At 74.4% G+C, this 57671-nt stretch carries 31 protein-coding genes and 1 pseudogene (2 of these 32 running past the window's edge); 22 read left to right on the top strand and 10 right to left on the bottom strand.

Going from position 1 to position 57671, the window contains the following annotated elements; all coding sequences use genetic code 11:
• The 9 genes from ACZ6EJ_RS08370 to ACZ6EJ_RS08330 all read left to right on the top strand — a co-directional run.
• Positions 1-13968 carry the 3' portion of an amino acid adenylation domain-containing protein gene (locus tag ACZ6EJ_RS08370; RefSeq protein ID WP_469265394.1) on the top strand. The gene continues 1707 nt to the left of window position 1, outside the view, so the window shows 13968 of its 15675 coding nt (coding positions 1708-15675); its start codon lies off the left edge, out of view; its stop codon occupies positions 13966-13968.
• Entirely contained in the window at positions 13968-21113 is a 7146-nt protein-coding gene (locus ACZ6EJ_RS08365; RefSeq protein ID WP_469265393.1) for an amino acid adenylation domain-containing protein, read from the top strand. Before ACZ6EJ_RS08370 ends, ACZ6EJ_RS08365 begins: the two co-directional genes overlap by 1 nt.
• Positions 21114-21115: 2 nt before the next feature.
• Positions 21116-21352 carry an MbtH family protein gene (locus ACZ6EJ_RS08360; protein WP_469265424.1) on the top strand — a complete coding sequence of 79 codons (237 nt, stop codon included), beginning with the start codon at positions 21116-21118 and terminating at the stop codon, positions 21350-21352.
• 90 nt (positions 21353-21442) lie between these two features.
• Positions 21443-22237 (top strand): alpha/beta fold hydrolase, encoded by a 795-nt coding sequence (locus tag ACZ6EJ_RS08355; RefSeq protein WP_469265392.1) that lies wholly within the window; start codon positions 21443-21445, stop codon positions 22235-22237.
• Between the two features lie 11 nt (positions 22238-22248).
• Positions 22249-23190 (top strand): TauD/TfdA family dioxygenase, encoded by a 942-nt coding sequence (locus tag ACZ6EJ_RS08350; protein WP_469265391.1) that lies wholly within the window; start codon positions 22249-22251, stop codon positions 23188-23190.
• Between the two features lie 43 nt (positions 23191-23233).
• Entirely contained in the window at positions 23234-24022 is a 789-nt protein-coding gene (locus ACZ6EJ_RS08345) for an FkbM family methyltransferase (RefSeq protein WP_469265390.1), read from the top strand.
• Between the two features lie 59 nt (positions 24023-24081).
• Positions 24082-25041: a TauD/TfdA family dioxygenase gene (locus ACZ6EJ_RS08340; protein ID WP_469265389.1), complete on the top strand. Its 960-nt coding sequence runs from the start codon at positions 24082-24084 to the stop codon at positions 25039-25041.
• Positions 25041-26141 carry an ABC transporter ATP-binding protein gene (locus ACZ6EJ_RS08335; RefSeq protein WP_469265388.1) on the top strand — a complete coding sequence of 367 codons (1101 nt, stop codon included), beginning with the start codon at positions 25041-25043 and terminating at the stop codon, positions 26139-26141. Before ACZ6EJ_RS08340 ends, ACZ6EJ_RS08335 begins: the two co-directional genes overlap by 1 nt.
• Positions 26138-26986 (top strand): ABC transporter permease, encoded by an 849-nt coding sequence (locus tag ACZ6EJ_RS08330; RefSeq protein ID WP_469265386.1) that lies wholly within the window; start codon positions 26138-26140, stop codon positions 26984-26986. The genes ACZ6EJ_RS08335 and ACZ6EJ_RS08330 overlap by 4 nt, the downstream gene beginning before the upstream one ends.
• Positions 26987-27051: 65 nt before the next feature.
• On the opposite strand, the gene ACZ6EJ_RS08325 is transcribed toward ACZ6EJ_RS08330, so the two are convergent.
• Entirely contained in the window at positions 27052-27672 is a 621-nt protein-coding gene (locus ACZ6EJ_RS08325; RefSeq protein WP_469265385.1) for a DedA family protein, read from the bottom strand.
• An 885-nt stretch (positions 27673-28557) separates the two neighbouring features.
• On the opposite strand from ACZ6EJ_RS08325, the gene ACZ6EJ_RS08320 reads away from it, so the two are divergent.
• Positions 28558-29559 (top strand): class I SAM-dependent methyltransferase, encoded by a 1002-nt coding sequence (locus ACZ6EJ_RS08320; RefSeq protein ID WP_469265384.1) that lies wholly within the window; start codon positions 28558-28560, stop codon positions 29557-29559.
• Between the two features lie 382 nt (positions 29560-29941).
• On the opposite strand, the gene ACZ6EJ_RS08315 is transcribed toward ACZ6EJ_RS08320, so the two are convergent.
• Together ACZ6EJ_RS08315 and sigK are read right to left on the bottom strand one after the other, a co-directional pair.
• Entirely contained in the window at positions 29942-30694 is a 753-nt protein-coding gene (locus ACZ6EJ_RS08315) for an anti-sigma factor (protein WP_469265383.1), read from the bottom strand.
• Positions 30691-31281: an ECF RNA polymerase sigma factor SigK gene (gene sigK / locus ACZ6EJ_RS08310; RefSeq protein ID WP_469265382.1), complete on the bottom strand. Its 591-nt coding sequence runs from the start codon at positions 31279-31281 to the stop codon at positions 30691-30693. Before sigK ends, ACZ6EJ_RS08315 begins: the two co-directional genes overlap by 4 nt.
• A gap of 311 nt (positions 31282-31592) precedes the next feature.
• Between sigK and ACZ6EJ_RS08305 the strand changes: the two genes are divergently transcribed.
• The 5 genes and pseudogenes from ACZ6EJ_RS08305 to ACZ6EJ_RS08285 form a co-directional block, all read left to right on the top strand.
• Positions 31593-33179 (top strand): molybdopterin-dependent oxidoreductase, encoded by a 1587-nt coding sequence (locus tag ACZ6EJ_RS08305; RefSeq protein ID WP_469265381.1) that lies wholly within the window; start codon positions 31593-31595, stop codon positions 33177-33179.
• A gap of 83 nt (positions 33180-33262) precedes the next feature.
• Positions 33263-33910 (top strand): fasciclin domain-containing protein, encoded by a 648-nt coding sequence (locus ACZ6EJ_RS08300; RefSeq protein ID WP_469265380.1) that lies wholly within the window; start codon positions 33263-33265, stop codon positions 33908-33910.
• Positions 33911-34197: 287 nt separating this feature from the next.
• A complete protein-coding gene (locus ACZ6EJ_RS08295) occupies positions 34198-34737 on the top strand; it encodes a hypothetical protein (RefSeq protein ID WP_469265379.1) in 540 nt (179 codons plus the stop codon).
• A 1755-nt stretch (positions 34738-36492) separates the two neighbouring features.
• Positions 36493-37140, top strand: a complete 648-nt coding sequence (locus ACZ6EJ_RS08290; RefSeq protein WP_469265377.1) for a hypothetical protein — start codon at positions 36493-36495, stop codon at positions 37138-37140.
• 63 nt (positions 37141-37203) lie between these two features.
• A pseudogene (locus ACZ6EJ_RS08285) lies at positions 37204-38292 on the top strand (threonine aldolase family protein); the annotation flags it as partial.
• 79 nt (positions 38293-38371) lie between these two features.
• Here ACZ6EJ_RS08285 and ACZ6EJ_RS08280 read toward each other — a convergent pair.
• A complete protein-coding gene (locus tag ACZ6EJ_RS08280) occupies positions 38372-41521 on the bottom strand; it encodes an amino acid adenylation domain-containing protein (RefSeq protein WP_469265375.1) in 3150 nt (1049 codons plus the stop codon).
• A 590-nt stretch (positions 41522-42111) separates the two neighbouring features.
• Here ACZ6EJ_RS08280 and ACZ6EJ_RS08275 point away from each other — a divergent pair.
• From ACZ6EJ_RS08275 to ACZ6EJ_RS08260, 4 genes are read left to right on the top strand one after another with little or no spacing between them, the layout of a single operon-like run.
• Positions 42112-42774: a hypothetical protein gene (locus ACZ6EJ_RS08275; protein WP_469265373.1), complete on the top strand. Its 663-nt coding sequence runs from the start codon at positions 42112-42114 to the stop codon at positions 42772-42774.
• A gap of 36 nt (positions 42775-42810) precedes the next feature.
• Complete coding sequence (locus ACZ6EJ_RS08270) at positions 42811-44052, top strand: FAD-dependent oxidoreductase (RefSeq protein WP_469265371.1); 1242 nt, start codon at positions 42811-42813, stop codon at positions 44050-44052.
• Between the two features lie 10 nt (positions 44053-44062).
• Positions 44063-44863 (top strand): HisA/HisF-related TIM barrel protein, encoded by an 801-nt coding sequence (locus ACZ6EJ_RS08265; protein ID WP_469265370.1) that lies wholly within the window; start codon positions 44063-44065, stop codon positions 44861-44863.
• 10 nt (positions 44864-44873) lie between these two features.
• Positions 44874-45878, top strand: coding sequence for a zinc-dependent alcohol dehydrogenase family protein (locus tag ACZ6EJ_RS08260; protein WP_469265368.1), 1005 nt, complete (start codon positions 44874-44876; stop codon positions 45876-45878).
• A gap of 271 nt (positions 45879-46149) precedes the next feature.
• Here the strand turns inward: ACZ6EJ_RS08260 and ACZ6EJ_RS08255 are convergent, their stop codons facing one another.
• Genes ACZ6EJ_RS08255 through ACZ6EJ_RS08245 form a run of 3 tightly spaced genes read right to left on the bottom strand, consistent with a single transcriptional unit; the run spans position 46150 to position 50395 of the window.
• Positions 46150-47535, bottom strand: coding sequence for an amidase family protein (locus ACZ6EJ_RS08255; protein WP_469265367.1), 1386 nt, complete (start codon positions 47533-47535; stop codon positions 46150-46152).
• A complete protein-coding gene (locus ACZ6EJ_RS08250) occupies positions 47532-48947 on the bottom strand; it encodes an aspartate aminotransferase family protein (RefSeq protein ID WP_469265366.1) in 1416 nt (471 codons plus the stop codon). The genes ACZ6EJ_RS08255 and ACZ6EJ_RS08250 overlap by 4 nt, the downstream gene beginning before the upstream one ends.
• Positions 48944-50395 (bottom strand): tryptophan 2,3-dioxygenase family protein, encoded by a 1452-nt coding sequence (locus tag ACZ6EJ_RS08245; protein ID WP_469265364.1) that lies wholly within the window; start codon positions 50393-50395, stop codon positions 48944-48946. Before ACZ6EJ_RS08245 ends, ACZ6EJ_RS08250 begins: the two co-directional genes overlap by 4 nt.
• 737 nt (positions 50396-51132) lie before the next feature.
• Between ACZ6EJ_RS08245 and ACZ6EJ_RS08240 the strand changes: the two genes are divergently transcribed.
• Complete coding sequence (locus ACZ6EJ_RS08240) at positions 51133-52455, top strand: pyridoxal phosphate-dependent aminotransferase (protein ID WP_469265363.1); 1323 nt, start codon at positions 51133-51135, stop codon at positions 52453-52455.
• Positions 52456-52549: 94 nt separating this feature from the next.
• Here the strand turns inward: ACZ6EJ_RS08240 and ACZ6EJ_RS08235 are convergent, their stop codons facing one another.
• Positions 52550-52981, bottom strand: a complete 432-nt coding sequence (locus ACZ6EJ_RS08235) for a LuxR C-terminal-related transcriptional regulator (RefSeq protein WP_469265361.1) — start codon at positions 52979-52981, stop codon at positions 52550-52552.
• 375 nt (positions 52982-53356) lie between these two features.
• On the opposite strand from ACZ6EJ_RS08235, the gene ACZ6EJ_RS08230 reads away from it, so the two are divergent.
• Complete coding sequence (locus ACZ6EJ_RS08230) at positions 53357-55222, top strand: glycosyl hydrolase family 18 protein (protein ID WP_469265360.1); 1866 nt, start codon at positions 53357-53359, stop codon at positions 55220-55222.
• A gap of 242 nt (positions 55223-55464) precedes the next feature.
• On the opposite strand, the gene ACZ6EJ_RS08225 is transcribed toward ACZ6EJ_RS08230, so the two are convergent.
• Positions 55465-55686 carry a DUF6892 domain-containing protein gene (locus ACZ6EJ_RS08225; protein WP_469265423.1) on the bottom strand — a complete coding sequence of 74 codons (222 nt, stop codon included), beginning with the start codon at positions 55684-55686 and terminating at the stop codon, positions 55465-55467.
• Positions 55687-56036: 350 nt separating this feature from the next.
• The gene (locus tag ACZ6EJ_RS08220) at positions 56037-56183 is read right to left on the bottom strand and encodes a hypothetical protein (RefSeq protein WP_469265359.1); all 147 of its coding nucleotides are present in this window, start codon (positions 56181-56183) and stop codon (positions 56037-56039) included.
• An 812-nt stretch (positions 56184-56995) separates the two neighbouring features.
• On the opposite strand from ACZ6EJ_RS08220, the gene ACZ6EJ_RS08215 reads away from it, so the two are divergent.
• Positions 56996-57671, top strand: partial view of a phosphotransferase gene (locus ACZ6EJ_RS08215; protein WP_469265358.1) — the 5' portion only. The gene runs 71 nt beyond the window's last position; only the first 676 of its 747 coding nucleotides appear in the window; it begins with the start codon at positions 56996-56998; the stop codon falls past the right edge of the window.

Raw genomic sequence — 57671 nt, 5'->3', positions numbered from 1 at the left:
GAGCGCGCCACCGAGGCCGCGGTCGCCGACCTCGCCGCCCCCGTCCTCGTCCTGGACGACCCGCGCGTCCTGGCCGCGATCGAGGCCCTGGAACCGGGCCCGGTCACCGACGCCGACCGCACCGCGCCCCTCCTGCCCGGCCACGCGGCCTACGTCATCCACACCTCGGGCTCCACCGGCCGGCCCAAGGGGGTCGTGGTGGACCACCGCGGCCTGACACGGCTGCTCCAGGCGCACCGACAGGTCACCTTCTCGCGCATCCGCCCCTCGGCCGGCGGCCCCGGCCGCGCCGCCCACGTCGCCTCCTTCTCCTTCGACGCCTCGTGGGACCCGCTCCTCGCGATGGTCGCCGGCCACGAACTGCACATGATCGACGAGGACCTGCGCTTCGACCCGCCGGGAGTGGTGGCCTACTTCCGCGACCGCCGCATCGACTACGTCGACCTCACCCCCACCTACTTCCGCAGCCTGCTCGACGCCGGACTGCTGGAGGAGGACGCCCCCCGCCCGTCGCTCATCGCCCTGGGCGGCGAGGCGATGGACGGCGAGCTGTGGGAGCGGCTGCGCGCGGCCGCCCCCCATGTGACCGCGATGAACACCTACGGCCCCACCGAGACGGCCGTCGACGCCGTGGTGACCGAACTGGGCGACCTGCCGCCGGGCACGATCGGCCGCCCCGTGCCCCGGTGGCGGGCCTACGTCCTCGACGCCGGGCTGCAACCGGTCCCGCCCGGCGTGCTGGGCGAGCTGTACCTCGCCGGGCCCGGCGTCGCCCGCGGCTACCTCGGGCAGCACGCCCTGACCGCCGAACGGTTCGTGGCCTGCCCGTTCGGGGAGCCGGGGGAGCGGATGTACCGCACCGGCGACCTGGCGCGGTGGCTCCCCGACGGCCACCTGGTCTACGTCGGACGCGGCGACGAACAGGTCAAGATCCGCGGGTTCCGCATCGAGCCCGGCGAGGTGGAGGCCGCCCTGCGGGAGCTGGAGGGCGTCGCGGGGGCCGCCGTGACCGTCCGCGAGGACACCCCCGGAACCCGCCGACTGGTCGGCTACGTCGTCGGGGCCCCCGGCGCCGGCGACGACCTGCTCCGGCCCGCCGAGGTGCTGGCACGCCTGCGCGACCGGCTGCCCGACCACCTGGTGCCGTCCGCGCTCGTCCGCGTCGGCGAACTGCCCGTCAACGCCAGCGGCAAGCTGGACCGGACCGCGCTCCCGGCCCCCGACCCCGCCGACTTCCCCGCCGGCCGGCGACCGCGCACCGACCTCGAACGGGAGCTGTGCGCGCTGTTCGCGGACGTCCTCGGCGCCGGGAGCGTCGGGATCGACGACGACTTCTTCGGCCGGGGCGGCGACAGCATCCTCTCCATCCAACTGGTCGGCAGCGCCCGCCGCGCCGGCCTGGAGCTCACCGTCCGGCAGGTCTTCGAGCTGCGGACCCCCGCGGCCCTGGCCGCCGCCGCCCGCCGGACCGGCGCCGCCCACGACGAGGACGCCGCCCTCGCCGTCGGACCGCTGCCGCCGCTCCCCGTGGTCGTCGAGACCCTCGCGGCCGGCGGTCCGGTCCACGGGTACAACCAGTCGGTCGTCCTCGCCTCCCCGCCGGACGCCGCACCCGACGACGTGCGCGACGCGCTCCAGGCCCTGCTGGACCGGCACGACGCGCTGCGCCTGCACGCCGCCCCGGCGGCCGACCCCGGCCGCCTGTGGGACCTGCGGGTGGCGGAGGCCGGCACGGTCGCGGCCGAACGCCGCCTGCGCCGGATCGACGCGAGCGGGATGTCCGACGAGGAACTGGCGCGCGCCCAGGCGGCCGAGGCCGTCACCGCACGGGAATCCCTCGACCCCCTCGCCGGGGCCGTCGTCGCCGCCGTCTGGTTCGACCGCGGCGACGAGCCGGGCCGGCTCGTGCTGGTGATCCACCACCTCGCCGTCGACGGCGTCTCCTGGCGCATCCTGCTCGGCGACCTGCGCGAGGCCTGGCGGGCGCTGCGCGCCGGCGGCCGCCCCGCACTGCCCCGTACGGGCACCTCGCTGCGCACCTGGGCCGCCCGGCTCACCGAACGGGCCGCCGACCCGGCGGTCACCGCCCAACTGGACCACTGGGCGGCCACGCTCGCCGACGACGGTCCCGCGCCGGGCGGCCGGCCGCTGGACCGGGTCCGGGACACCGCGGCCACCTCCGCCGTCCTCACCGGCGAACTGCCCGCATCCCTCACCACCGCCCTGCTGGGCCCCGCCCCGGCGGCCTTCCGCGCCGGGGTGAACGACCTGCTGCTGACCGCCCTCGCCCTCGCCGTCGCCCACTGGCGGGGCCGGGAGGGCGAACCGGTCCTGGTGGACCTGGAGGGCCACGGCCGGGCCGAGGAACTGGTGCCGGGGGCCGACCTGTCCCGCACGGTCGGCTGGTTCACCACCGTCCACCCCGTACGGCTCACCGCCGGAAAGGTCACCGCCGCCGACCTCGCCGAGCGCGGACCGGCCGTCGGCGACGCGATCAAGCGGATCAAGGAACAACTGCGCGCCGTCCCCGACGGAGGGCTGGGATACGGGCTGCTGCGCCACCTGAACCCCGACACCGCCCCCCTCCTCCGCGACGGCGCCCGAGCACGCTTCGGCTTCAACTACCTCGGCCGGTTCGCCGCCGAGCAGGGCGCCGCCGAGGACAGTTGGCCGCTGCTCGGCAGCGGTCCGGCGGGCCAGCACCCGGACACCCCGCTCGACCACGAGATCGAGGTCAACGTCGTCACCGCCGAGGGCCCGGACGGGCCCCGGCTGATCACCCGGTGGACCTACGCCACCGGCCTGCTCACGGAGGAGGAGGTGCGCCGCCTCACCCGCTCCTGGACGCTGGCCCTGCACGCCGTCGTCGGCCACGCCACCGCCGCCGGAGCGGGCGGCCTCACCCCCTCCGACGTGGCCGTCCCCGGCCTCGGCCAGGCGGAGATCGAACAGCTCGAGAGCCGCTGCGGCGCCGCCCTGGAGGACGTCCTGCCGGTCGCCCCCCTCCAGGAGGGCCTGCTCTTCCACAGCGTGTACGACCGGCGCGCCCTGGACGTCTACGTCGGGCAGCTCGCCTTCCGCCTCGACGGCGAGATCGACCAGGACGCCCTGAGGGCGGCCGCGGCCGCCCTGCTCGCCCGCCACACCAGCCTGCGGACGGGCTTCCACCAGCGGGAGTCGGGCCAGTGGGTGCAGGCCGTGGCCCGGTCGGTGGAGCTGCCGTGGCGCTTCCACGACCTGCGCGCCCCGCACGCCGGGTCCGCCCAGCGGCGGCTGGAGGAACTGGCCGCGGCCGAACGCACCGAGCGGTTCGACCTCACCCGCCCGCCGCTCGTCCGCTTCCTCCTGGCCCGCACCGCCCCCGAGCAGTACCAGTTCGTGATCACCACCCACCACACGATCGTGGACGGCTGGTCCATCCCCATCCTGCTGCGCGAACTGCTCGCCCTCTACGGCGGCGCCCCGCTGCCCCCGGCCCCCGGCCACCGCCTGCACGCCGACTGGCTGGCCGGACGCGACCTCGCGGCGGCGCGGGAGGCGTGGACGCGGGCGCTGGCGGACACGGACGGGCCGACCCTCCTCGCCCCCGGCGCGCCGCGCGTCGGAGAGGTCCCGGAGTCGGTGCGGCTGGCCCTGCCCGAAGAGGTCTCCGCGCGACTGCGGACCCGCGCCCGCGAGGCCGGGGTCACCCTCAACTCCGTCGTCCAGGCCGTCTGGGCGCTCGTCCTCGCCCAGGAGACCGGCCGCTCGGACGTCACCTTCGGCATCACCGTCTCCGGCCGCCCGGCGGAACTCCCCGGCGCCGAGGAGCTGGTCGGCATGTTGGTGAACAAGATCCCGCTGCGCGTCCGCCTCCGCCCGGCCGAACCGCTCATGGAACTCGTCCGGCGGCTGGAGAGGGAACAGCTCGATCTCCTGGAGCACCAGCACGTCCCGCTCACCACCCTGCACCGCTGGAGCGGCCTGCCCGAACTCTTCGACACCACCATGGTGTTCGAGAACTACCCGGCAGAGATCACGGCCCGGCAGGCGCCCTTCCGCGCCTCGGGCACGGCCAGTTACAGCCGCAACCACTACCCGCTCACCCTGGTCGGGGCCATGCGCGGGACCGAGCTGACCGTCCGCATCGACTACCGCCCCGACCTCTTCGACGAGGACTGGGCCCGCGCCCTGGGCGCCAGGGTGATCGCCGCCCTCACCGAGGCCGTCGACCGCCCCTCCGCCCCCGCCGGCGCCCTCGACCTGCTCGGGGCCGAGGAGCGCGCCCGGCTGCTGGAGTGGGGCGCCGGCGGCGCGCCGGAGGACGCCCCGCGCACCTACGTCGAGCTGTTCGAGGAGCAGGCCGCCCGCACCCCCGACGCCCCGGCGGTCCTCTCGCCCGACGGCGCCCTCACCTACGCCGAGCTGGACCGGCAGGCCAACGGCGTCGCCCGGTGGCTGGCCGACCGCGCCGAGGCCGTCGGCGGCGCCGAGGTCCACATCGGCGTGCTGGCCCCCCGACGCCCCGAAGTCCTCGCCGTCCTGCTCGGCGTCCTCAAGGCGGGCGCCGCCTACGTCCCCCTGGACGAGCAGTGGCCGGCCGAACGCCTCCGCACGGTCCTGGCGGACTGCCGCCCCGCCCTCGTGGTGGCCCCGACGGGCAGCGGGAGCGGTCCCGCGCGGGAGACGGGGGCTGCGGTGCTCCCCGTGGACCCGGCCGCCCTCGCCGCACGCGGGGCCCACGCCCCGACCGACGCCGAGCGGATACGCCCCCTGACGCCCGGCGGAGCCGCGTACGCCCTCTACACCTCCGGCTCCACCGGCCGCCCCAAGGGCGTCGTGATCGACCACGGCGCCCTGAGCGCGTACGTCAGCGGCGCGCGCCGCCGCCACCCCGACGCGGCCGGGACCTCGCTGGCCCACACCTCGATCGCCTTCGACCTCACCGTCACCACCCTGCTCACCCCGCTCGCCGCCGGCGGCGCCGTGCGCCTGGGCGAACTCGACGAGTCCGCCCGCGCCGCCGGGGCCACCCTGGTCAAGGCGACGCCCTCCCACCTTCCCCTGCTGGGCGAGCTGCCCGGCGTCCTGGCGGACGGGGGCACCCTGATCCTCGGCGGCGAGGCGCTGACCGGCGGGCGGCTGCGCCCCTGGCTCGAGCGGAACCCCGCCGCCCGGGTCGTCAACGCCTACGGGCCGACGGAGCTCACGGTCAACTGCACCGAGTACCTGCTGCCGAAGGGGGAACCGGTCGGCGACGGCCCGGTGCCCATCGGCCGCCCCTTCGCCGGGGTACGGGTCCACGTGCTCGGCCCCGGCCTGCAACCGGTCCCCGCCGGGGGCGCGGTCGGCGAACTGTACGTCTCGGGCGCGGGGGTGGCCCGCGGCTACCTCGGGCAGCACGCCCTGACCGCCGAACGGTTCGTGGCCTGCCCGTTCGGGGAGCCGGGGGAGCGGATGTACCGCACCGGCGACCTGGTGCGCTGGCGCGCCGACGGCCAACTGGAATACGTCGGCCGAAGCGACGACCAGGTCAAACTGCGCGGGTTCCGCATCGAGACCGCGGAGGTCGCCCGCGCCCTGGAGAGCAGCCCCGCCGTCCGGAGCGCGGTGGTGGTCCTGCGCGAGGACCAGCCGGGCGACCAGCGCCTGGTCGGCTACCTCGTACCGGCCGCCGGGAACGGCCCGCTCGACGAGGAGGCGGTGTCGGACGCGGTGCGGGCGGCGCTGCCCGAGTACATGGTCCCCTCGGCGCTGGTGGTGCTGGAGGACGGGCTGCCGCTGACGGTGAACGGCAAGGTCGACCGCGGCGCGCTGCCCGCGCCGGAGGCCGCACCGGCCCGCACCGAGGGCCGCGCACCGCGCGGCCCGCGCGAGGAGATCCTGTGCGGGCTCTTCGCCGAGGTGCTGGGCGTCCCCGCGGTCGGCGTGGACGACGACTTCTTCGCCCTGGGCGGCCACTCCCTGCTGGCCATCGTCGTGATCAGCCGGATCAGGGCCCTGCTCGACGTGGACGTGGCCATCGACGCCCTCTTCGAGGCCCCCACGGTCGCCCGGCTGGCCGCCCAGCTCGACGGCCCCGGACGCGGCCCCGGCGCGGTGCGCCCGGCGGTCCCGCGCCCCGGACGCCTCCCGCTCTCCTACGCCCAGCGCCGCCTGTGGTTCCTCCACCAGATCGAGGGGCCGAGCGCCACCTACACCATCCCGCTGGCGCTGCGGCTGACCGGTCCGCTGGACGCAGCGGCGCTGCGGGCCGCGCTGGGGGACGTGGTCGCCCGGCACGAGAGCCTGCGCACCGTCTTCGCCGAGGACGAGCACGGCCCGCACCAGATCGTCCTCGAGCCCCGGGCCGCCGAGCCCGGCCTGAAGACGGTCCCCACCACCGAGGACCGCCTGCGGGCCGACCTGGAGGCCGAGGCCGCCCGCCCCTTCGACCTCGCCCAGGCGCCGCCGGTGCACGCCCGCCTCTTCGTCCTCGACGAGCGCACCCACGTCCTGCTGCTGGCCGTCCACCACATCGCCATGGACGGCTGGTCGGTGCGCCCCCTGGTGCGCGACCTGGCGTCCGCCTACGCGGCCCGCCGCCGCGGCGCCGCCCCCGACCTGCCCGGACTGCCCGTGCAGTACGCCGACTACACCCTGTGGCAGCACGAGGAGCTGGGCTCCGAGGACGACCCGGACAGCGCGATCGCCGCGCAACTGCGCTACTGGCGCCAGACCCTGGACGGACTGCCGCAGGAGGCGGCGCCGGCCGCCGACCGGCCCCGCCCCGCCACCCCCTCGTACCGGGGCGGCCGCGTCGCCTTCACCGTCCCGCCGCGGGTGCACGGGCGGGTGGCGGAGTTGGCGCGGGAGTACCGGGCGACGCCGTTCATGGTGGTGCACGCGGCGTTGGCGGCGCTGCTGACGCGGTCGGGCGCGGGGACGGACGTGCCGATCGGTTCGCCGGTGGCGGGCCGGGTGGACGACGCGTTGGAGGACCTGGTGGGGTTCTTCGTGAACACGCTGGTGCTGCGTGCGGACACCTCCGGCGATCCGACCTTCGGGGAGCTGCTGGAGCGGGTGCGGGCCGCCGACCTGGCGGCCTACGCGCACCAGGACCTCCCCTTCGAACGCCTGGTGGAAGTGCTCAACCCGGCGCGCTCGCTGGTCCGCCACCCGCTCTTCCAGGTCCTGCTGGCCTTCAACAACGGCGCGGCGCCCGACGAAGGACCCGCCGACCGGGCCTCGGACGTCCTGGTCCGGCCCGAGACGGTGGAGATCGCGGCGGCCAAGTTCGACCTGTCGCTGTCCTTCAACGAGGACCGGGCGGCCGACGGCACGGCGGCCGGGATGCGGGGCGTCCTGGAGTACAGCACCGACCTGTACGACGAGACCACGGCCCGGAGGATGGCCGAGCACTACCTCAGGCTGCTCGACGCGGCGGTCGCGGAGCCCCGCACCCCGCTCAGCCGCATCCCCCTCCTGAGCGACGCCGAGCTGCACGACGTCCTCGTCCGGCGCAACGACACGGCCCGCGCCCGGCCCGACGCCTCCCCGCTGCGGCGCTTCGAGGCCCAGGCCGCCCGGACCCCCCGGTCCACAGCCCTGGTCGCGGACGGGGAGCGGATCGACTACGCCGAACTCGACGCACGGGCCGACCGACTCGCCGCACTGCTGTCCGAGACCGCCGCCGGGCGCGGCGGACCGGTCGCCGTCGCCCTGCCGCGCGGCGCGCTGCTGCCGGTGGCCCTGCTCGCCGTCTGGAAGGCGGGCCTGCACTACCTGCCGCTGGACCCCGACCACCCGAAGGACCGCCTGGCGGACATCCTCGCCGACTCCGCGCCCGGCTGCGTCATCACCACCGCCGGCCTCGCGGGGGCCCTCCCGCCGGCGCCCGCGCCGCTGCTCGTCCTGGACGACCCGGCCACCGCCGCACGCCTGGCCGCCGCCGCACCGGCCGACGGCGCACGGCGGCGGGAGCGGGGGGAGGAGCTGGCGTACACCATCTACACCTCCGGCTCCACCGGCCGCCCCAAGGGCGTCATGGTGACCCGGTCGGCCGTGGCGAACTTCCTCGCCGACATGACCGAACGGCTCGGACTGGGGCCCGAGGACCGGCTGCTGGCGGTCACCACGGTCTCCTTCGACATCGCCGTCCTGGAGATCTTCGCCCCGCTGCTCACCGGCGGCACGGTCGTCCTGGCCGACGCCGCCGCCCAGCGCGACCCCGCGGCCGTGCGGGCGCTGTGCGCCCGCGAGGGCGTGACGGTGATCCAGGCCACCCCCGGCTGGTGGCACGCCATGGCCGTGGACGGCGGCCTCGACCTCACCCCCCTGCGCGTGCTGGTGGGCGGCGAGGCGCTGCCCCCCGCCCTGGCCCGCGCCCTCCTGGAGCCCGGCCGCGCCCCGTCGGGCGGTCGCCTGCTCAACCTGTACGGGCCGACGGAGACCACCGTCTGGTCCACCGCCGCGACCATCACCGCCGAGACCCTGGAGGCGCACGGCGGCGCCGTGCCGACCGGGGCGCCGATCGCCCGCACCGCCGCCTACGTGCTGGACGCCGCGCTGCGGCCCGTGCCCGACGGGGTGCCGGGCGAGCTGTACCTGGCCGGGGCCGGGCTGGCGCGCGGCTATCTGGGCCGGCCGGGGATGACCGCCGAGCGGTTCACCGCCTGCCCCTACGGGGAGCCGGGGGAGCGGATGTACCGCACCGGCGACCTCGCCCGCTGGCGGCCCGACGGAAGCCTGGAGCACCTGGGCAGGACCGACGACCAGGTCAAGGTCCGGGGGTTCAGGATCGAACTGGGCGAGGTCGAAAGGGCCCTGGCCCAGGCCCCCGGCGTCGGCCGGGCCGCCGCGGCCGTGCGCCCCGACCCCGCCGGCTCCGCCCGCCTGGTCGGCTACCTCGTACCGGCCGCCGGGCCGGGCGTCCTCGACGAGAAGGCCGTGGCCGCCGCCGTACGGGCGGTGCTGCCCGAGTACATGGTCCCCTCGGCGCTGGTGGTGCTGGACGGCGGGCTGCCGCTGACCGCGAACGGCAAGCTGGACCGGGCCGCGCTCCCCGCGCCCGAGGCGGCATCCGGCCGGGGTTCCGGCCGGGCGCCGCGCGGCCCGCGCGAGGAGATCCTGTGCGGGCTCTTCGCCGAGGTGCTGGGCGCGTCCGGAATCGGCGTGGACGACGACTTCTTCGCCCTGGGCGGGCACTCCCTGCTCGCCACCCGGCTGGTCGCCCGCGTCCGCAGCACCCTCGGCGTCGAACTCGGCGTCCGCGAGGTCTTCGAGACGCCGACCGTCGCCGGCCTGGCCGCCGCGCTCTCCGCGGCGGGCGCGGTCGGACCCCGGCTGCGCCCCGCCGACCCGCGCCCCGAACGGCTGCCGCTCTCCTACGCCCAGCGCCGCCTGTGGTTCGTCCAGCAACTGGAGGGGCCGAGCGCCACCTACAACGTCCCGCTGGCGCTGCGGCTGACCGGTCCGCTGGACGCAGCGGCGCTGCGGGCCGCGCTGGGGGACGTGGTCGCCCGGCACGAGAGCCTGCGCACCGTCTTCGCCGAGGACGAGCACGGCCCGCACCAGGTCGTCCTGGCCGCCGACCGCCCCGCCCCGCTCACCGGGCCCGTCCCCACCGACGAGGACGGACTGGCCCGCCTCCTGCGCGAGGCGGCCGACCACGCGTTCCGGCTGGACGCCGAACCGCCGCTGCGCGCCCACCTGTTCACCACGGCGCCCGACGAGCACACCCTGCTGCTGGTCATGCACCACATCGCCACCGACGCCTGGTCGCAGCGGCCGCTGATCGCCGATCTGGCCGCGGCCTACGCCGCCCGCCGGGCGGGCCGGCCCCCGGCCCTTGCGCCGCTGCCGGTCGCCTACGCCGACTACGCCCTGTGGCAGCAGGACCGGCTGGGGGACGAGGGGGAGGCAGGCAGCGAACTGTCCGCCCAACTCGCCTACTGGCAGGACGCGCTGGCGGGCTCCCCCGAGGAGCTGGCCCTGCCCGCCGACCGGCCCCGCCCCGCCGTCCCCACCCACCGGGGCGACAGCGTGCCCATCCTGATCCCGCCGCGGGTGCACGGGCGGGTGGCGGAGTTGGCGCGGGAGTACCGGGCGACGCCGTTCATGGTGGTGCACGCGGCGTTGGCGGCGCTGCTGACGCGGTTGGGCGCGGGGACGGACGTGCCGATCGGTTCGCCGGTGGCGGGGCGGGTGGACGACGCGTTGGAGGACCTGGTGGGGTTCTTCGTGAACACGCTGGTGCTGCGTGCGGACACCTCCGGCGATCCGACCTTCGGGGAGCTGCTGGAGCGGGTGCGGGCCGCCGACCTGGCGGCCTACGCGCACCAGGACCTCCCCTTCGAACGCCTGGTGGAGCTCCGCGACCCCGAACGCTCGCTGGCCCGCCACCCGCTCTTCCAGGTCTCGCTGAACTACGACACGGCCGAGACGGCCCGCGCCCGCGAGGCCGCGCCGGAACTGGACGGGCTGACCGTGGGCGGTCAGCGGCTCGGCGTCACCACGTCGAAGTTCGACCTCACCTTCGCGCTCACCGAGACCCGCGCCCACGACGGCGGCCCCGCCGGACTGCGCGGGGTGCTGGAGTACAGCACCGACCTGTTCGACCGCACGACCGCCGAGCACCTGGTGGAGCGGTTCGGCCGGGTGCTGGAGGCCGCGGTGGCCGCGCCCGGCGCCGCGCTCGACGAGATCGACATCCTGCTGCCGGGCGAACGCGCGCTCCTGGAGGGCGCGTGGAGCGAGCCCGATCCCGGACCGGTCGCCGCGCCCGCGGACGGCGCCCGCTTCCCGGACCTCTTCGAGGCGCAGGCAGCCCGCACCCCGCGCGCCCCGGCCGTCCGCGACGGCGGCCGGGAGGTGTCCTACGCCGAGCTGAACGACCGGGCCAACCGGCTGGCCCGGCTCCTCGCCGCTCGCGGAGCGGGCCCCGAGGACACCGTCGCGGTGCTGCTGCCGCGCGGCCCCGAGCTGATCACCGCCCTGGTGGCGGTCCAGAAGGCGGGCGCCGCCTACGTCCCCCTGGACACCGAGCTGCCCGCCGAGCGGATCGCCCACATGCTGGACGACGCCCGCCCGGTGCTCGTCCTCGCCGTCGCCGGGACGCAGGACGCCCTCCCGGCCGGGGCCGTCCCCGCGGTCCTCCTCGACGCCCCGGCCACCGAGGCGGCGCTCGCCGGGCTCGACGGAGGCGACTGCACCGACGCCGAACGCCGCGCACCGGCCACCAGCCACGACCCTGCCTACGTCGTCTACACCTCCGGGTCCACCGGCACGCCCAAGGGCGTCGTGGTCGAACAGCGCTCCCTCGCCGCCTTCCTGGTCCGCTCGGCCGCCCGGTACCGGGGAGCCGCGAAGACCGCGCTGCTGCACGGATCCCCGGCCTTCGACCTCACGGTGACCACCCTGTTCACCCCGCTGATCGCCGGCGGCTGCATCGTGGTGGCGGACCTGGACACACCGGAGCAGGACGCCCCGGCCCGCCCCGACCTGCTCAAGGTCACCCCCTCCCACCTCGCCTTCCTGGACACGATCGCCTCCTGGGCCGCCCCCGCGGCCGACCTGGTCGTCGGGGGCGAGCAACTGACCGCGGCCCGCCTGGCCCGGTTGCGCCAGGCGCACCCGGACATGCGCGTCTACAACGACTACGGCCCCACCGAGGCCACCGTGAGCTGCGCGGACTTCGTCCTGGAACCGGGCGACGCGCTCCCCCCGGACACCGTGCCGATCGGACGCCCCCTGGCGGGGCACCGGCTGTTCGTCCTGGACGGGCGCCTGCGCCCGGTGCCCGCGGGCGTCCCCGGCGAGCTGTACGTCAGCGGCGTCGGGCTGGCCCGCGGCTATCTGGGCCGGCCGGGGATGACCGCCGAGCGGTTCACCGCCTGCCCCTACGGGGAGCCGGGGGAGCGGATGTACCGCACCGGCGACCTCGCCCGCTGGCGGCCCGACGGGAACCTGGAGTACCTCGGCCGCCGCGACGGCCAGGTGAAGGTGCGCGGCTTCCGCGTCGAACCGGGCGAGATCGAGTCCGCCCTGCTGGAGCGCCCGGAGGTCGGCCAGGCCGCCGTCGTCCTGCGCGGCGAACGCCTCGTCGCCTACGTCGCGGCCCCGCCGGAGCGGTTCGACCCGGACGCGCTCCGGGAGGCGCTCACGTCCCGGCTGCCCCGGTACATGGTCCCCGCCGCGTTCGTCCGGCTGGACGCCCTGCCGCTGGCCCCCGGGGGCAAGCTCGACCACCGGGCGCTGCCCCAGCCGCCGGAGCCGGCGCCCGCCCCGCACGGGCACAGGCCGCCGCGCGACGCGTGGGAAGGCGTGCTCCGCGAGGCGTTCCGCGAGGTGCTGGGGGTCACGGAGGTGGGGGCCGACGACGACTTCTTCGCCCTCGGCGGCGACAGCATCGGCTCCATCCAGCTCGTCGGCCGGGTGCGCGGGGCGGGCGGCCGGATGACCGTCCGCGACGTCTTCGAGCAGCGCACGCCCGCCGCCCTCGCTGCCCGCTCGCGCCCCGGTTCCCCGACGACCGAGGTGCTCGGCGGCCGGGGGACCGGGCCGGTGGCGCCGACCCCGATCAGCTCCTGGCTGGCCGAACTGGGCGGCGCGGTCGACGGGTACAACCAGTCCGTACTGCTGCGCGTCCCCGCCGAGGCCGACGGGGCCGTCGTGACCGGCGCCCTCCAGGCGCTGCTGGACCACCACGACGCGCTGCGGATGCGGGCCGAACCGGCCGAAGACCACTGGCTGATGGAGATCGCCGAGGCGGGCGCCGTGGACGCGGCCACCGTACTGGAGCGGGTGGACGCGGCAGGCGTCCCGCAGGAGGGGCTGGACCGGCTGGTGCGGACGCGCTGCGCCGCGGCCCGCGACCGGCTCGCCCCGCAGAAGGGCTGCGTCCTGCGCGCGCTCTGGTTCGACCGTGGGCCGCGGGAGCCGGGACACCTCGCGCTCGTCGCCCACCACCTCGTCGTGGACGGCGTCTCCTGGCGCATCCTCACCGCCGACCTCGCCCGTGCGTGGCAGGCCCTGGCCGAGGGCCGGGAGCCGCGGCTCGACCCCGTGGGCACCCCCCTGCGGATCTGGGCCCAGCGCCTGGCGGAGCTGGCCGCCGACCCGCGCCGCGCCGAGCGGTGCGCCCACTGGGAGGAGCAGTCGGCGCGGCCCTGGGAGACCGGCCGCCTCGACCCCGCCCTGGACGACCGGAGCACCGAGGAGGCCCTCTCCCTCACCCTCCCGGCCGCCGCCACCCGCGCCGTGCTCGGCCCGGTGCCCGCCGCGCTGGGCGTCGGGGTCACCGAAGTCCTGCTCGGGACGTTCGCCGCCGCCGTGCGGCGCTGGAGGCCGGCGGAGGGGGCGGACGGCGTCACGGTGGACCTGGAGGGGCACGGCCGCGAGGAGGGCGTCGTCCCCGGAGCGGACCTCTCCCGCACGGTCGGCTGGTTCACCGCCGCGCACCCGGTCCGGGTGCCCGCCCCCAGGCCCGAGGACGACGGGGCCGGCGCACTGCGGGCGCTGGGCGCGATCCTCGACCGGGCGCCGGACGCCGGGCTGGGCTACGGCCTCCTGCGCTACCTCAACCCGCGCACACGCCGGCGGCTCGCCTCCCTGCCCGCCCCCCGCTTCGGCTTCAACTACCTGGGCCGGTTCGGCGGTTCGAACGGCGACCGGGACGGGACCGACCCGTCCCCGAACTGGTCGCCGGTGGGCAGCGGGCTCGCCGGCCAGCCCGCCGGGCTCCCCCTTGCCCACGAGATCGAGATCACCGCGGTCGCCGCCGAGGGGCCGCACGGCCCCCGTCTGATCGCCACCTGGTCCTGGGCCGGCCGGCTCCACCGGGAGCAGGACATCCGCGAACTGGCCGGACTCTGGTTCCGCGAGCTGGAGGACCTCGCCTCCGCCGAGCCGCCCCCGGCCGGCCCCCCGCCCCTGTCGGAACCGGCCCCCCTGGTCGAACTCTCCGACGCCGAACTCGACCAGCTCGAAGCAGAGTGGAAGGCCGACTGATGCGCCGATCCCTACAGGACGTCCTGCCCCTCTCCCCGCTCCAGGAAGGCCTCCTCTTCCACAGCGAGTACGTCGGGGACGAGGCCGTCGACGTCTACACCGTCCAGACCGAGGTCGAGCTGCGCGGACCGCTGGACGTCGCGGCGCTGCGCGCGGCCGCCGAGGCCCTGCTGCGCCGCCACGACAACCTGCGGGCCGGCTTCGCGACCCGCGCCCTGAAGGACCCGGTGCAGTTCGTCCCCCGGGAGGTCGAGCTGCCCTGGGAGGAGGCCGACCTGCGCACGGCCGGCGACCCGGACGCGGAGGCGGCCCGGCGGCTGGAGGAGCACCGCTGGCGCCGTTTCCGGCCCTCCAAGCCGCCGCTGGTGCGGTTCCTGCTGCTGCGCACGGCGCACGACCGCCACCGCTTCGCCCTCACCAACCACCACATCCTGCTGGACGGCTGGTCGATGCCGATGCTGCTGCGCGAGCTGATGCTGCTCTACCGCACCGGCGGCGACGCCTCCGCCCTGCCGCCGGTGCGCCGCTACCGGGACTACCTCGCCTGGGTGGAGAGCCGTGACCGGGAGGCGGCGCGGGACGCCTGGCGCGGGGCCCTGGCGGGCCTGGAGGCCCCCACCCTCGTCGCCCCGCGGGCGGACCGGGCCGCGGAGGCGCCGCAGTGGCTCGACTTCGCCCTGTCCGAGGCCGCCTCCGCCGGTCTGACCGCGGCCGCGCGGGGCGCCGGGCTCACGCTCAACACGGTCGTGCAGGGATTGTGGGCCCTGACCCTGGCCCGCACCACCGGCGGCCAGGACGTGGTGTACGGGGTGGTCGTCTCCGGCCGCCCGCCGGAGCTGGACGGCGTCGAGTCCATGATCGGCCTGTTCGCCAACACGGTCCCGCTGCGGGCCCGGATGCCCGTCGGGGAACCCCTGATCGCCTTCCTGCGGCGGTTGCAGCGCGAGCAGAGCGCGCTGCTGGACCACCAGCACCTGCGGCTGGCCGACATCCAGCGCCTGGCCGGCCGGGGCGAGCTGTTCGACTCGGTGATGGCGTTCGAGAACTACCCGGACGGCCCCGCCGACGAGCCCTCCGACCCGTCCGCCGAGGCGCGCGGAGGGGTGCGGGTGGTGGCGTCCAGGATGCGCGACGCCATGCACTACCCCCTCGGCCTCCTCGCCTCCCCCGGACCGCCGATGCGCTTCCGCCTGGGCCACCGGCCCAGCGCGGTCGCGCCGCACCTGGCGGCCGCCCTGCGCGACCGCCTGCTGCGGCTCGTCGACGCCTTCCTGGCCGCCCCGGACCTGCCCCTGGGCCGGCTCGACGTCCTCGACGCGACCGAACGCGCCCTGGTCCTGGAGAAGTTCAACGACACCGCGCGCGAGGTCGAGGACACCACCGCCACCGAGCTGTTCCTCCGGCAGGCGGCCCGCACCCCCGACCGGATCGCCGTGGAGACGGCCGAGCGCCGCGTCGACTACGCCGGACTCGCCGACCGCTCCGGCCGGCTGGCCCGCCTGCTGGTCCGGCACGGGGCGCGGGCCGAGCGGTTCGTCGCCCTCGCGCTGCCGCGCTCGCCCGAACTGGTCGAGACCGCGCTCGCGGTGTGGCGGACGGGGGCCGCCTACGTCCCGGTCGACCCCGCCCACCCGGCCGACCGGGTGGCCCGGCTGCTGCGGGAGGCCGACCCCGTCCTCACCGTCACCACAGCCGACCTGGCCGACCGGCTGCCGGCCGGGCTCCCGCTGCTGGTCCTGGACGCCCCCAGTACCGCGGCCGCCCTCGACGCGCTGCCCGGCGGCCCCCTGGACGCGGGCGAACTCCTCGCCCCCGCAGGCCCGCAGAACGCCGCGTACGCCATCTACACCTCCGGGTCCACCGGGCGCCCCAAGGGCGTGGTCGCCACCCACCGCTCCCTCGTCGGCTACCTGCTGCGCGCCTCGGACCAGTACCCGTCCGACGGACGCTCCCTGGTGCACTCGCCGGTCTCCTTCGACCTCACCGTCGGCGCCCTGTACGTCCCGCTGATCAGCGGCGGCACGGTCCGCCTCGCCTCCCTGGACGACGAACCGGTCCTGCGCCCCGGCGAGGCGCCCCCGGACTTCGTGAAGGTCACCCCCAGCCACCTGCCCGTCCTCGAAGGGCTGCCGCGCGAGGTCAGCCCGACCGGGGCGATCACCTTCGGCGGGGAACAGCTCACCGGCCGCCACCTGCGGCCCTGGCGCGCCGACCACCCCGACGTCACCGTCTACAACGTCTACGGGCCCACCGAGACGACCGTGAACTGCTCCGAGCACCGCATCGCCCCCCGCGACCCGGTCGGGGACGGGCCCGTCCCCATCGGCCGGCCGCTGTGGAACACCCGCCTGTTCGTCCTGGGCCCCGGCCTGGCCCCGGTGCCGGTCGGCGTTCCGGGCGAGCTGTACGTCGCCGGGGCCGGCCTGGCCCGCGGCTACCTCCGCGATCCGGGCAGGACCGCCGAACGCTTCGTCGCCTGCCCCTTCGCCGACGGCGAGCGGATGTACCGCACCGGCGACCTCGTCCGCTGGAGGGAGGACGGCCTGCTGGAGTACCTGGGCAGGGTGGACGACCAGATCAGCCTGCGCGGCTTCCGCGTGGAGCCCGGCGAGGTGGAGGCGGCGCTGGCCGCCCACCCCGCCGTCCGCCGCGCCGCGGTGGTGCTGCGGGAGGACACGCCCGGCGACGCCCGACTGGTCGCCTACGCCGTCCCCGTCGAGGAGGGGGACGACCGGGGCCCCCTGCCCGTCGAGGGGATCCTGGAGCACCTGCGCCGGACCCTGCCGCCCTACATGGTCCCCGCGCACCTGGTGGAACTGCCCGAGCTGCCCGTCACCCCCCACGGCAAGATCGACCGGGCCGCGCTGCCGGAGCCCTCCGCCACGGGCGCTTCGGCGGGGGGAGCGCCCCGCTCCCCCCGCGAGGAGATCCTGTGCGGCATCTTCGCCGACGTGCTGCGGCGCCCGCGGGTCTCCATCGACGACGACTTCTTCGCCCTGGGCGGCCACTCCCTGCTGGCCACCCGCCTGGCCAGCAGGGTGCGGGCGGCCCTGGACGCGGAGATGCCGGTGCGCCGCCTCTTCGAACACCCCACGGTGCGCTCCCTGTCCGCACTGCTGGACTCCCACGACGGCAGGCGCCCCCCGGTGGCGCCCGCACCACGACCGGTGCACGTCCCGCTCTCCTACGCCCAGCAGCGGCTGTGGATCATGCACCGGCTCACCGGCCCCGACGCCACGTACAACATCCACCGGGCCCTGCGGCTCGACGGCGACCTCGACGTCCCGGCGCTGGAGGCCGCGCTGCACGACGTGGTCGAACGGCACGAGACGCTGCGCACCGTCTTCCCCGAAGGCGCCGAGGGCCCCTGCCAGAAGGTGCTCCCGGCCCGGCGGGCGGCCGGGGCCCTCACCGTCCTCCCGGTCGCAGCGCAGGAGGTGGACCGCACCCTCGCCGGACTGGCGGCCCACCGCTTCGACCTGGAGTGCGAACCGCCGATGCGCGCCTGGCTGCTGGAGAGCGGCCCGCGCAGCCGGGTCCTCGTCCTGGTGCTCCACCACATCGCCAGCGACGGCTGGTCGGGCAGACGGCTCCTGCGCGACCTGTTCACCGCCTACACCGCGCGCCGCGCCGGCCGGGCCCCGCAGTGGCGGCCGCTGCCGGTGCAGTACGCGGACTACGCCCTGTGGCAGCGGCGCTACCTCGGCGACCCCGCGGACCCCGCCAGCCCAGCTGTCGCCCAACTGGCCTACTGGGAGAAGCAGTTGGCCGGCCTCCCGCAAGAGCTCCGACTGCCCGCCGACCGGCCGCGCCCGGCCCGCCCCACCCGCACCGGAGGCCAGGTCTGGCTGACGCTCCCCGCGACGGTCCACTCCGCCGTGGCCGACCTGGCCCGCACCTGCCGGGCCAGCGTGTTCATGGTCGTCCAGGCCGCCGTCGCCGCCTTCCTCACCCGCATGGGCGCCGGGGAGGACATCCCCATCGGCGCCCCCGTCGCCGGACGCACCGACGAAGCGGTGGAGGAACTGGTCGGATTCTTCGTCAGCACCCTGGTCCTGCGGACCGACACCTCCGGCGACCCCACGTTCACCGAGCTCGTCGGCCGGGTCCGCGAGACCGCGCTGGCCGCCTACGCCCACCAGGACCTGCCCTTCGAGCAGTTGGTGGAGCGCCTGAGCCCGACCCGCTCCCTCGGCCGGCACCCCCTCTTCCAGGTCGCCCTGTCCTGCAACAACACCGAGGAGCAGATGGGCCGCCAGGGCGGCCAGCCCCCCGGACTCACCGTCACACCGCACCAGGTGGAGACCGCCCGCTCCAAGTTCGACCTGATGTTCACCTTCCTGGAGAACCACGGGGAGGACGGGCAGCCCACCGGCATCGAGACCGCCCTCGAGTACAGCGCCGACCTCTTCGACCGGGAGACCGCCCAGAGCCTGCTGGAACGCTTCGGCCGGATGCTGGCGATCTGGGCGGCGAAGCCGGCCGACGCCATCGGCGCACCGGAACTCCTCGGGGCCGGCGAACGGCACACGGTGGTCGCCGCGTGGAACGACACCCGGCGCGCGGGCCTGGTCGCCACCCTGCCGCGGATGTTCCAGGAGCAGGCCGCCCGCACCCCGCACGCCACAGCCCTCGAACACGCCGGCCACCACCTGACGTACGCCGAACTCAACGCCCGCGCCAACCGGTTGGCCAGAGCGCTGGTACGGCGCGGCATCCGTCCCGAGGACCGCGTCGCCACGCTCATGCCGCGCTCCCTCGGGCAGATCACCGCCCTGCTGGCCATCGCCAAGGCCGGCGCCGCCGCCGTACCGGTGGACCCCGGCCACCCCGAGCAGCGCATCGCCTTCATGCTGCGCGACAGCGCCTGCGCCCTGGTCCTGGCAGCCCGCCCGAACGCGGCGGGACGCCAGGAGATCGCCGGCGTCCCACTCCTCGTCCCCGACGACGAACCGGCCGGGGAGCACGCCACCGACCTCGCCGACGGCGACCGCAACGCCCCCCTCACCGCCGGCAACGCCGCGTACGTCGTCTACACCTCCGGCTCCACGGGACGCCCCAAGGGCGTGGTGACCGAACACCGCGGCCTGCTGTCCCTGGCCGCGGCGCAGCGCGAGCGGTATCCGGTGGAACCCGGCAGCCGCGTGCTGCAACTCGCCTCCCCGTCCTTCGACGGCGCCGTGCTGGAACTGCTCATGGCCCTCACCACCGGGGGGACCCTCGTCCTGCCCGACGGGCCCCTCCTCGCCGGGGAACCCCTCGCCGGGATGCTGGCCGAACACCGCATCAGCCACGCCTTCGTCCCCCCGGCGGTGCTGAGCGGCCTCGACCCGCGGGGGCTGGAGGACCTGCGCTGCCTCGTCGTCGGCGGCGAGGCGGTCACCGCCCCCCTCGTGGACCGCTGGGCCCCCGGCCGGCGGATGCTCAACATCTACGGCCCCACCGAGACCACCGCGGTCACCCTGACCAGCGAGGCGCTGGCCCCCGGCGGCCCGCCGCCCGCCATCGGCGCCCCCGTGCCCAACACCAGGGCCTACGTCCTCGACGACCGGCTGCGCCCCCTCCCGCCCGGCGTGACCGGCGAGCTGTACCTGGCCGGCGCGTCACTGGCCCGCGGCTACGGCGGCCGCCCGGCGCTCACCGCGACCCGGTACGTCGGCTGCCCGTTCGGAGAGCCGGGGGAGCGGATGTACCGCACCGGCGACCTGGCGCGCCGGGACCGGGAGGGCCGCGTCCACCACATGGGCCGCGCCGACGAGCAGATCAAGCTGCGCGGCTTCCGCGTCGAGCCCGGCGAGATCCGGGCCCGGCTCACCGAGCACCCCGCCGTGCGGGAGGCCGCGGTCGTCCTGCGGGAGGACGGGCCGGGCGGACGGGCGCTGGTGGCCTACGCGGTACCGGCCGACGGCCCGCCCCGCCCCACCGCGGCCCACCTGCGCGCACACCTCAACGCCCTCCTGCCGCCCTACATGGTGCCCGCCGCCTTCCTGGTGCTGGACGCCCTGCCGACCACCGCCAACGGCAAGCTCGACCGGGACGCCCTGCCCGCACCGCGGCCGCTCGACGACGAGACGGGCCGGCCGCCGCGCGACGAGCGGGAGTCCGCCCTGTGCGAGGTCTTCGCCGAGGTGCTGGAGCGCGCGTCGGTCGGCGCCGACGACGGCTTCTTCGAACACGGGGGGCACTCGCTGCTCGCCGTCCGGCTGGTCGCACGGGTCCGTGAGCGCCTCGGCGTGCCCCTGGCCGCACGGGACCTGTTCGAGGCGCCGACCCCGGCCGCCCTGGCCGCCCGCATCGGCCGGGGCGCCGAGCGCCGCGCCCCCGCGCCCCTGCTCACCCTGCGGGGCCGGGGCGACCAGCCGCCCCTGTTCTGCGTCCACCCGGCCGTCGGCCTGGGCTGGGCGTACGCGAGCCTCCTGCCACGGCTCCCCGCGGACGTCCCGCTCCACGCCCTGCAGGCCCGCACGCCCGCCCACGGCGCCGGACTGCCGGGCAGCGTCGAGGAGATGGCCGACGACTACGTCCGGCTCGTCCGCCGCGTCCAGCCGCACGGCCCCTACCGGTTCCTCGGCTGGTCGCTGGGGGCGCACGTGGCGCACACCGCGGCGGGACTGCTGGAGCGCGCGGGGGAGCGGGTGGACCTGCTCGCGATGCTGGACGCCTATCCTCCCCACCGCACCGCGGACCCCGAAGGACCGCGGGCCGGGGACTCGGAGGCCGAGATCGTCGCGGCCAACCTGCGGGACGCGGGGTTCGCCTGGGAGGAGGCCGAACTGCGCGAGGGGCGCTTCCCCCTGGAGCGGTTCCGCGCCCACCTGCGCGGGGTGGACAGCTCGCTGGGCCACCTCGACGACGGCGAGCTGACGGCGGCCAAGGACGTCTACGTCAACAACGTCCGGCTCATGCGCTCCTTCTCCCCCGGCCGTGTGGACTGCGGAATCGTCCTGATGACCGCGGAACGCACCCGGAGCCTCGACCCCGGGGCCTGGCAGGCGCACACCGGCGGGGGCGTCGAGGTGCACCGGCTCGACGCCGCCCACATGTCCATGCTCACCGAACCGGCGTCGGCCGCCGAAGTCGGCCGCGTCCTGACCCGCCACCTGGACTCCCTGCGGGGAGCCTCCACGAGGAAACGAGAGGTATGACGATGACCAACCCCTTCGACGACGCCGAGGGCGCCTTCCACGTCCTGGTCAACGACGAGAACCAGCACTCCCTGTGGCCCCACTTCGTGGAGATCCCCGCGGGCTGGCGGGCCGTGGTGCGCGAGCGCCCGCGCCAGGAGTGCCTGGACTACATCGAGGCGAACTGGACCGACATGCGGCCCAAGAGCCTCATCGAGGCCATGGAGTCCCACGAGAGGTCCGCGGGCGCGGCCCAGTGACCGCAGGCGCGGGCGGGCGGCCCGGCCCGCCCGCGCCCTCCCGGCCCGAACACCGTCTGACGACCGCCGAGGAACTTCGAGGGAGCCTGGATGCTGGCACGGATCAACGGGATCGACCTGGACTACGAACGCACCGGCAGCGGTCCCCCCGTCCTGTTGATCATGGGCAGCGGCACCGCCGGGACGGGCTGGCACCTGTACCAGGTGCCCGCGCTGGTCGCCGCGGGCTTCGAGGCCGTCACGTTCACCAACCGGGGCATCGCCCCCAGCGGAGGGGGCCCCGACTTCACCCTCCAGGACATGGCGGCCGACACCGTCGGCTTGATCGAGCACCTCGGTCTGGGCCCGTGCGCGCTCGTGGGGACCTCCCTGGGGGCACGGGTCGCGCGCGAGGTCGCCCGTATCCGCCCCGACCTGGTCTCCCGGTGCGTCCTGATGGCGCCGCGGGCCCGCGCGGACCGGATGCGGGCCGCCGCGACCGCCGCCGAGATCGAGCTCGCCGACAGCGGCGTCACCGTGCCGCCCCGCTACCGGGCGGTGGTGCGGGCGATGCAGAACCTCTCGCCCAGGACCCTCGCGGACGACGAGCGGATCACCGACTGGCTCGACCTCTTCGAACTGGCGACCGCCGCGGGCCCCGGTGTCCGCACCCAGGGGGAGATCAGCGCCGCCGAGGACCGCGGGGAGGACCTGGCCCGGATCACCGCCCCCTGCCGGGTGATCGCCTTCGCCGACGACATCGTGGCCCCGGCGCACCTGGCCGAGGAGATCGCCCGCGCCCTGCCCGAGGCCGACTACCACGTCGTGCCCGACTGCGGCCACTACGGCTACCTCGAACAGCCCGACCGGGTCAACCGGCTCATCACCCGATTCCTCGACGCATGAAAGAGCCCCCGATGCACCCGACCACCCCCTGGCGGCCCGCCGGGATCAGCCCGGACGGCCACGCGCTGCCCGCCACCGCCGACGCCCTGGCCGGCTTCCTCCAGGACACCGCGCGCACCGACGAACTCCTGGCCGCCCACAAGGTGCTGGTCCTGAGCGGCTTCGGAGTGGGCCCGCGGGAGCTGGAGAGGATCATGCCGCTCCTGCTCCCGGACCGCCTGCCCTACGTCTTCGGCAACTCCCCGCGCACCAAGGTCGGCCACAACGTCTACACCTCCACGGAGTACCCGGCGGAGTTCACCATCTCGATGCACAGCGAGATGTCCTACGCCGCCCAGTGGCCGGCCCGGCTGCTCTTCTACTGCGAGCGGGCGGCCGACAGCGGCGGCGCGACACCGGTGGTGGACAACGCCGCCTGGTACCGGGCCCTGGACGAGGACGTCCGCCAGGCCTTCGCGGGCGGCCTGCGCTACACCCAGAACCTCCACGGGGGACGCGGCCTCGGCAAGAGCTGGCAGGACACCTTCGAGACCGGGGAACGGTCCGAGGTCGAGGACTACCTCGCGCGCACCGGGGCGTCCTGGCAGTGGAACGCGCGCGGCGGACTGCGGGTCAGCCACGTCCGCCCCGCGACGATCGAGCACCCCGTGACGGGCGAGACGCTGTGGTTCAACCAGAGCGACCAGTGGCACCCGGCGGCGCTCGGCGACGAGACCGCCGCCGCGCTGATGGCGATGCTGCCCCCCGAGGAGCTGCCCCAGTCGGTGGCCTTCGCGGACGGCGCCCCGATACCCGCCGACCACGTACGCCAGGTGCGCGACCGCGGCCTGGAGCAGGCCGTGGACAACGACTGGCGGCCCGGAGACCTCATGCTCGTCGACAACGTCCAGGCGGCGCACGGCCGCAGGCCCTTCGGCGGCGACCGCCGCATCCTGGTCGCCATGTCGGACTAGGACTGCTCCCCCCACCACCGCACCCCCCAGGAAGGCCGTACCGATGACCATCGCCCTCGCCGACGTGGAAGGCCTCAACCAGCACGAGACGGAGTTCCTCTACGACGAGATCTTCACCCGCCGCGCCTACCTCCCGAAGGCCCTGAGCCTGCCGCGGGAGCCCGTCGTCTTCGACGTCGGGGCGAACATCGGCATGTTCACCCTGTTCGTGCGGTCCGAGAGACCCGGCGCCACGGTCCACTCCTTCGAACCGGTCCCCTCGGTCTACGAACTCCTGTGCCGCAACCGGGAACGCCACGCGGTGGCGGGGCTCGCCCACCCCTGCGGTCTGGCCGAGAGGGAGCAGGAGGTGGAGTTCACCCACTATCCGGGCTACTCGACCATGTCGACGCGCAGCACCCTGGCGGACACCGAGGCCGAGCGCGCGTTCGTCCGGGGCCAGGTGCGCACCGACCACCTGCCCGAGGCCGAGCGGATGCTGGACGAACTCCTCGCCTTCCGGTTCCGGGAGGAGAAGGTGCACTGCCGGCTGCGCCCGCTCTCCGCGGTCCTCGACGAGCACCCCGTGGACCGGATCGACCTGCTGAAGATCGACGTCCAGCGCGGCGAACGGGAAGTGCTGCGGGGCCTGGCGGACCGGCACTGGCCACTGGTCCGCCAGATCGCCATGGAGGTCCACGACAGCCCCGGCAGCAGCACCGCGGGGAGGCTCCGAGCCGTGGTCGACGAACTGGAGCACCGCGGGTTCAGCGTCCTGACCGAGCAGGAGGACCGGTACGCGGGCAGCGACCGCCACACCCTGTTCGCCGTATCGGAGCACCACCGCCCCTGAGGCGCCGCCCGCCGCCGAGGCGAACCGCCCCGTTCCCCACCCCACTTCGGAGAAACACCATGAACCCCGACAACGGCTTCGAACTGTCCGACGCCGAACGCGCCGACGTGGCAGCCCTGGCCGAGGAGCTGACGCGCACGCCGCCCGCCCTCGTGGACGAACGGGCCTGGCTCGACCGGTGCCGCGCCCTCTCCTGCCACCTGCCCGCCCGCCTCCAGGACCGGCTCCGCGCCTTCCGCCACGACCCCGGCCCCACCGGCAGGCTGCTCCTGCGCAACCTCCCCGCCGCCGACGACGTGCCGGCCACCCCGCTGGAGGCCGACTCCGTGGAGCGCAGGGCGACGCTGAGCGCCTCCGTGCTGTGCGCCCTGTCCATGGAGCTGGGCGACGTCATCGCCTACCGCAACGAGAAGCAGGGGGCGCTCGTGCAGAACGTGGTGCCCGTGCCCGGCCGGGAGGGCCAGCAGTCCAACGCCGGCTCCGTCCCGCTGGAGATGCACACCGAGAACGCCTTCCACGCCCACCGCCCCGACTACGTGGGCCTGTTCTGCGTCCGCAGCGACCACGACCGGGCCGCCGGGCTGCGGGTCGCCTCCGCCCGCGCCGCCCTGGAGCACCTGGACGCCGGGACGCGCGAGACGCTGCGGCGCCCCCTGTTCACCACCGAGCCGCCCCCCTCCTTCGAACGCCCCGACAGCGGGACCAAGCCGCACGCCGTCCTCACCGGCGACGTGGAGGACCCGGACATCCGCGTCGACTTCCACGCCACCCACACGAGCGACCCCTGGGGCAGGCAGGCCATGGACGCCCTGGCGGACGCCGTCCGCACCGTCGCGGAGGAACTCGTCCTCGACCCCGCCGACCTGGTGTACGTGGACAACCGCGTCGCGCTGCACGGGCGTACGGCCTTCGTCCCGCGCTACGACGGCGAGGACCGCTGGCTCCAGCGCGCCTTCGTCCACCTGGACCACCGCCGGTCGCGCGCCGTGCGCGCACAGCACGGGCGCGTGCTGAGCTGATGGCGGCGGACCAGGCGATCCACGCCACCGGCCTCCACAAGCGCTTCGGCGCGGTCCAGGCCCTCGACGGGGTGGACCTGACGGTGGCGCGCGGGGAGATCATGGGCCTTCTGGGCCACAACGGGGCGGGCAAGACCACCCTCGTCAACATCCTGTCCACCCTGACGCCCCCCACGACGGGCGCCGCCTCGGTCGCCGGCTTCGACGTGGCCGCCCGCCCCGACGAGGTGCGTCGGCGCATCGGGGTCACCGGGCAGTTCGCCGCGCTCGACGAGCAGCTCTCGGGCTACGACAACCTCGTCCTGGTGGCGCGGTTGTGCGGGGCCTCGCGGAGGGAGGCGCGGGCGCGGGCGGAGGAGCTGCTGGAGGCGTTCGGCCTGCGCGGCGCCGGGGCCCGCAGGGCGGTGTCGTACTCCGGGGGGATGCGGCGCCGGTTGGATCTGGCGCTGGGGCTGGTCGGGCGCCCCGACGTCCTGTTCCTGGACGAGCCGAGTGTCGGGCTGGACCTGCCGAGCCGCGTCGGGTTGTGGGAGATGGTCGAGGAGCTGACACGCGGCGGTACGACGGTCCTGCTGACGACGCAGTATCTGGAGGAGGCCGATCGGCTTGCCGACCGGATCACCGTGCTGGGAGCGGGGCGGGTCCTGGTCTCGGGCACGGCGGCGGAGTTGAAGGCGCGGGCGGGCAGCGGCTCCATCACGTTGCGGATCGAGCCGCAGGGCGACATGGCCATGGCCGCCGACGCCCTGGGCCGGGCCGGGTTCCCGCCCGCGGTGCGGGCGGCACGGCGTGAGCTGACCGTGCCGGCGGGCGGTTCGGCGGATCTGGCCGCGGTGATCCGGCTGCTGGACGCCGTGGGGCAGAGCGTGAGCGAGATCCGCTACTCGGAGCCCTCCCTGGACGACGTCTACCTCGCCTTCACCGCCGCGGACCCCCACGCCCCCGCCCCTGCGGCGGACCCGTCCGGCGGGTCCGCCACGCCGGACGGGGGCCGCCCGAGCCCCACCCGCCGGCCTTCCGGCCCCGTACCGGTGGGGGCCCGCCGCACCCCTCTTCCGGAGGCGCGACGGCGCACCGGCGACATCCCGGAGACCTTGTGAACGCACCTCGTACGATGGCGCCCCCGGCTGAGCCCGCGATGGGGGAGCGGGGCCCGCGCTGGCAGCCGGCGGGCAGGGCGGCGCAGCTTCGGGTCCTCACGGCACGGCAGATCCGCCTGGTCTACGCGGACCGCAGGGTGGTGCTGTTCAGCGTGGCGCAGCCGGTGGTGATGCTGCTGCTGATCAGTCAGGTCTTCGGCAGCCTCGCGGACCGCTCGGTCCTTCCGCGCGGGGTGTCCTACATCGAGTTCCTGCTCCCCGCTCTCCTCGTCACCACCGGGATCGGCACCTCGCAGTCCGCGGGGGTCGGCCTGGTGCGGGACATGGAGGGCGGGATGGTGCGCCGATTCCGCGTGCTGCCGTTGTCGCTGCCGTTGGTGCTGGTGGCGCGTTCGATCGCCGATCTGACGCGCTCGGGGATGCAGTTGCTGGTCCTGGTCGTGGGGGGCCACCTGCTGTTCGGCTACCGGGCGGGGGGAGGAATGGGGGGCCTGGTGGCGGCGTTGCTGCTGTCCACGCTGGTGATCTGGTCCCTGATCTGGATCTTCATCGCGCTCGCCGCGTGGCTGCGGAAGGTGGAGGTGCTGTCCAGCATCGGCTTCTTCGTCAACTTCCCGCTGATGTTCGCCTCCAGCGCGTTCGTGCCGATCGACGTGCTGCCCGGTTGGCTGGCGGCCGTCGCGACCGTCAATCCGGTGAGCTACGCGGTGGAGGCGTCGCGGAGCCTCGCGCTGGGAGGGCAGGTCGGGAGCGAGGTGCCCGCGGCGCTGTGCGCGGCCCTGGGGCTGATGGCGGCGATGATGGTGCTGGCCGCGCGCGGTTTCCGCCGACCGCCCGACGAGTGACCGTGCTGTCCGGCGGGCGACCGCGCCGTCCCGGACGCGCGCGGCGGGACGGGCGCGGGGCGCGGTCAGGGGGTGCGGCGGCGGTGTCTGCGCCGCCACCACACGGTGGCGAGCGTGAGGGCGGCCGCCACGCCCAGCAGGGTCCACAGGATGGTGGAGAGCAGGGTCTCGGCCTCGCGCAGGGAGGCCGAGACCAGTGTCCCCGCGGACACGTAGAGCGCGGACCACATCGCGGCTCCGGCGAGGGAGGCGGGCAGGAAGCGGAGGTAGGGGACGGAGCCGACTCCGGCGGTCGCGGGGGTGAGGGTGCGGACGACGGGCAGCAGCCGGGTCAGGAAGACCGCGCCGGCCCCGTGCCGGTGGCAGAGTTCCTGGGCCCGGTCCCAGTGGTGCTGGCCGATCCGGCGCACCAGGCGGGTCTCCCGCATTCGCTGCCCGTACCGGATGCCGAGGAGGTAGCCGATGTGGTCGCCGGCCGAGCTGCTGACCGTGACGACGAGGAAGAGGGCCAGCAGGGGGCGGGTCCCTTCCGTCCCGGCGCTCAGGGCCAGGACCGCGACCTCGCCGGGGACGACCATGCCGGCGCCGAGGCCGGACTCCGCGAACGCGAACGCCGAGGCCAGGGCGAATCTGGCGACCGGGTTCATCTCCGACACCGCTGTCAGCAGATCGTGCATCCATGACATGGCAGCCCTCTTCCGCCTCTCCTCGCTCGTGGAGCCCTCCCGGCAGCGCCCCTGGGCAGGTGTGCGCCCTTCTTCCGGGAACTCACGGAAGGGAACGGGAAAACGACTTCCCGGTCTCGCCGGGCGCATTCCCGGCCGACCGGTACGGGTCATGAAGGAGGGCGAAGGGAAGCCAACCTACCAGGCGGCAGCCGCCGAGGCGGCCCCTGCCGGCCGCCCCCCAGGCCCGCCTCTCCTCCAGGGGATCTGCCTGCCGGGGGCGAGGGGAGAGGGGAATGCGGCGGAGGAGGATTCGGCCGGAGCTGACGGGGAGGGGGATTTCGAGGAGTGTCCGACTGAATCGGAGGCGAGGAATAGGGAAACGCTGTCGCATCACGACGCGACACGGAGGGAACTCCCCCGCAGGAGGCGGGTCGTGTGATCGGCTGCCGGGCCGCCGGCGGTGTTCCGGCGGTATGGGGGATTTCGGCCCTTTACCGTCCCATGTCCGCTGCCCCGTACCTGTCGGGCATGGATCGCGGTGGGAGAATCCCCGCTGAAGTCCGGCTTCTTTCCTGGGAGTTCGCATGAACGGCAGGGGCGGTCGGCGCGGCTCGCCCCGAGGGTGCGGCGTCCCCGCGTGAGCGCTCTTGACGTGGGATCGGCTCCCTGAAAGGGTGCGACGGTGAAACTGCGGGTCGAACTGGCTGAGTGCCGGTGCCCCGGAATTCCGCCCGTCGCGCACCCCGGTGCCGGTCGGCGGAATCACGGGCCGTTCACGGGTTGCGGAGGGTGGAAACCCTGCATACGGAACGACCAGTCGTCGACGATGAGAGCCATCGACTGACCGGATTGGTGGAAATGCAGCCGGATGCACTGGCGGGAACGGACGCCTACTTGCCGTCCATGTCCCTCGAAGACTATCTGCGCGACGCGGTGCCGGCCCATCCGGTTCTGAAAGCGTCCGTGGATTTCGGTCGCCCGGGCGCGGACAAAGCGCTGAGGGAACTGGCCGCGACGACCACGGAATTCGATTCCGACGACACCGGGCGCGGCGACTCCTACCGCAGGGCCCAGCAGGACTCGTCCGTCCGCTGGAAGGGAATGCGGCAACTGCTCGAACTGGCCGTGCCCGCGCACACGGCGCCCGGCCCGTGCGCCCCCCGCACCGTCCTCGACGTCCTGGGCGGGGACGGGACCATCGCCCGCGCCGTCCACGGCAACGCCCCGGACCTGCGCGACCGCGTCCAGATCCTCACCGGGGACCTCTCGGGGGACATGGTCGAGCGGGCTCTCGCCCAGGGCCTGCCCGCCGTACGGCAGGCCGCGGACCACCTCTTCCTCGCCGACGGCGCCATGGACGCGGCGCTGCTCGCCTACGGAACCCACCACATCGCGCCGCAGGACAGGCTCGACGCGGTCACCGAGGCCCTGCGCGTGGTCAAGGACGGCGGCCACGTGGTCCTGCACGACTTCGACGACGCCAGCCCCATGGCACGGTTCTTCACCGAGATCGTCCACCCCCACACCACCGCGGGCCACGACTACCGCCACTTCTCCCGCGGCCTCCTGACCGAACTCTTCGCCGAGGCGGGCACACCGGCCCGCGTCATCGACCTGTACGACCCGCTCGTGGTGCGCGGCGACACGCGGGAAGAGGCCCGCCGCCGCATGTGCGCGTACGTGGCCGACATGTACGGGGTCGGCCGGTTCTTCGAGACCCTGGGCGGGACCGACGCCCGCTGGGAGGTCCTGGAGCGGTACTTCCAGCACGAGGAGTACCTGGCCGGCCTGCCCGGCGGCACCGACTTCCCCACCGGCCCCCGCGTCCACCCGTCCCGAGGCGCCTTCGTCGCCGAGGTGCCGCGCGCGGCGATCGTCGCCGTCGCCCGCAAGTCGTCCCGCTGACGCCCTTGCTCCGACCCGCCCGCCGGGGACGGCGGGCAGGAGCACCGGCCCGGTACGCGAGGACCGTACGCCGGGGCCTTCCCGCTCCGTCCGGCGGGCGGCGAGCGCGTGGACCGTGCCGTCGTCCGTGAGCGCGAGGACCGGTCACCGCTCACGGACAGGGCCGAGGCGACACCCGCGCCGAGGTCGTACGAGGCGCGCCGCGCCCCGCTCGCGCGGCCCAGGCCGAGGAGGGGGCCGACGTACACCGCAGCGGGCGCATCGTCGGCGAACCGTCGCCGAGCGGGCAGCCCGTGCGCCACCCGTCCTGCGACGGGCGCTCTCCCGTCAGTAGCCGGACGCGGCCTCCCGCACCGCTTGCCGCGTCTCCCCGGCGCCTCTGTCAGGCGGGCAGGTCCACCAGGAGCAGGGGGGCGGTGGTGGGCTGGGGGGAGCCTCCTGCGGGCTCCAGGGTGAGTCCGAGGGCGCTGGCGTCGGTGACGTCGCCGTCGACGGGGACGGTGCCGTCCCGGTGGATGAGCCCGGCCGGGCGCATGGCGCCGTCGTGGGCGAGCCAGAGCTGGTAGGTCTTGCCGGGGGCGGGTGCGGGCAGTCCATCGGCGGTGAAGACGGCCTTGTTCTGCCGCGGTGAGGTCACGACCGTGGTGCGGGCTCCGTTGCCGGCCTTCGCGTGGAGGGTGCGGGAGTCGGGAGCGGCCAGGACGGCGCCGACGCCGTCGAGGCGCTGTTCGGCCTGCCGGGCCCGCTGCTCCAGTTCCCCTCTCTCCTGGTGCTGCCAGGCGGCGAGGCCGGCGAACGAGGCGGCGGCGACCAGGCTCGCGGCCAGCGCCACGGGCACCGCCTTGCGCCGCACGACGTCGGCGAGTCCGACTGCCGAGGTGGTCTGCGGTACTCGGGGCGGCAGTTGGCGGACGCCGTCGATGGCGGCCATGGTGTGCCGCTTCATCGCGTCCGGCGGCGTCTGGGCCGCGGCCGCGGCCATGCGCGCGGCGGTGGCCTCGAACTCCGCCGTCTCCTGGCGGCACGCCTCGCACGCGTGCAGGTGCTCGGTGAACGCCTGGCGCTCGGCGGGTTCGAGGGCGCCCAGAGCATAGGCGGCGGCGAGCGTGTGGACGTCGTCGTGGTGGTGTTTCATGTGGCCACCCCCATGCAGTCGCGAAGCCGGATGAGCCCGTCGCGCATACGCGTCTTGACGGTCGGAAGCGGTGTGCGAAGGGCCTGGGCGACTTCACGGTAGGTCAGCCCCCGGTAGTAGGCCAGGGTCACCGCCTGGCGCTGGAGCTCCGTCAGGCCGCGCAGACAGCGGCGGACCTGCTCGCTCTCCAACCGGGCCTCGACCCGCTCGGCGACCTCGTCGAACGCCGTATGGTGCTCACGGGCGGCCTGGGTCTGCTCCCGGTCGGCGGACGCCTGGGCGGAACGGACCCGGTCCACGGCCCGCCGGTGCGCGATGGTCGCCGTCCACGTGGTCACGCTGCCGGCCTCCGCCCGGTAGCGGGCGGCCTGCCGCCAGACGTCGATCATGACCTCTTGAGCGACCTCCTCGGACTGGGCGCGGTCGCGTACGACTTTCACCACGATGCCGAAGACCATGGGGGCGAGCGCGTCGTAGAGGGCGGAGAAGGCCTGCTTGTCGCCGCCGGCGATCTTCTGCATCACCTCGACCAGCCCGGCGGCGCGGCCGGTGTGATCGGTGCGGCCGGAGGGGAGCGGTCGGTTCACCGGTCGGCCTCCGGCCGTGGCGACCAGCCGAAGCGACGGCCGGGGCCGGCCGGCCGGGGGTGGGGTGTCCATCGCATGGGGGTCCTTGTCCGTGGGGTGGCGCCGGTCCGCCGCCAGGGAGGGCCCGGCCCGGAGCCGTGTGGTGTCTCCGCTGGTTCTTCGTGGCGGACGTGCGGGCGGATGGGTGGGCGTCCGGTCACCGGGACGACCGCTGTCTCCCCCCTACCCGCTTCCGCGCTCCAGCCCCCGATGGCCCCGTCCCGCGCGAAACATTCGGGAGGTCGACCAATCCGCCTGCCGGGCGCCACCGAATGGAGGGTGTGAGCAACTTCCGCAGCACCGTCCACCGGTCGGGCCAGGGCGCGTCGGCCGGGCTTCTGGCCGCGTTCACCGCGCTGGCCGCGGCCGAGCTGGTCGCTGCCCTGGTCCGCCCGGCCGCCGGCCCGGTCACCGTGGTCGGCGGGGCGGTGATCGACCGCACTCCGGCCGCGGTGAAGGATTTCGCGATCCGCACGTTCGGGGAGGACGACAAGGCCGTCCTCCAGGCCGGCATCCTCGTCCTGCTGGCCCTCTTCGCGATCGCTCTGGGCGTCCTGGCACTGCGGCACCGGCGCCTCGGCGCGATCGGCGTCCTGGCGTTCGGGGTCGTCGGCGCGGCCGCGGCCTACGACAGGCCCGACTCCGCGGGCGCCGGTGACGCGCTGCCCTCCCTCGCCGGGGCACTGGCCGGTGTCCTGGTGCTGTACGTCCTCGTGGGCCGGGCGGCCCCCGCCGGCTCCCCGCCGGGGGCCGGGGGCGGCTGGAGCCGACGGGGCTTCCTCACCGCGGCGACCGTGACCGCCGCGGCCGCCACCGGCGCCGGAGCGCTGGGCCGGGCGCTGTCCGGGCAACGTGCTCAGGACGCCGTCGCCTCCCGCGACGGCCTCGTCCTCCCCGCACCGGCCTCGCCCGCTCCCGCGATCCCGCCCGGCGCCCGGCTGAAAGCACCTGGGATCAGCCCGTTCACCACACCCAACCGCGGCTTCTACCGTGTCGACACCGCACTGGCCGTCCCCCGGATCGACGCCGGGACGTGGAAGCTGCGCATCCACGGCGCAGGCGTCACCCGCCCCCGCACCTACCGCCTCGACGAGCTGCTGGCCCGCCCCCTGATCGAACGCGACATCACCCTGACCTGCGTCTCCAACGAGGTCGGCGGCCCCTACGTGGGCAACGCCCGATGGCTCGGCGTACGCCTGGCCGACCTGTTGGCGGAATGCGGGGTGAAGCCGCCCTCCGCGGGAGGCGAGGCCGATCAGCTCGTGGCGCGTTCCGTGGACGGCATGACCCTCGGCTCACCGGTCGAAGACGTCATGGACGGCCGCGACGCGATCCTGGCCGTCGGCATGAACGGGGAACCGCTGCCCTTCGACCACGGATTCCCCGTCCGAATGCTCGTCCCCGGACTGTACGGCTACGTCTCCGCCTGCAAGTGGATCACCGACATCGAGCTGACCACCTTCGACGCCTACGACCCGTACTGGGTCAGACGCAGGTGGGCCCGCCGGGCGCCGATCAAGACCCAGTGCCGCATCGACACACCGAAGCCCTTCGCACGCCCCGCCGCCGGCACGGTCACGGTCGCGGGCGTCGCATGGGCCCAGCGACGCGGCATCACCCGCGTCGAGATCCGCGTCGGCGACGGCCCCTGGCAGGAAGCCGACCTCGCCGCCCAGGACACCGTGGACACCTGGCGCCAGTGGTCCTTCCCCTGGAAGGCCGCTCCCGGCGGCCACACGATCACCGTGCGCGCCACCGACGCCACCGGCGCCGTGCAGACCGAGCGGCGCACCCGGACCGTCCCCGACGGAGCGAGCGGCTGGCACAGCGTCTTCGTCACCGTCTCCCCGACCACATGACCGGCCGCTCCGCGGCCGAACCGGAGAACCACCCTCGCGTCCCGCTCGGACCGAGAACCCATCCCACCCAGGAGAACCTGATCATGAACACCACCCGTATCCGCCGTACCGCGATCGCCGTCACCGCCGCAGCGATGCTGCCCCTCTCCCTGGCGGCCTGCTCCGACTCCGGCAGCGACACGAACGCCGCCCCCACCGCGGCCGCCGACGACGCGGCCAAGACCAGTGGCGCCCCGACCGACGACGCGATGACGAGCGACGAGCCGTTCGGCCCGGCCTGTGCCGGCGTCCCGACGGAGGGCGCCGGTTCCTTCGACGGCATGGCCAAGGACCCCGTCGCCACCGCCGCTTCCAACAACCCGGCCCTGTCCACCCTGGTCACCGCCGTCAAGCAGGCCGGCCTGGTCGACACCCTCAACAACGCCCAGGACATCACCGTCTTCGCACCGACCAACGACGCCTTCGCCAAGATCCCCAAGGCCGACCTCGACAAGGTCCTCGCCGACAAGGCCATGCTGACGAAGATCCTCACCTACCACGTGGTGGGCCAGAAGCTGACCCCGCAGCAGATGGAGAACGGCTCCTTCGAGACCCTGCAGAAGGGCATGGTCACCACCACGGGCAAGGACATGTCCTACAAGGTCAACGACAGCGCCGCCGTGGTGTGCGGCAACGTCAAGACGGCCAATGCCCACGTCTACATCATCGACACCGTCCTCATGCCCAAGTAGGCGGTGGACTCCCGCGCCCGCGGATGAAGAACGGCTGGGGTCCGGCTTCCTCCTCCCCTCGGAGGAAGCCGGGCCACCGGCCTTCCCTCCTTCCGGCCCCGCACGGCGCCCTGTCCGGCAACGGCCGCCCCGCAGGCCTGCCGACTCCGCCGGGAGGCGGCGCGGGGTCGCGGGCGACCGCAGGGGACGATCGGCGCTCCCGCAGCACCACAGGCCGGGGCCGGGTCGGCGACCTGGCTCCTGCTCCGGGATGGATATCCGCGGGCCGACCGGGCACACGCATGTCCATGCACGGACAACATGCGCGTCCCACCAGCAGCAGTCTGTTCGGCCCGGCCCCGGCTGCCCGGACACCGCCGCCCGGCCGCACCGGTGCCAAGCACGCGCGTCGCACCCGGCTCACCGGCCGCCTGCGCCGACGCATCTTCGCCTACCGGGCGATCGAGTTCCTGTCCACGCACATCCCGGACACGTCCGGGCCCGGCGAGGAGTGCCTGCTCCTGGTCCACATCCGCCATGTCGTCGGCCAGGTCCAGTACCGGATCTGCGCCGACTGCTCCCAAGGCGTCATCACCGCCGTCGTCATCGACGAGTGCTTCCACAGGACCGGGCTGGGCACCCGTGCGCTCTCCCATCTGCGTTCCCGTCATCCGGGACTCGCCTGGCGCAGCACCCTTCGCAAGCGCACCACCCGAGATCTCCTGCGCCGGATGCGGATCCCCGCGACCCCCGCCGCCGCGCTCTGTCCCCATGCGCCCCAGCCCCTGTCCGGCTCGTCGAGGCGCCGCTCCGCCGCCGCCGCGCCCACGCGTACCGCTGCGGGATGAGCGCGGCGGACCGTCGGAGTCGACCGAAACGGCCCACTCCACAGCCCTCCTGAGCGCGGTCGTCCGACGGAGACGGCGAGCGGACCGCGCGGTGGTGCGCGACCGCACCACGATGACCGAGTCCGGCTTCCGGACGCGGTCTCCGTACGACGGCGGATCCCCGCCCCCGCGGCGAAGACGTACGGGGCATCGGATGACCGCTTCCGGCCGGGGCAGCTGGGCACAGCGGGTGGTCATGACCGGAACTCCCCGCTGCCGGGCTTGTACGGCCCGAGAGGGACGCGAGGGCCGCTGCCGGTGAACCGGCGGACGTCCGCCGACAAGAGCGGATGCCCGAGCCCGGATCGCGGCCATGATCGGTGCGCGCTGGAGCGAGTAGTCCCGCTGCCGCGGACCCGCGTAGATGCGTCCATTTCCGTATCGGCCTCAGTGGGGGAGCAGTTCAACACGGTGCCGAAGTCGCTCGTGTGACATCTGCACAGAAGGCTATTCGGACATCCCTTGATTTCTTCTCCTCCCCGCCCGGTGGCCCCTTGGTCGAATAAGGGGGAGTCCACGCAGCTCAGATGCGCCGCCCGGCCTTTCTCGGTGGGATCCGAATGATCGGCCGACGAGGGGATCGGCGACGGAGCAACCCCGAACACTTGCCAGGTACGCCTTCGAGGGCAACTCTTGGTCGTACGAGCAGAGCGCCCCGAGAGCCACGTCGAGAAGGTGGCCCCCGCCGACCGGATCCGCCTGCGGATTTCGGCGCACCGTTGCTGCCGTACGTCAAGATCTTTCCTTTCAGGGGGTCTTCCTCTTGTTTGCCACCGCATTCATCGACCGCCTCGGAATAGGCGTCCCCCATATCCCGGCGACGACGAGTCCCTGTCACCGGCCCGAGAGGGGAGGGTCGAGGAAGAACCTCTGCGGAGTTTCGCACGGGCGGAATTCCCGTCGGGAGAAGCGGAGTTCACCGTCCATGGCCTGCCGGCCGCCCGATTTCCGCACGGGGTCCCCGGCGGCTCCTTCACCTTCCTCACACGCGAGCCGATGCAGGCGCGTCAGCGCGTGGCGGCCGGTCTCGCGTCCGCGCTGCGCATGTCGGTCGACCCCCGCGACGCGGTGCCGATGGAACCGCCCCTGCGAGGTCGGTGGCGATCGGTCGCCGCGCCGGCTTGAGGAGCGTCGTACAGCGACCGGTCCGGAAGGGGACGCAAGGCCGTACACGGGAGTGACATGAGCCGCGAAGTCGGGCGGGTGGCGTTCACGGAACAGGACCGCGCGCGCTTACGGCCCCACCCGGCACCGTGCCTGCCCGCGCGGCGGGAAGCGATGACGGACCCCGGTTCCGGGAGGGCGCCGCCCACGTCGGGCGCGCCCCTCGTCCGCGAGAACCGCCGCGCGCACGCGAGACGCTGCGCGAAGGCCTCCCGCGCCCCGCCCGCACCGACGCGGGGAAGTTCACCCACGTCGAGAACCGGCGCACGTTCCCTGCCCCGACGGTCCACGGCCGCACCGCGCTGCGCGCCCCGCGGGCGGCCACGGGCGTCGCGCTGAGCTCCCGGACCGACCCGACCCGGACGCCGTCACCCCCGGAGCCACCGCCGACCTCGCGCCCTCGAAGGCGACCCGTTCCAGGACGTCAACGCCGTCGGCGGCGCGCGGCGCGTGATCCAGCGGGGCCGCCCGACCACCCGGCGACCGGCCGTGCCCGGGCCGGGCGCACGCCCCGTACCGCCCTTCCTCCCCACACCAGCGAAGGAGAAGTCCATGAACCCCGAGCAACTCGTCGAAGCGATGAAACCGGACGTCGAACGGTTCATCGACGGCAACCGGCTCGTCGAACTGGCGCAGTCCGGGCAGATCCGCTCCGAGCAGTTCAGGAGGTTGCTGCTGGCCGAGTACCAGTGCCAGGAGGCCGAACTGTCCACCTACGCCCTGCTGGTGGCCCGGCACCGCCATGAGGCGCCGGCCACCATGTTCTCGTTCGCGCTGCACACCATCGCCACCGCACGCGGCCTGCTGCGCGAGGCGGCCCCGTCCGTCGGCGTCTCCCCCGACATCCCGTCGGTCCCGGTCGACCAGGGACTCTTCCGCGTGGTGCGCGACCTGAGCTGGATGGGCACCCAGGCCGGTCCCGCCGAAGCCGCCCTCTACTTCCACACGGACCTCTCGACCTGGTGCACCCTCTTCTCCCGGATCGTCGACGCCTCCCGGCAGTTGCCGGACGCTCCGGACCCCCTCCTCACCTACATGGAGTCGTGGGGCGACCAGCCGCCTCCGGAGATCGCCGAGGGGGCCCTGGAAGTCCTCGAGTACGGCCTGGCGCGCGGGGAGGAGCCCGCCCGCGTCCTCCACACCGCCCGACAGCTCGGGGAACTCATCGACCCGTACTGGGACTACGTCGCCGGCGGTTGAAGGAGGGCCGCGTCCGCAGGGCAGGCCCCACCGGCCCGCGTACCGGTCCCCACGCGGCGGCCGCCGCCCTCCACCGGCGCGGTCCTCCGCCACGACCCCGGACGGCGCGGCTTCACCAGCGACAACTGTTCGGGCGCTCACCCGGAGATCCTCTCCGCGCTGGTCCTCGCGAACGGGGGGCACCAGGGGGCCTATGGGGAGGACGACTACACCGCCCACCTGGAGGACGCCTTCCGCCGTCATTTCGGACCCGGCGCCGCGGTCTTCCCCGTCTTCAACGGCACCGGAGCGAACGTCGTGGCGCTGCAGGCCGTCACGAACCGGTGGGGCGCGGTCGTCTGCGGCGAGCGGGCCCACGTGAACCAGGAGGAGGGAGGGGGGCCGGAACACGTCGCGGGGCTCAAGCTGCTGGGAGTGCCCTCCACGCACGGGAAGATCGGCGTCGGGGCGGTCGAAGCCGTGCTGGAGGCGGCGGGGGACGAGCACAGTGCCCGACCGCAGGCCCTTTCGCTGACCCAGGCCACGGAACGGGGAGCCTGCTACACCCCGCGGGAGGTCCGCGACCTCGCCGTACGCGCCCACGCGCACGGCCTCGCCGTCCACATGGACGGGGCACGCCTCGCGAACGCGGCCGTGTCCCTGGGCGTCCCCCTGGCGGCCTGCACCACGGACGCGGGGGTGGACATCCTGTCCTTCGGCGGCACCAAGAACGGCCTCCTCTTCGGTGAGTGCGTGGTGGTCCTCGACCCGTCCCGCGTATCGGGCACGGCCCACCTGCGCAAGTCCACCACGCAGCTCGCTTCCAAGATGCGCTTCCTCTCCGTCCAGTTCGAGGCGCTTCTCGGCGAGGACCTGTGGCACCGCAACGCGGCGAACGCGAACGCCATGGCGCACCGGCTGGGCTCCCTCCTCGCGCGGGTGGAAGGAGTGCGGGTCGTGCGGCCCGTCGAGGCCAACGCCGTTTTCGCCGTTCTTCCCCCGACCGTGCCGGCCGCGCTCCAGGGACGGTACGACCTGCGCCCCGACGGGGAGAGGCCGGGCGGAGTGCGCCTGATGTGCTCGTTCGACACCACGGAGGAGGACGTCCGGGACTTCGTCGCGGCGGTGGCGCAGGCGATCGACGCGCGGGGGGAGGGCCGGCGCAGGCCGTAGGGCCCGGCAGCGGGCGCCGGGCGCGGAGGCGCCCGACGCCCGCTGCCGGAGCGTTCGTGGGGCTCGCGGGCCTCGGACGTCAACCGTTCGGCCGGCTCCCACCGCCCTCGCCCGGCGCCGTGGGGGCGGGCAGGAGGCCGGCCTCCCGCAAAAAGCGGAGGCCGGCGTCGATCAGCCGCGCGTCGACGGGCGGGCAGACGATTCCGCTTCCGGCGAGCGCCTCCTCGGTGTTGTCCCGGCCGAAGCTCGGGAACGTGCCGGCGAAGTACCTCTCCACGATCGAGGCGGTGGAGCGAGGGGCCGGCTCGGCGAACATCGGAACGTACGGGGCCAGGGGGTGTTCGGGGTCGCGGTCCGCCAGCTCGGCCATGTGCCGGGCCCAGGTGGCGTAGGACTGTTCCCTGACGCCGTACCCCAGGGCGCGCAGGCGCTCCACGAGCAGGTGCAGCAGCGCGGGGCGGGGGTTGGCGAGATGGTGGACGCGGCCCTCGCACGGCTGGTGGGTGAGGATGTGGACGACGGCGGCGGCGGTGTAGTCCACCGGGACGAAGTCCAGGAGCAGGGGGGCGTCCGGGGCCGTTCCGGTCTCCGCCGCGGTGCGGAAGAGTGCGCACATCATGGTCTCGGTGTTCCACGTGCCGCCGTCCGTGGCGCCCGTGATCTCGTGGGGCCGGTGAACGGTGACCGGAAGCCCGCGCCGTGCCGCTCGGGAGACGAGGCGTTCGGCGACCCACTTGGTCTCGGCGTAGCCCTGGCAGAGCAGTTCCGGGTGGGAGAGAGGGGTGTCCTCGTCCACCCGCCGTACGCCGGCGAGTCCGGAACCGGCGAGGACGCTCATGCTGGAGACGTAGTGCACCGCCTTGAGCCTCCGTTCCGCGGCCAGGGCCAGGACGGTCCGGGTCCCCCCGACGTTCGCCGCGGCCAGGGCTTCGTAGGGGTAGGCGAAGTTGACCTGGGCGCCGTTGTGGAGGACGACCTCCACCTCCTGGGCGAGAGCGGCCCAGGCCGCGTCGTCCAGCCCGAAGCGCGGCCGGCCCAGGTCACCGGGGACCACCGCGACGCGGTCCGCCCAGCGGTCGGGGTCCAGGCCGTAGTGGTGCGCCCGGCCCCGCAGGCGGGCGAGGGCCTCGGCGCCGTCACGCGCGCGCACGAGGCAGTGGACGCGCCGGACGCCGGCCGCGGCGAGGCGGTCCAGGAGGTGGACCCCGAGGAAGCCGGTCGCCCCCGTCAGCAGCACGGAACGCGGGACCTTCTCCTGGTGGCGTTCCGTCGGGACGCCGCCGGCGGCGGGCGCGTCGAACCGCAGGGCCGGGTCCGGGGCGGCCTCGGCGGAGAAGTCGACCGGGGCGTCGTGGGCGGCGGCGTCGTCCGGCTCGTCGCGCAGCTCGACCGCTCGCGCCGTGAACGCCGCCAGAGTGGGGTTGGCGAGGAGGACCCGCAGAAGGGTCCGGGCGAGGGCCGGCCGGATGCCGAGACGCTCACGGACGACCGCGACGACACGGGTCGCCTGGAGCGAGGTACCGCCCAGGGCGAGGAAGTCGTCCTCGCGCCCGACGCCGTCGACCCGCAGGAAGCGGCGCCAGACTTCGGCGACGGCTGCCTCGTCGTCTCCCCGCGGACCTTCGGCGGTCTCGGCCGATCCCCCTGCCGCGTCGTCCGTGAGTTCCCCCAGCCGCCCCCGGTCGACCTTGCCGCTGCTGGTGAGGGGCAGTTGCGCCACGGGGACGACGCGCGCGGGCCGCATGTGCGCGGGCAACCGCTCGCTCAGGTACTGGTCCAGTTCCCCGGACAGGTCGTCGTCCGGCTCCGGGGCGGGCACGACGGCGGCGGCCAGGCGCTGGGAGGCGCCCTCCCCCAGGACGCCGACGGCGGACTCGTTGACCCGCGGGTGGTCGGTGAGGGCGGTCTCGACCTCGTCGAGCTCGACCCGGAAGCCGCGGATCTTGACCTGCCTGTCCCGGCGGCCGTGGAACTCGAGGACGCCGTCCGCCCGCCACGCGGCCAGGTCTCCCGTGCGGTACAGGCGCCGCCCCTGGCCGGGAACGAACCGGTCGGGGACGAAGGCCGCCGCCGTCCTGGCGCGGTCGCCGAGGTACCCGAGCGCCACCCCGTCGCCGCCGACCCACAGTTCGCCGATCTCGCCGGGGCCGACCGGGGCGCCGTCGTCCCGTACGACGTAGGCGGTGGAGTCGGCCACCGGGCGGCCGATGGGGACGCCACGGGCGTCCGGCGCGAGTGAGTCGATGACGTGGACGGTGGAGAGGACGGAGTTCTCGGTGGGCCCGTAGCCGTTCAGGAAGAGGGCGGGGGACCCGTGCTCCCGAACGGCTCGCACGGCCGAAGGGCTGAGGACGTCCCCGCCCGCTATCAGGCGCCGCAGTCCCGAGAACATTCCGGGACGTTGTTCGGCGTGCAGATGGAAGAGGCCGGCGCTGAGCCACATCACGGTGATCCCGCGGTCGCCGAGCAGCCGTTCGAGGGCGGCCGGGTCCAGGAGGGCCTCGGGGTCGGGCAGGACCAGGGCGGCGCCGTTCAGCAGCGGGGCGAACAGTTCGTAGCAGGAGACGTCGAAGGTCGGGTTGGTGGTGGCCAGGAGGCGGTCGGCCGGTGTCAACCGGAGGGCTTCGGTTCCGCGCACCAGCCGGACGGGGCCCCGGTGCGCGCAGACGACGCCTTTGGGCGTGCCGGTCGAGCCGGAGGTGTAGATGACGTAGGCCGCGTCGGTGGCGCGTCGGCGCGCTGTCCGGTCCCCGGCCGGAGCGGGCCCTTCCCGCGACGTGAGTTCGGCGACGGGCACCCGGTCGAGTCCTCCGGCCGCTGCGGTGTGCGGCTCCGCGCCGGTGGTGACGACCGTGCGGACGCCCGCTTCTCGCAGGATCGAGGAGATGCGGTCGGCGGGGTGCGAGGGATCCAGCGGCAGGAAGACCGCGCCGGCCTCGAGGACGGCGAGGACGGCCGCGACGGCTTCCGGGGAGCGGGGGAGGAGAAGCGCGACGCGGTCCCCGTCCCCCACTCCGCGGGCCCGCAGGCGTGCCGCGCCGCGCCGTACGCGCTCCAGCAGTTCGCCGTAGCTCCAGGCCCCCCGGTCCCACAGCACCGCGGGAGCGTGAGGACGGAGCCGGGCCTGTTCCGCGAACAGTTCGGGCATCAGCGCGTCCCGAGGGTAGTCGGTGGCGGTGTCGTTCCACTGCCGGACGGCATCCGGTACGTGGACGTGGGGCTGGACCATGCGGCGCCTCGATGACTGGGGATGGAGGGGCGGCCGCCGGCGGGTGCGTTCACCACGTGCCGGACGGTCGTCCCCCGGGGAGGGGGCCGGAGGTGAATGGACGCTCCTCCGGACGCCGGATTCATGCTCGGCGATTCTGTTGACGCCCTACCCGGCCATCGGTATCCGATTCTTCCCGCCGGAACAATTTCTGAATTCTTTCGTCTCTCGCAGCACAGGTAAAACACCTGCAACAGCGGTTCACTCGCGATCCGCCCGACGGGCTCCCGGATGATTTCCCCCCACCCCGGCAGGCCGAATATCCATGGGGCGGGCTTCGATGCCGACCCCTCCCTCCGAAAGAGTCCAGAACCATTACGGCGGGGTGAGAGAATCTTGAGAACTCCCTTGTCCATCCCCGCGCTTCGTGCACTAATGGAGACGAACCCCGAGGGTCGTAGCCGGACGTGGCGAAGATCGCCCCCATTTTTATCCGGCGCTTATTTCGCCCGCGGCGGGCCCCGCATTCCAGTGCGCTCGAAAACGAGCACCGGGTCCGCCCCGCGACCCACGTGGGAAAAGCGCGACACACGCAAAAAGGACGAGGTCACATGCCCGACACCATTCCGCCGGACGCCAGGGAGCTCGCGCGACGCCTCCAGGAGCAGCGCGAGCGCGCCCCGGTCGGCAACGCGCTCCTCGACACACTCGACGCCGATCGGGCGCCGGAGCTGTTCAGGCGCTTGGTCGGCGTCGAAGCCCAGTGCCACGGGGCCGAGCTGACCGCCTACGGAACCATGCTGGCGCGCTTCCCGCGCCGCCCGGCCGCCGATCTGTTCATCCGCCTCTCCCGGCTGGTCTACGACGCCCAGCCGAAACTGCGGGAATGCGCCGACGCCCTCGGCCTGCCCGATCCCGCCGGAAGGCCCTGGCCCTCGGACCGGGAAACCTACACGTTCAACGGGACGCTCAGTTGGACGGCGATCCAGGGAAGCCAGGCATCCTTCGCCCTTTCCTCGTACACGGACATGGTCGTGTACTTCTCCGGCTGCACCTCCCTGGTGCGGCGTGCGCGCCAGCTGAAGGTCGAACCCCCTGCGGAATTCGTCGCCTACTACGATGACGACGCATCGGACGAGCTGACCGAGCTGGCCCTCGACGTGGTCCAGGACGGCCTGGACCGCGGAGACGACCCGCGCGAAGCGCTGTTCCACGCACGCCTTATGGAGGAGTCGATCGGCGACTTCTGGAAGTCCGCCGCGAACAGGGCCTGAACGGCCTCCCGCCCTCCTCGGACCCAAGGAAACGACATGCGTGTCGCAATCGCCGGCGCGGGCATGGCAGGACTGGCCGCCGCATGGCTTCTCGAAGAGTCGCACGATGTCCTCCTGCTGGAGGAACGGGGAACTCCGGGAGGGAATCTCCGCACGTTCCTCCCGCCCGGACCGGTGCGCACGCCCGAAGCCGTGGAGCTGGGAGTGCGGGCGGTCCCCTCGGACCCGGACTCCCTGGTCATGCGTCTTTCCGGGGCACTCGGACTGGACCGCGGGCAGTGGCTGCCCGTTCCGCCGGGGCGCCTGCTCCTGAGCGACCGCGAAGAAGAGGACGCCCCGCGCCGCACCGCCTCCCCGCTCACGCCGGCGCGCCGCGAGGAGGCGGCACGGGCGACGGCCCTCCTGGCGGAGGAGGCGTACCGCTGGAAGAGCGGAGGACTCGACTGGGGAGTACCGCTGCGCGAGGCGGTCGAGGACTTCGACCTGCCCAGGCGGGTGAAGGAGGCGGCGGTGTACTCCCTGCCGGCCGCGACCTTCGGCTGCACCCTGGCGGAGGCCGGACTCCTCTCGGCCCGTGCCGTGGGGGAGCTGTGCGCCGAGGACCCCGCCGCACCGGCCCCGGCGAGCTGCCGGCTGAACGGCGGCATGGAGTCGCTCGCCCGGCGCCTGGTGTCGCGGTCGCCCCGCGTCGAACTGGCGCTCGGCACCGCCCTGTGCACGGTCCGCCCGCGCCTGGGGAGACCGGAGCTGACCGACACGGGCGGGCGCCGTCACCGGGTGGACGCCCTCGTTCTCGCCGTGCCCGCCGACGCGGCCGCACGAGCCCTGTCCTCGTACGCGGGCCCCCTGCGGGCGCCGCTGGCGTCCTACGCCTACCGCCCCCTCCTCTACCAGGCGCACCGCGATCCCCGCCTCATGCCCGCGGACCGCGACGCCTGGGCCCCCTCGACCGTCGCCGTCCACGGGCCCTGGGCGGAGACCACGGACTGGTACCCCACGAGGGACGGCGACCTGTTCGTCAGTCAGGTGACCCACAGGGACCCCCGCCCCCGCACGCCCCTGGCAACGGCGGGCTTCCGGACGGTGCAGCCGACGCCCGGCATGGTGAGAGCCGGGCGGGAACTCCTGCGCTTCCAGGGGGACGGCGGCGTCTTCCTCGCCGGTCACCTCACCACCCCCGTGAACACCCTCGAGAACGCCCTCGCCAGCGCCGTCGCGGTCGCCCGCCGGCTGGCGCCCCGGAGCCGGCGACTGGCCCAGCTCCTCGACACCACCTGAAAGGCCTCCCATGTCCCGCCCCGTCTTCCACGACCAGCACGCCCACATAGGCGATCTGGTCATCCCCTGCATCGACGTCGCCCGCGGCCGCGCCACGGAGCCGAGCGGCATCCCCCACCTGGCCGATCCCGGCGACGTCCTGGCCATCGCCGAGGCGTACGCCTCCGGCAGCGCGCAGAAGCTCTTCCTCGACGTGTTCGACCCCTGGGACGCCGTCGACTACCTTCCCGGCCTGCTGCGCGACCTCAGCACGACCGGCATGAGTCTGCTGGTGTCCGTGGGCCACGGCGACGTCCCGTCCACCGTGCACGCCGGCGGGCTGCTGGAGGCCGGGGCCGACGTCGTCTCCGTCAGCACCGGTCTGATCGAGAAGCCGGACACCGTGGCGCAGGTCGCCGCGGCCTACGGCTCCCACCGCCTCATGGGCGTCGTCAACTGCCGGTCCGCCGGCCCCGGACAGTGGCGCGTGTACGTCCACGACGGCGAGCGGAGCACCGGACGCGACGCCGCGGACGTCGCCCGGCAGTTCGCCGAACTCGGCGTGGCCGCCATCCTCGCCAACAACATCGACCGGGAGGGCACCGGAACCGGCTTCGACCTGGAGCTCGTCCGGGCCGTCGCCACCGCCTCGGGCCTCCCCGTCATAGCGTCGGGCGGCTGTGGCAGCCTCGACCACCTCCAGGAGGCCCTCGGCGCGGGGGACTCCACCTACGTCCTGGTCAACGCCATGGTCCACCGGGGCGCCCACAGCGTCCGGGAGATCCGCGACCACCTCCTCGCCCACTCCTCCTTCCGCACCGGTCTCGGTTAGGCGCCGGACCGTGCGCCAGATCGTCTTCACCCGGTACGGCGACCCCGCCCACGTGCTGGTCCTCACCCACCGTCCGGTCCCCGAACCCGGCCCCGCCCAGGTGCGCGTGCGCGTGAACGCCCGGCCCGTCAACCCGTCGGACCTCCTCCTGGTGGAGGGCCGCTACGGCAGGCCCGCCTCCTTCGCCGTGGGGCTCCACCCGGACGGCGTCCACGCGGCGGCCCCCGTCGGATTCGAAGGAGTCGGGGTGATCGACCGGGCCGGACCGGACGCGCTCCACCCGGTGGGCACGCGTGTGGCCGTCTCGGCGCCGGGCACCTGGGCCGAGTACGTCGTCGCCGACCACGGGGACGTCCACCCCGTGCCGTCGGCCCTGAGCGACGGCGCGGCCTGCCGGCTGACCGTCAACCCCGTCACCGCCAACCTTCTGCTCGACAGCCTCGACGTGGAGCCCGGAGATCTCGTCCTGTTCACCGCGGCCGCCTCCTCGGTCGCACGGATGATGATGCGTCTGGCCCACCTGAGAGGCGTGCGCTGCGTGGGCCTGGTGCGCGACCGGAGGCATCGGCGGTCCCTGATGGAGGCGGGCGCCTTCGCGGTGCTGCGCGAGGACGAACCCGCCCTGGAGCGGCAGCTCTCGGAGATCGCCGCCGGCCGGGGCATCCGCGCCGTGGTGGACGCCGTGGGCGGACCGGTCGCCGACCTGTCCCTCCGCGCCCTGGGCCCGCACGGCCGGTTCGTCGGGTACGGCCTCCTGTCCGGCCTGCCCGTCACCGTCCGCCCGGAGGACCTCCTGTTCCGCGGCATCACCCTGACCGGCTTCTGGCTGCCCGAACGCCTGTCCCGGCTCACCACCGGACAGGTCGCCGACGTGATGGCGCGGGCCGCCGCCCAACTGGCCGACGGCACCATAGAGGTTCCCGAGGCCGAGACGTTCGACCTGGCGGACGTCCGGGCCGCCGTGCGCCACAGCCGGGAAGCCGGACGCGTCTCCGGGGCGGTCCTGATCGGCTGAGGTCGCGACGGCCCGGAGGTCCGGCTGTGTCCCGGCGTCCCGACGTCTCTTCCCCTCTCCCGAGCGGGGGAAGAGACGTGGTTGCGAGGTCGTCCAGCCGATCCGGGGGCGGCGGATGCCGAAGCGCGCCGGATCCGCCTCGACCGACGTACCGGTCAGCCCTCGCCGGGGTCCGGGTCGCCCAGGCCGATCCGTCGTGCGTGCACGCCCAAGTCCACGTGCCCGCAGCCCGCGGGGGTGGAACAGGGGCCGTCGCCGTACGCGCCCGAGGTCACGCGTCCCTCCGCCCGGAAAGCAGACGGTCCGCCTGCTCGGCGACGGCGAGCAGCGCCGTGTCCGCGCCCGGAGCGGCGTCCAGGAGCAGGCCCACCGGAAGACCGGCGGCGGTACGGCCGGCCGGGACCGTCATGGACGGGCTCCCCGTCACGGACGCCACCGCCGTGTTGCGGATGTAGGTGAGGAAGGTCGACGACTCGCCCGAGGGGCGGTCCAGCGTGGCGCGCACGTGCCTGCCGGGAGCCGGCAGCGTGGTCGTGGGGGCCAGCAGTACGTGCGCCCCCTCCCGGCGCCGGAGAGCGCGCAGCCGGTCCCCCAGGAGCCGGGCGCACCGCAGGGCGTCCTCGTAGGCGGCCCGGTCCGGTCCGCCGCCTCCGAGCAGCGGCAGGACGTGTTCGCGGACGTCCTCGCCCGACACCGCGCGCAGCACGTCGTCCGCGGCGGGTGCGCCGGGGTGGCGGGCGAGGTAGCGGGCGAGGGCGGCGCGGGTCTCGCGCGCGGGGACGACGGTCGCGCTGCGCAGCACGTCGGGCCAGGAGAAACCGGGCAGCGTACGCTCGGCCAGTTCCCAGCCCGCGGCGCGCAGCCGCTCGCAGGCCGCCCGGCAGACCCGCTCGACCTGCGGGTCGAGGTCCTCCCAGAGGGGGGCGGGCAGCACGGCCCTGGGCGCGCGGGGATACGGCGTGCCGGCGGCGCGGGCCCGAGGGCCGGCCAGCACCCGGTCGAGCAGGCGTGCGTCGCGGACGTCGCGGGTCATCACGCCGACCGTGTCCCGGCCGGTGGAGACGCGCACCACCCCGTCCGCCGGGTACCGGCCTCGGGTGGGCCGGAACCCGACGATGCCGCAGAGCGCCGCCGGGATGCGGACGGAGCCCCCGGTGTCGGTGCCCAGGCCCGCCGGCACGAGGCGCGCGGCGACGGCCGCGGCGGTCCCCGAACTGCTGCCGCCGGCCAGGTGGTCCGGTGCGGCGGGATTGAGCGCGGGCGGCCCCAGGGCGTGGTGACCGGTCGTGCCGTAGGCCAGCTCGTGCAGCGCGGTCTTCCCCGCCAGGGCGGCGCCGGCTCGCACGCAGCGCTCCCAGACCGTGCTGGAACGCGAGGCGAGGTGTCCCCGCAGGGCCGGAGTGCCTGCCGTGGTGGGCACGCCCGCCACGTCGATGTTGTCCTTCACCGCGAGGAGCACGCCCGCCAGGGCGCCGTCGCGTCCGACTTCCGCGACGGGGACGTCGAACGCCAGGTGGAGGTAGGCGTTGAGATGGGCGTTCTCGCGGGTGCGGGCGGCGAGGGCTTCGCGGTAGGCGGCCGGGGTGGTGCGGCCCGCCCCCAGGTGCGCGACGGCCCGCGCGAGCGTCCAGTCCGCCGGTTCGGACGGGCGGCTCACGGCCCGTCCCCGCGGGTGCGGACGGTGTCCTTCTCCAGCAGTTCCGGATGGTGGACGGCGATGTAGGGGCGCAGGTCGTCGAGGGCGCCGCCGTAGGCGTCCACGAGGGCGTCCACGCTTTCCGGCGCGGTCGGCACGTGCTGGCACAACAGGCCGTGCGGAGCGGTGAGGAAGCCGGCGTGCAGGAGGCTGAGGTGCAGCAACGACCGCAACTCCGCCCTGCCTTCGCGGAGGCGGGCGGTGTCGGCCGCGTTGCGTGGGGGCGTGGGGCCGAAGTGGAAGTAGCTGAGGCCGCCCTCTCCCACCGACCGGCCCGCCACTCCCACCGAAGCGGCCGCCGCGTCCAGCCCTGTGCGCAGCCGGTCGCCCAGGAGGTCGAGGTGGGCGATCTCGTCCGCGCCGAAGTGGTCGAGGGCGGCCGCTCCGGCGGCGAGGGAGAGGCTGTTCCCCCCGAAGGCGCTGGCGTGGTAGACGGGATGGGGGCCGGAGGGGTCGAAGAGGGACATGACGTCCTCCCGTCCACCGAAGACGCCCAGGGGCAGCCCGCCTCCGACGATCTTGCTGTGGGTGGTGAGGTCGGGGACCACACCGTGTTTGACCTGCCAGGGGCCGAGCCGGAGGGTGGCGCACTCGTCGAGCACGAGCAGGGCGCCCGCCTCCCGCGTGAGACGCCGCAGTCCCGCGAGGTAGCCGGGCGCCGAGGGGACGCCGCCGCCGACGCCGAGAACCGGTTCCACGATGAGGGCGGCGACCTGCTCGCCCAGCCGGTGCATGACCGCCGCCGCGGCGGGGAGGTCGTTGTACGGGATCGCCACGACGTCGGCGGCGGTCGACAGGGCCACACCGGACGCCAGCCGCACCTCCGGCGCCCCCGGGAGACGTGCCGGAGCGGTCCGGCGCGGCGCGAAGAAGGCGTTGACCTGCCCCCACTCGTGGGTCCCGTGGTAGCCGCCGTCGATCTTCACGATCAGGTCGCGGCCGGTGAAGGCGCGCGCGGTGCGGACCGCCCACATGGTCGCCTCCGTACCGCTGTTGCAGTACCTGACGCGTTCCAGGGAGGGGTTGAGGGCGCGCAGCCGTTCCGCGTGCTCGTACTGGAGCGGGGCCGGGCCGCCCGGCGCGGTGCCGCGGGCCATCTGCCCGGTGACGGCCGCCACCAGGGCCGGATGGTCGTGGCCGTGGGCCAGGGCCCCGTAGTTGGCGACCATGTCCTCGTACCAGTGCCCGTCGGCGTCCTGGACCCGTGTGCCCTCCCCCCGTACGAGGAAGAGGGGATAGGGGGCGTACCACGTCATCGAGCGCGTGTCGCCGCCGGGCAGCGAACGGGCGGCACGGCGCGAGGCGGAGGCGGATGCGGGGGTGGTGCGTTCGTAGGTCTCCCGGATCCCGCGGGCCACGTCCTGGGGGTTCATGCCTGCTCCTGGTCGTGTGACGTGCCCGGTCCGGGGGACCGGGGGGAGAGGGGGCGACCGTCGGCGGAACCGTCCTCCAGGGAGGAACGCGCCTCCCACAGCTCGGGAAAGGCGTGCTGGGAAGCGACGCGGCGCAGCCATTCCACGCCGGTGGTGCCGCCCGTCCCCGGCTTGTACCCGATGATCCGCTCCACGGTGAGCAGATGGAGCCACCGCCACCTGCCGAAGGCCTGGGCGAGGTCCATCAGCGACTCCGCCCAGCGCAACAGGTTGCTGGAGACGGTCTCCTCCCGGTGGACCCTCGCCCAGGCCTCGCGGACCGCCGCCGCGTCGCGCTCCGGGCCCTGCGCCCGCGCGCTCAGCAGCCCCCGGCGTACCAGCAGGCCCAGCGCGTCGTCGTAGAGGCTCGCGTCGTGCCGGGCCCGGTACACCTCGGCGTCGACTCCGGGCACCCCCTCGTACGCCGCGGCCGAGGAGGGGGACGCGACGCCGAGGGCGAATTCCAACACGCGGTACTTGTAGGAGCCGAGGCCGGAGGCGTCGCCGAGCGCGTTCCGGAAGGAGTGGAACTCCGCCGGTGACAGGGTGGACAGCAGGTCCCAGAACTCGCCGAGGAGCCGGAGCCCGGCGGTGGCCCGCCGCACGTGCCAGGAGGAACGGCCGAGGTCGTCGGCCGCGATGCCCTCCTGGGCGGCGCGCACCTCTCCCAGGACCAGCGAGAACAGGAGCTCCTTGGCCTGTCCGGCGAGGTAGAAGGACGATTCCGCCTGGTGCGCCGTCCGGGGCTGGTGCAGGGCGTGGAGCAGGGTGATGCTCTGGTAGTCGATGTACGGGCTGCCGGTCGGGGCGGGGAGTCTGGGCGCCCCTTCGTACAGGGCCCGGAATTCCCGCGGCACCTTTTTCCCGTCCTCGTACCGGCTTCCGAACCTTCTCCGGTATTCGCCCGACAGAACCGGGTCCGTGTGCAGGAAGAGAATGTCGTGGAAGGCCATGTGACGGACCGCCAGGAGCGGCAGCGGTGCTCTGGACACCGCGAAAGAGGGGTTCCAGTAAGCGGGTTCCGGGCAGTCGGGATGGAACTGCCCCACCATCAGGCCCATTTCCACGGCCTCCCGTTTCAACCGGCGCTGCGCCGCGTCGAGCAGACGCCAGCGGTGCCGGGGGAGGCCCTGCACCAGGATGACCAGCGCGGTGAGCGGTTCCCTGCCCTCCGGAACCGGAAGGTCCCGGAAGCGCCGTATGCGGTCACGCAGCGAGTCCACCAACTCCTCGGTCCCGTCCGCGGGTTCCGCGCGGAGGCTCTCCGTGCGGATCGCCTCCGCCTCCCGAGCGGGCCCGACGAAGGGACACACCGCTCCGGTGCGCCCCAGCTCCCCGTGTTCCCTGGTGAGATACGCGCTCATCCATTGCTCGATGACGCGCCGGTCCTCCGATGTCGCCTCGACCATGCGCATGACGTGCCCCGCAGAATGTCGCCGGAAGGGATGCCGCATCCTTCCTACGCCTCGTGCGAAGACGTGTAAACGGCTCCCTCGCCTCCTCGCGGTACCGTGCGCGGGATCCCGCACCACCGGTCCGCCGTCTCCTCCCGGCCCTCTCGGGCGACGGTCCGAAACACGACCGCGCCCCGGCCCCACGGGTATCGGATCCATATCTTCTGGGCTCCTCCGCCCGGTCGGCGGCCGGGCGGAGGAACATGCCCTGTGACCGGGTCTTTCGCCCGGACCGCGTGCACGACGCCGGTGGAACGCGCGCCCCGCCACCGCGTGCACCGGGTCGGCGTTCCGCCCGCGAGCGAGCCGGACGGGTACCGCCCGGCCGGGCCGAAGGTACCGGCCGGATTCCCCCATGGAAGGCGGAATCCCGGTCAACCGGTACGTGCGGTCGCGGGAATCCGCACGGCCCGCACGGGGACCGGCCGGTCGCCGGCCCCGGCACGGGACGGTGGCCCGCGTCGCCCGTACGCCGCCCCGCATCCCGGAACACGCCCACGACGCGCCGGAACGCCCGAGCGGGGGCCCGGCGGGGGCGGGCGGAACACCGGAAGCCGGCGACGCGGATGCCGGGCCGGGAACACCGGGGCGCCGGTGGGGCGGCGGGCGTCCCACGACCGCTTCTCCCGACCGTCCCGCTCCCGTGTCCCCACGGGCCGGGACGCCGCAGACCGACCGGAAGGAACGACGACATGAGCGTGCCGGAGAACATGATCAGGGACGGCGACCTCCACAACCCGTACGGGGACACGGAACTGCTCCGCGAAGCGAACGCAGCCGGCCGGGAGTCGGCCGACGTCATCTACCTCAGCCTGGGGGAGACCTGGAACGGAGCCGCTCCGGGCCTGATCACCGCCCTCGGCAGGGACGTCCCCCCGCACGGTCACGGTTACGTCCTCAGCCCGTACGGCCTCCCGGCGCTGAGGCGGGTGCTGCGCTCCCGCATCCCCGCCGAGCACCGGATACCGCGGTCCGCGCGGCCCGGCGAGGACTACGAGGTGGCCGTCTCCCACGGCGGGACCCGGAACGCCATGTTCCACTTCGGGCGGCTGCTGGCCGGCCGGTCCCACGAGCCGGCCGGCCGTCCGGCCGTGGTGTGCTCCTCGCCCGGATGGGACTATCCCGGTGTCTTCGGGCCGCTCGGCTACGACGTCCACCGGTTCCGCCTCGATCCGGCGGCCCACCACCAGCCCGACCCCGACGACGTCGTGCGCACTCTGAGAAGGGCCCGGACGAGCACGTCGGGCCCGCTCGTCCTCGTCGTCAACGCCCAGCACAACCCGACCGGCGCCAACTGGGCCGAGACCACCGTCCGCACGATGGTCCGCGCGGCACTGGAGGTGGGGGGCGCCATCCTCGTCGACGACGCGTACTACGCGCTGCACGACCCGCACGTGCCCCCGGTCTCCGCCCTGCGGATCCTCCTGGAGGAGTTCGGCCCCCTTCCCGCGGCCCGGCGTCCGCCCTGGCTGGCGGTGCGCTCCCTGAGCAAGCAGTTCCACTGCAACGGCTGGGGCATCGGGGCGCTGACGGGGCCTCCGTCCGTGCTGGAGGGCCTGTTGGGCCGACTCCTTCCCCAGTACGGCTTCGTGTCGGCCGTCCCCCTCCAGGCGGCCATGGCCTCCTGGCTCGGGAGCCAGGAGAGCGACGTCTACCTGGCGCGTCAGCGCGAGGAGTACGCCCGCAAACGCCTCCACATGGCCCGGCGCCTCGCCGCGGACCTCGGCTACCCGCGCGACGCGTTCTTCGTCGGCCCGTGCGGCCCCTACCTCCTGATGCGCACACCCCCCTGGTACGACGGCCGGGCGGGCGAGCCCTACCGCTCCCTGTGCCTGCGCCGCAGCGGCGTCCTCCTGGGGGAGGGCCACATGACGACACCGGGCACGGCCCCCGTGCCCGGCCAGGACCAGGTGCGCCTTTTCCTGGGACCGGCGACGCGGACCCTCACCCGAGCCGTGCGGCGCATGGCGGCCGCCGGGCTGACGTGGCAGGGCGAGCCGGCGGCCGGCCGCTGACACCCCGCCCGAGCCCGTACGGAGGGGCGGCCCTCGGCTCCGGCGGCCCCGCCACCCGCCGGCGTCGGGGCCGCTCGACGGCCCGGCCCCGACGCTACGGGCCACGTCTCCGCCTCGTCAGGTGCGCCATGGTCCTGCTGATCGCCTCGGACCGCCCCGACACCCCGAGTTTCCCGTACACCGAGTGCAGCGTGTTCTTCACCGTCCGCTCGGTGACGCCGAGACCGCGTCCGATCTTCCGGTTGGTGGCGCCGGTGAGCAGCGCTGCCAGTGTCTGGCTCTCCCGTTCCGTCAGACCGGACGCCCTGCACCAGTCGGCGAAGCCGGCGTCCATCCACGCGTCCGCCACCGCGTCGTCGTCGCCTCCCGCGGTCGGGTTCAGGCGCCGCAGCTCGCCCACGAGCTGTTCCTGAGCCCGCTCCAGAGCCGCCAGCCCGTCGATGACGCGCAGCAGGAGGGCGAGGACCTCGCCCTCCTGGGCATCGTCCCCGCCGTGTGCGCCGGGCTCGGGAGAAGAGTGCGCCACTGGTCGTCTACCGCTGCTGTCGGGAGGAGCGCCCGGGAAGCGCCGAGCGCGGTCGCGAGACTTGTCTCCCGCGTTCCCCCACCGGCCGCCCTGAACCAGGACGGCCGGTTCACCGCTTCCCCGACGATCCCGGCCACCTGATCTGCTCCCTCGGCGGCGGGTGGCGATGGCGGACGAGCCCCACGCCTTCCGGGAGGACTCACTCGAACAACAACGATCTCCATGGCTGGAACTCTTGACGATTGGTCTAGTCCTTCCTAGTGTCGCGGGGACACTGCGGGAAGTCCCGAGGAAAGACACCGAGCGCTCAGGGCCACGCAGGGTTGGCAGGCCAGGGAGCACCCCTGTCCTCAGATCACCACCCAGGGAGCATCCTTGAGCACCGCAACACGATGGCGCCGAACCGGAAAGCCGCAGAGCCTCGCCCCGAGCAAATGGTCCAAGGCCCTCGCGGGCACGACCGCGCTCCTCCTCCCGCTGGCCGCCATGGTCGGCCTCGCCGCCCCCGCGGAAGCCGCCGCCTCCGCCACCGCCGTCTACGCCAAAGCCTCCTCCTGGGGCTCCGGTTTCGAGGGCAAGTGGACGGTGAAGAACACCGGCACCACCACGCTCACGTCCTGGACCGTCGAGTGGGACTTCCCCGAGGGCACCAAGGTCACCTCCGCCTGGGACGCCACCGTCACCAACTCCGTGAACCACTGGACCGCCAAGAACCTCGGCTGGAACGGCACCCTGGCTCCCGGCGCATCCGTCTCCTTCGGCTTCAACGGCTCCGGCCCCGGCGCGCCCACCGGCTGCAAGCTCAACGGCGCCTCCTGCGACGGCGGCTCCACCAACCCCGGTGACGCCGCCCCCTCCGCACCGGGCGCCCCCGCCGCGAGCGACATCACCGACACCTCGGTGAAGCTGTCCTGGGCAGCGGCCACGGACGACAAGGGCGTCAAGAACTACGACGTCAAGCGCAACGGCACGACCGTCGCCACCGTCGTCGGCACCACCTACACGAACACCGGCCTGACCGCCGGCACCGACTACAGCTACACCGTGGTCGCCCGCGACACCGCCGACCAGACCGGCCCGGCCTCCGCAGCCACGGCGGTCCGCACCACCGGCGGCGGTGGCGGTGAGAACCCCGGCGGCAACGGCAAGATCAACCTGGGGTACTTCACCAACTGGGGTTCCTACACGGTGAAGAACCTCGTGACCTCCGGCTCCGCCTCGAAGATCACGCACATCAACTACGCCTTCGGCAACGTGCAGAACGGCAAGTGCACCATCGGCGACGCCTACGAGGACTACCAGAAGTCCTACTCCGCCGACCAGTCGGTCGACGGCAAGGCCGACACCGAGGGCCAGGCGCTGCGCGGTCACTTCAACCAGTTGCGCAAGCTGAAGGCGCAGTACCCGCACATCAAGGTGCTGTGGTCCTTCGGCGGCTGGACCTGGTCCGGCGGCTTCGGCCAGGCAGTACAGAACCCGGCCGCGTTCGCGCAGTCCTGCTACGACCTGGTCGAGGACCCGCGCTGGGCCGACGTCTTCGACGGCATCGACCTGGACTGGGAGTACCCCAACGCCTGCGGCCTGACCTGCGACACCAGCGGCCCGGCCTCGATCAAGAACATGATGCAGGCCATGCGCGCCAAGTTCGGCCCGAACAACCTGCTCACCGCGGCCATCACCGCTGACGGTTCCAACGGCGGAAAGCTCGACGCGGCCGACTACGGCGGCGCCGCCCAGTACATCAACTGGTACGACGTGATGACGTACGACTACTTCGGCGCTTGGGCCGCGCAGGGTCCGACGGCCCCGCACTCCCCGCTGACCTCGTACCCCGGCATCCCCGCGCAGGGCTTCACCTCGGCGGACGCGATCGCCAAGCTGAAGGCCAAGGGGGTCCCGGCCTCCAAGCTGCTGCTCGGCATCGGCTTCTACGGCCGCGGCTGGACCGGCGTCACCCAGTCCGCCCCCGGCGGCAGCGCCACCGGACCTGCGGCCGGCGTCGAGCCCGGCAACCAGTACTACAAGGTCCTGAAGACGACCTGCCCGGCCACCGGCACGATCGCGGGCACGGCGTACGCCCACTGCGGTACCGACTGGTGGAGCTACGACACCCCCGCGACCGTCGGCACCAAGATGGCGTGGGCCAAGAACCAGGGCCTGGGTGGCGCGTTCTTCTGGGAGTTCAACGGCGACACCGCCAACGGTGAACTCGTGAGCGCCATCAACAACGGACTGAAGTAGGAACCGGTACGACCAACGAGCCCGCCCTCCCCGTCACGGGGAGGGCGGGCTCGTTTCGGTGACGGCGCCCTCCCCGCAAGGCGTGTGCCGGTGACGTCGCGGTCCGCGTTCCCCCGGAGAGGCCCGGCTTCGTGCGCCGCCCTTGCGCACCCGGCCTGCGGGGAAGGCGTCGCGACCGGCAGGGGACTACCGCACACCTTCGGCACTCCCCGTACGGCCGGGATGACGGGTGGTGGTGGGGTTCAGTCGGTGGCGATGCCGCGCGCGGCGAAGGTCTCCGCCGCGTTCGGCGCCACGAGGACGCCGTCCTCGACGAAGGTGACCTCCCGCAGGTTGGACAGCGGGGCGAGGTCGTCGAGGGAGTGGACGTCGAAGAGGTCGTCCTCGCCGTCCCAGGCGGGGGCGCAGTGCTGGAAGACGCGCGCCCCGGCGTCGAAGCACAGCTCCTCGACGCGGGCGAGCAGTTCGGCCAGACCGCCGTGGCGGTGTCCCCGCGGAGCGCACGTCGTGGCGGAGGCGGGGCGGCACGACGTAAAGGAGCGACCAAGGCGGGGGAGTCGCCTGGGCTCTTGTCGTTCGGATCACCAGGAGGAGGCCAGGGGATGCCTCACCCAGGGGAGCGGCGCGGAGATCGGAGAGCGTACGCCGGGGGAGCGGGTCCGGAGGGGAGCTGCTCCCCGCCCGCCGGGGGCGTTTCACCTCTCCGCCCTGCCCGGCTACGCCCGCGGAGGCGCGCAGCCGGGGTGAGCGCGAAGCGTGCTGCCGGTCGCCACTCCCGGACGGGCTCCCTCGCCGCGGCGCCGAAGCGGTGACGTCATCGGCGTCCGCGCAGCCGACCGAACAGGCGGCGCACCTGGGCGCGCTTCCGCGGGTCGGCTGCGGCACGTCGGGCAGAGGTGAGCGTCCGCTGACCCTGGGGGCTGCGGGTGAACTGTGTGAGGCGGGCGATCAGTCCGGGCATGGTTCCTCCTTGAGGCGGTATGCCTTCCGCGTACCCCGCGAAGGCGCGGGAATGTCTGGGCGTCGCTCCACACCGGTCGTGCGTGTCCCTCGTTCCGGAGGGTGGCACCACCTCCCTCGGCTTCCTCTCCTCACGGTTCTTCCGGGCCTCGGGGCCACGGGCACGACCGTGCCGAGGCCGACGCACTCCGAGTCGGTCGCGGGGTGGTCGCCCCCGCCCGGAGTGTCGTGGCCCTCCCGCCCGACGAGCAGGTCGTGTGCATACGGGCAACCGAGGGGGCGTCGAGTGCGCCGGTGCGGTCGCACTCGACGGAGTCGTCCAGCCTGCTGCCCGAGGAGGGCGACCCGGAACTCCCAGCCATACGCCCGCTGTTCTCCGCCACGGTTCCGCGCGAGGGGCCCAGGGCCTCATGGCAACGGCCGGAGCTCGTCCCGGTCAGCTCTCTCGCCAGGAGGGCCGCCTGAACCCCGTTGGTCGGCCCGGCAGTTGTAGCCCCCTGCCCTCGTGCGACTCCTCGTGGTGCCTTCCGCACTCGTCGGCGCTTCGGAGCCGCCGACGGTGCGGGCCGCGGGGCGGGCTGCGTCGGGGCAGGCCGGCAGCGGGCCTGCCCGGTCCAGCCCCGGTGCGGCGAGCGAGGCGCACTGTCGGAGGTGGGCTTGTCCGCCTCGGCTCGGCAGGCGAAGGCGGCGGGTGCGCGCGGTTCGGGGATCCGCGCCGTGCACGAGGCCGCCGGAACGGGGCGCGGTCGGCCGCGTCGTCGCACGCGACAAACCCGGCGACGTCGGCGATCATTCCCGGAATAGTGGTCGCCCATGGATGAGGTCGAAGTCGTCGTCGCCCATGCCGAGCGCGCGACCTTGCGCGTCGGTGGCGTGTTCTTGAAGGTGGACGCCGATCAGGCGCGTATCGACGTCGAGGTCGAGGCGATGTCCCTCGCGCCGGTCCCGACCCCGCAGGTGCTGTGGCGCAGGCCGCCCGTGCTCGCGATCGCCGCGCTTCGGGGGATGGCGATCGGGCGCCTGGGCGGGCCGTCGGCCGCGTCCCCGGCGGCGTGGGCCGCGGCGGGCGCCGCGATCCGGAGGCTGCACGACGCGCCCCCGCCGCCCCGGCCCGGCCGGGCCGGGCGAAGCATCGACGTGCTGGCGGCGGAGCTCGACGAGGAGTGCGCCTTGCTCGTGCGAGACGGGCTCCTGCCCGCCGACCTGGTCGCCCGGAACCGCCAGGTCGCCGAGGCGGCGCTGCGGCCGTGGACTGCGGCCTTCACCCACGGCGACCTGCAGGTCGCGCACGTCTTCGTCGACGGCGACGAGGTCACCGGCATCATCGACTGGTCCGAGGCGGGCCGGGGCGACGCCCTGTACGACGTGGCCGCCTTCACGCTCGGACACGAGGAGCACCTTGACGACGTCCTCGCCGGCTACGGCGCCGACGTCGACCTGGAGGTGATCCAGGCGTGGTGGTCGTTGCGCAGCCTGCTGGCAGTCCGCT

Source organism: Streptomyces sp. NPDC041970 (assembly GCF_055588985.1).
The sequence above is the reverse complement of the archived record's forward strand: the minus strand, read 5'-3'. Positions and strand labels throughout refer to the sequence as shown.

Excerpts from the sequence above, each read along its gene's own strand:
- ACZ6EJ_RS08325 (WP_469265385.1), bottom strand. The coding sequence starts at position 27,672 with ATGTCATGGATGCACGATCTGCTGACAGCGGTGTCGGAGATGAACCCG.
- ACZ6EJ_RS08300 (WP_469265380.1), top strand. The coding sequence starts at position 33,263 with ATGAACACCACCCGTATCCGCCGTACCGCGATCGCCGTCACCGCCGCA.
- ACZ6EJ_RS08275 (WP_469265373.1), top strand. The coding sequence starts at position 42,112 with ATGCCCGACACCATTCCGCCGGACGCCAGGGAGCTCGCGCGACGCCTC.
- ACZ6EJ_RS08345 (WP_469265390.1), top strand. The coding sequence starts at position 23,234 with ATGACCATCGCCCTCGCCGACGTGGAAGGCCTCAACCAGCACGAGACG.
- ACZ6EJ_RS08220 (WP_469265359.1), bottom strand. The coding sequence starts at position 56,183 with ATGCCCGGACTGATCGCCCGCCTCACACAGTTCACCCGCAGCCCCCAG.
- ACZ6EJ_RS08320 (WP_469265384.1), top strand. The coding sequence starts at position 28,558 with ATGTCCCTCGAAGACTATCTGCGCGACGCGGTGCCGGCCCATCCGGTT.
- ACZ6EJ_RS08265 (WP_469265370.1), top strand. The coding sequence starts at position 44,063 with ATGTCCCGCCCCGTCTTCCACGACCAGCACGCCCACATAGGCGATCTG.
- ACZ6EJ_RS08335 (WP_469265388.1), top strand. The coding sequence starts at position 25,041 with ATGGCGGCGGACCAGGCGATCCACGCCACCGGCCTCCACAAGCGCTTC.
- ACZ6EJ_RS08250 (WP_469265366.1), bottom strand. The coding sequence starts at position 48,947 with ATGAACCCCCAGGACGTGGCCCGCGGGATCCGGGAGACCTACGAACGC.
- ACZ6EJ_RS08245 (WP_469265364.1), bottom strand. The coding sequence starts at position 50,395 with ATGGTCGAGGCGACATCGGAGGACCGGCGCGTCATCGAGCAATGGATG.
- ACZ6EJ_RS08270 (WP_469265371.1), top strand. The coding sequence starts at position 42,811 with ATGCGTGTCGCAATCGCCGGCGCGGGCATGGCAGGACTGGCCGCCGCA.
- ACZ6EJ_RS08350 (WP_469265391.1), top strand. The coding sequence starts at position 22,249 with ATGCACCCGACCACCCCCTGGCGGCCCGCCGGGATCAGCCCGGACGGC.
- ACZ6EJ_RS08290 (WP_469265377.1), top strand. The coding sequence starts at position 36,493 with ATGAACCCCGAGCAACTCGTCGAAGCGATGAAACCGGACGTCGAACGG.
- ACZ6EJ_RS08315 (WP_469265383.1), bottom strand. The coding sequence starts at position 30,694 with ATGAAACACCACCACGACGACGTCCACACGCTCGCCGCCGCCTATGCT.
- ACZ6EJ_RS08240 (WP_469265363.1), top strand. The coding sequence starts at position 51,133 with ATGAGCGTGCCGGAGAACATGATCAGGGACGGCGACCTCCACAACCCG.
- ACZ6EJ_RS08355 (WP_469265392.1), top strand. The coding sequence starts at position 21,443 with ATGCTGGCACGGATCAACGGGATCGACCTGGACTACGAACGCACCGGC.
- ACZ6EJ_RS08295 (WP_469265379.1), top strand. The coding sequence starts at position 34,198 with ATGCACGGACAACATGCGCGTCCCACCAGCAGCAGTCTGTTCGGCCCG.
- ACZ6EJ_RS08360 (WP_469265424.1), top strand. The coding sequence starts at position 21,116 with ATGACCAACCCCTTCGACGACGCCGAGGGCGCCTTCCACGTCCTGGTC.
- ACZ6EJ_RS08340 (WP_469265389.1), top strand. The coding sequence starts at position 24,082 with ATGAACCCCGACAACGGCTTCGAACTGTCCGACGCCGAACGCGCCGAC.
- ACZ6EJ_RS08280 (WP_469265375.1), bottom strand. The coding sequence starts at position 41,521 with ATGGTCCAGCCCCACGTCCACGTACCGGATGCCGTCCGGCAGTGGAAC.
- ACZ6EJ_RS08365 (WP_469265393.1), top strand. The coding sequence starts at position 13,968 with ATGCGCCGATCCCTACAGGACGTCCTGCCCCTCTCCCCGCTCCAGGAA.
- ACZ6EJ_RS08305 (WP_469265381.1), top strand. The coding sequence starts at position 31,593 with ATGGAGGGTGTGAGCAACTTCCGCAGCACCGTCCACCGGTCGGGCCAG.